The organism is Methylobacterium variabile (assembly GCF_001043975.1).
In the GTDB taxonomy this organism is placed as follows: Bacteria; Pseudomonadota; Alphaproteobacteria; order Rhizobiales; family Beijerinckiaceae; genus Methylobacterium; species Methylobacterium variabile.
Window position 1 is genome coordinate 1 of sequence record NZ_LABY01000069.1, and the last position, 57,671, is coordinate 57,671.

Here is a 57,671-nt window from a genome sequence, read left to right on the forward strand (position 1 = left end):
CGAGAAGAGGCACCGGCGCCGCCCGGCCGGTCGAGCCGCACCAGCTCGGCCCCCATATCGGCCAGGAGCATCGCCGCGAACGGCCCCGGACCGATGCCCGCGAACTCGACGATGCGCAAGCCCGCGAGCGGCCCGCCGCCCTCCCCCGCTGCGTCCGACGCGATCATGCCCTTATCCCCCCGACGCCCCGACCCGGCGGCTGTCGTCGCTCGCCGGGCGGTGCCTTGACGATGGCCGGCCCGCCCCATAGCGATGGGGCGCCCCCGGAAGCCGCGGGGTCCAGCGACCTGCGCGTAGCAGACCGGTCCGCCCTTCGCCACGGGCGGATGGCGGCTCGCCGGGTCCAACACCCACCGGTCGAGTGGGAACGAAGGTCAGGGAGGACGGCGCATGAACGTCAACGGCGTAGCGGCCATCGTCACGGGCGGCGGATCGGGCCTGGGCGCGGCGACCGGCCGGGCGCTGGCGGCGGCGGGTGCGCGGGTCGCGCTCCTCGACCTGAACGAGGGCGCCGCCGCCGCGGTCGCCGACGAGATCGGCGGGATCGCCCTCGCCTGCGACGTCGCCGACGCGGCGAGCGCCGAAGCCGCGGTCGCCCGGGCCGCCGAGGTCCACGGCCCCGCCCGCATCCTGGTCAACTGCGCCGGCGTCGCCACCGCGGGCCGCATCGTCGGCCGCAACGGCCCCCTCGACCTCACGGCCTACGCCAAGGTGATCCAGGTCAACCTGATCGGCAGCTTCAACCTCCTGCGCCTCGTGGCGGCGGGGGCGCTCGCCCTCGACCCGCTCGAGGGGGGCGAGCGCGGGGTCATCATCTCCACCGCCTCGGTCGCGGCCTACGAGGGCCAGGTGGGTCAGGCGGCCTACGCCTCCTCGAAGGCCGGCATCGTCGGCCTGACCCTGCCGGCCGCGCGGGAATTCGCCCCCGCCGGCATCCGGGTCTGCGCCATCGCGCCGGGCATCTTCGAGACGCCGATGCTGCGCGGCCTGCCGCAGGAGGTGCAGGATTCCCTCGGCGCCGCGGTGCCGTTCCCGTCACGCCTCGGCCGGCCCGAGGAATACGCGAAGCTCGCCCTCGCCATCATCGACAACCCGATGCTCAACGGCGAGGTCATCCGCCTCGACGGGGCGCTGCGGATGCAGCCCAAATAGGCGTCGGCCCGAGAGACCAACGACGGCCCGAGGGAGAGCGCGATGCTGAGCGACGACCAGATCCTGATCCGCGACACCGCCCGCAGCTTCGCGCAGGAGCGCCTGAAGCCGTTCTCGGCCGCCTGGGACCGGGAGGCGCGCTTTCCCCGCGAAGCCATCGCCGAGATGGGCGCGCTCGGCTTCATGGGCATGCTGGTGCCGGAGGAGCACGGCGGGGCCGCCGCCGACCACGTCGCCTACGCACTGGCCATCGAGGAGGTGGCGGCGGGGGACGGTGCCGTCTCGACGGTGATGAGCGTGCACAACTCCGTCGGCTGCATGCCGATCCTGCGCTTCGGCAGCGCCGAGCAGAAGCAGCGCTTCCTCGGCCCCCTCGCCCGCGGCGAGCAGCTCGCCGCCTTCTGCCTGACCGAGCCCGGGGCCGGCTCGGACGCCGCCGCCCTCAAGACCCGAGCCCGACGCGCCGGCAACCGCTGGGTTCTGTCGGGCACCAAGCAGTTCATCACCTCGGGGGCGAATGCCGACCTCGCCATCGTGTTCGCGGTGACCGACCCGGAGGCCGGCAAGCGCGGCATCTCGGCCTTCATCGTGCCGACGAGAACCCCGGGCTACCGGGTGGCGCGCATCGAGCACAAGCTCGGGCAGCGCTGCTCGGACACGGCGCAGATCGTGTTCGAGGAGATGGAGCTCACCCCCGACCTGATGCTCGGCCAGGAGGGCGAGGGGCTGAAGATCGCGCTCTCGAACCTCGAGGGCGGGCGCATCGGCATCGCCGCCCAGGCTGTCGGCATGGCACGGGCCGCGTTCGAGGCGGCTCTCGCCTATGCGGGCGAGCGCGAGACCTTCGGGCAGAAGCTCAACCAGCACCAGGCAGTCGCCTTCCGTCTCGCCGACATGGCGACCCGAATCGAGGCGGCGCGGCTCCTCGTGCTGAACGCGGCGCGGCTGCGCGATGCCGGCCAGCCCTGCCTGAAGGAGGCCGCGATGGCCAAGCTCTTCGCCTCCGAGATGGCGGAAGGCGTGTGCTCCGACGCGATCCAGATCCACGGCGGCTACGGCTACCTCGCCGACTACCCGGTCGAGCAGATCTACCGCGACGTGCGCGTCTGCCAGATCTACGAGGGCACGAGCGACGTCCAGCGCATCGTGATCAGCCGCGCTCTCACGGCGTGATGCGCCGACAGCTCTGCGAGCCGCAGGGCGTGAGAGCTCCGGTGAACGACATCTTCGGCGGAGCTTGAGCGCCGCACCAAGCGGGACGGCGCCTCCGCCGCCGGCGCCTGACGCAGACGCAAGCCGGCGCGCCGAAAACCGGGCAGCGGATCGCCCTGCTCATCTTTCGACGAGTCGTGTGATCCACGCTCGTCCTTGAGCATTAAGCCGCCTTGACCTGACGCAAGGTCGCCGCGTCGAGCGGGACACTGTGCGGCTTCGGACCGAAGGGCCACGGTTTAACTTCACGTTAAGATTTCTCCTCCCTTTTCGAAGCCCGGCCCGACCCGGCGCCGAGCACGCCGGCAAGGAGCGTACCGGTGCATCTTCGTCCCGACCGGGAGGCCGAACGCCTCTCCGCCCTGCACGCCCTCGCGATCCTGGACACGGCGCCGGAGGCCCATTTCGACGCGGTGTGCCGCCTCGCCCGCGCGCTGTTCCGGGTTCCCTACGCGTGGATCTCGCTGGTCGATGCCGACCGGCTCTGGTGCAAGGCGTCCTCCGGCATCCGGTTCGGCCATACCGCCCGGGACGCCGCCTTCTGCCACCACGCCATCCTGGGCGACGCACCCCTGGTCATCGAGGACGCGACGGCCGATCCGCGCTTTCGCACCGTCGCGCTGGTCGCGGGCGCGGCGGGCGTGCGGTTCTACGCCGGCGTCCCGCTGGTCCTGTGGCCGGGCCTCCCCGTCGGCACCCTCTGCCTCGCCGATACCGCACCGCGCCGGCTCTCGGCGGAGGAGGCTGCGCGGTTGCAGGATCTCACGGAGATCGTGGTGGCCCAGCTCCGGCACCACGAGGCCCGGGTCGCCAGCGAGACCGAGGCGGCGCGCCGGCGGTCGAGCGAGGACGCCCTCTCCGAGGCCAACCGCAACCTGACGCTGGCCGAGCAGATGGCTCACATCGGCCATTGGCGGGTCGACCTCGCCTCCGGCGCCCTCACCTGGTCCGACGAGGTCTGCCGCATGCACGGGCGGCTCCCGGGGGACTCGCCCCGCCGCGTCGAGGAGGCCCTCGCCTATTACCACCCGGAGGACCGCGCGCGGATCACGGCCCTGGTCGCCGCGGCGCTGGAGCGCAGGTCGGATTTCCGGTTCAAGGCCCGGATCGTGCGGGCGGACGGTCAGGAGCGGGTCATCGTCTCGCAGGGCATCTGCGAGCAGGACGAGGCCGGCGAGGCCGTGGCGCTGTTCGGCAGCGCGCAGGACGTGACCGAGATCAGCCGGGCCGAGGACGAGCTGCAGGAGAGCGCGGCGCGCCTGCGCGCCAGCACGGCCCTCCTCGACGCCACCCTGGAGCACATGGACCAGGGTCTGATGATGATCGACGAGGCCGGTGTGGTGCGGGTCTGCAACGAGCGCGCCATCGCGCTCCTCGACCTGCCGCCGGAGCTGATGCGCTCAGGCCCGGACTTCGACGAGGTGCGGCGCCACCAGATCGCCCGGGAGGATTTCGCCCGGTGCGACGCGGCCCTGCGCGAGCAGGTCGCCCGCGCGCCGCTCTCGACCCATCCCTACACCTACGAGCGCGAGCGGCCGAACGGCACGGTGCTGGAGATCCGGACGGTGCCGCTGCCGACCGGCGGGGCCGTGCGCACCTACACCGACATCACCGCCCGCAAGGCCGCGGAGGCGCAGGTGGCCCACATGGCCCGGCACGACGCCCTGACCGGGCTGCCGAACCGCGCCCTCTTCCGCGACAGCCTGGACCAGCGCCTGGCCGCCTTGCGCCGGCACGGCGGGACCTGCGGCCTGCTCTGCCTCGACCTCGACGCGTTCAAGGCGGTCAACGATACCCTCGGCCACCTCGCGGGCGACGCGCTGCTGCGCACCGTGGCGGCCCGGATCCGGGCCTGCCTGAGGCAGGAGGACTTGGCCGCTCGCCTCGGCGGCGACGAGTTCGCGGTCCTGCTCGGCGGCGAGGCGTGCCGGCGCAGCGCCGCCGCCACGGCCGAGCGCCTGGTCGCGGCCCTGCGCGAGCCGGTCGATCTCGGCGGGCGGGAGGCGACGATCGGCGTCAGCATCGGCATCGCCTTCGCGCCCGAGCACGGGGTCGACAGCGACGCGCTGCTCAGGCGGGCCGATCTCGCGCTCTACCGGGCGAAATCGGAGGGGCGCAACACGTTCCGGCACTTCGCGGCCGCCATGGACCAGGCGGCGGAGGAGCGGCGGCGCCTCGAGCTCGACCTGCGCCTCGCCCTGCAGCGCTGCGAGTTCGTCCTGCACTACCAGCCGGTCCACGATCTCGCGAGCGGGCGGGTCGCCGCCGTCGAGGCGCTGCTGCGCTGGGACCACCCGACCCGCGGCCCGCTGGCGCCGGCGGCGTTCCTGCCGCTCGCCGAGGAGACCGGCCTCATCGTGCCCCTCGGCGAGTGGGTGCTGCGCACGGCTCTGCGCGACGCGAGCGGACTGCCTCCGGAGGTCCGGGTGGCAGTGAACGTCGCGGGGGCGCAGCTGCGCCAGGCCGGCCTCGTCTCGGCCGTCCGGGCCGCCCTGGCAGCGGCCGGCGAGGCGCCGGAGCGCCTCGAGCTCGACATTGCCGAGAGGGCGGCCGAAGGGGCGGTCGCGGAGGAGAACGGCCGGCTCGCGGACCTCGCGGCCCTCGGGGTCGGGCTCGCCTTCGACGATTTCGGCGCGGGTGCCTCCTCCCTCGGCGCCCTGCGGCGCCTGCCCTTCGGGCGGATCAAGCTCGACCGCTCCCTCGCCGCGTCCGTGACGTCCCCGGAGAGCACCGGCCTGGTGCGGGCGGCCGTCGCCCTCGGGAGGGCGCTCGGCATGGAGGTGACGGCCAAGGGCGTCGAGACCGAGGCGCAGCTCGCCCGCCTGCGGGACGAGGGCTGCACCGGGGCGCAAGGGTTCCTGCTCGGCCGCCCCACCCCCTTCAGCGCGCTGCTGCCGGTGCTCGGCGGCACAGTCACACACCCCGGAAGACGGCGTAGCCGAAGCGCGTGAACTTCAGCGGCAGGTGGTGGTGCTCCGCCGGGCGAACGACCGTGAAGCGGAACGGCACCTGGTCGAGGAAGTGCGGTCCGGGCCGCCCCTGCGCCGTGAAGTAGGCGCCGAGGTGGAACACCGCCTCGTAGGTTCCCGCCCCGACCCCGACGCCCCGCACGACCGGATGGTCGAAGCTGCCGTCCGGTCCGATCACACCCTCGGCGACCGCGCGCCGGCCGGACGCGTCCAGCACCGCGATCTCGACCCGCAGGCCGACGGCCGGGCAGCCCTCCGCCACGTCGACGGCGTGGACCGAGATCCCGCCGGCGCTCATCGGGCCGCCTCCGCGGGCCGACCCGGCTCCGGCAAGGCCGGCCATCGATCGGCGAAGGGGCGCCGGCGCTCCATCGCCTCGGCGAGGTCGAGGAGCCCGTCGTCGCGGCCGAAGCCGGCCACGAGGTGGAGGCCGATCGGCATCCCGTCCGGCGCCGGATCGACCGGCAGGCTCAAGGCCGGCAGGGCCGCGGCGTTGACCCAGCCGGAATAGACCGCGTGGCCGCGCGGGCCGACCGGCCGGCCCTCGATCACCTCCGGATAGACCGCGTCGGCCGCCCAGGGCATCGCCGCGGCGGACGGGGTGACGATGAGGTCGAGGCCGTCGAAGGCGGCGCTCGCGGCGTTGCGCAGGGCCTGCACCCGATCGATGATGCCGAGGAGCAGCGTGGCCGGTGCCCGGGCGCCCTCCGCCGCCATCGCACGGTAGGGCTCGCTCGCCCGCGCCGCGAGCGCCGGATCGGCCTCGAACAGGCGGGCAAGGCCGATCCGGCCGATCTCCGGCCAGAGCGCGTTCAGGCCGGCGACGTCGAAGGGCAGCGGCCCCTCCTCGACCGCGACGCCGAGGGCCTCGAGATCGGCGAGCGCCCGCCGGCACGAGGCGGCGACGACCGGATCGAGGGGCGCGTCGCCGATGCGCTCGACGTAGCGCGCGCGAAGCGGCCGCTCGGGCCGCGGCGGCGGGGCGAAGCCGGACCACAGGACCCGCGGATCGGCGCCCTGCATCAGGCTGAACACCGCGCGGCTGTCGGCGACCGTGCGGGTGAGCGCGCCCGCCACCTCGAAGTCGAGGAGCGGCGAGGGCAGGCCGCCGAGCCGCGGCACCCGGCCGAGGCTGCTCTTGAGACCGACGAGGCCCGTATGGGCGGCGGGGCGGCGCAGCGACCCGCCGCCATCGGTGCCGAGGGCGATCGGCGCGTAGCCCGCCGCCGTCGCGGCGGCACCGCCGCCGGTCGAGCCGCCCGGGGTCAGGGACGGGTTCCAGGGGTTGCGGGTGACGCCGAAACGGGCACTTGCCGTGTAACCCTGCACGGCGAATTCCGGCATCGTGGTCTTGGCGAGCGTGACGAGGCCGGCCCGGCGCGCCCGCGCCACCGGCAGCTCGTCCCGCTCCGCCGCCGCAGCCTCCCCTGGCTCGGCGTAGGTCGAGGGCATCCCCTCCGTGACCAGAAACTCCTTCACGGTCATCGGCACGCCGTCGAGGGGCGAGAGCGGGGCGCCGGCGCGCCAGCGGGCGGCACTCGCCTCGGCCTCCGCCCGCGCGCGCGGATTCTCCCGCGCGACCGCGTTGAGGTGCGGCTCCCAGGCTGCGACCCGGGCCTGTGCCGCCTCGAGGGCATCGACCGGCGAGGCACGCCCGGTCGCGTAGAGCCGGCCGAGCTCGATCGCGGACAGCCGCCACAGCTCCCCGCTCATCGGACGGCTCCCGGGATCAAGTCATGCACTGACATGGGCTTTTCCGAAAATGGCATACGATTTGCGATCCCGGGGCCAGCAAGATCGATGCCGCAGGAACAGCCACCGTGACACCATCCGGACCACGCAAGCACGCCCAGGCGGAGGGCCGGTCCGTCGTGCTCGACGGCATCACCCATCGGTACGGCGGCGCGATCGCGGTCGAGAACGTGAACCTCGATATCCGCGGCGGCGAGCTGGTCTCCCTGCTCGGGCCGTCCGGCTGCGGCAAGACCACGTTGCTGCGCATCGTCGCCGGCTTCCTGCGGCAGACCGAGGGGCGGGTGATCGTCGGCGACGAGGTGATCGACGCCCTGCCGCCGAGCCGGCGGGCCGTCGGCATCGTGTTCCAGAACTACGCCCTGTTCCCGCATCTGACGGTGGCCGAGAACGTAGCCTACGGCCTCGCCGCCCGCGGCGCGCCCCGGGCCGAGCAGGCCGCGGAGGCGCGCCGCCTCCTCGACCTGGTGCAGCTCGGCCATGCCGGAGCGCGCTACCCGCGCCAGCTCTCCGGCGGGCAGCAGCAGCGGGTGGCGCTCGCCCGGGCGCTTGCCATCCGGCCGGCGGTGCTGCTCCTCGACGAGCCCTTCGCCGCCCTCGACAAGAACCTGCGCCTCGACATGCAGATCGAGGTGAAGCGGCTGCAGCGGGTCGCCGGCGTGACCACGCTGCTGGTCACCCACGACCAGGAGGAGGCCCTGTCGCTCTCCGACCGGGTGGCGGTGCTCTCGAACGGCCGCCTCGAGCAGTTCGCCGCACCGACCACGGTCTACGACGCGCCGGAGAGCCTGTTCGTCAACACCTTCGTGGGCTCCGCCAACGCCGTGCCGGGGGTTCTTCTCGGACAGGACGGCGGCCAGCCGCGCATCGCGCTCGATGCCGGCGGCGAGGTCGTCGCCCGCCCCCTCGCCCGGCCGATCGCGCCGGGCTCCCGGGTCGTCCTGTGCCTGCGCCCTGAGCACCTTCGCCTCACAGAGGAGCAGGAGGGCATCGCGGGCGTGGTCGAGATGGCGCTGCCGCTCGGGCCGACCGTCGTCCACGAGGTCCGGGTCGGCGCCGGCCGGCCGCTCAAGATCGCCGAGCCGCGCCTTGGCGGCGGGGCGTTGCGCCCGCCCGGCACGCCCGTCCGGATCGCGGTCGCGCCCGGCCTCGCCTCCGCCTTCCCGGCTGCCGCCTGAACCCGAAGAGGAGCCCCCGATGCTCGACCGCCGCCGCCTCATCACCACCGCCCTGTCGCTCGGCGCGATGGAGCTGTTTCCCGGCCTCTCCTTCGCGCAGGCGCGGCCCCTGGTCTTCGCCACCTTCACGGGCAGCTGGGAGGAGGCGCACAAGGCCGTGCTGGTGCCGGCCTTCCGCAAGGAGACCGGCAACGCGCCGATCGTCCTCGACCCGATGCTGTCGGTCGACCAGATCGCCAAGGTCTCGGCCGCCAAGGCGAACCCGCCGATCGACGTGATGCTGCACGATCCCGGCCCGGCCCTGACGGCGCTGGCGCAGGATCTCGTCGAGCCCTACCCGGTGGAGCGCAGCGCCGCCTTCAAGGAGCTGATCCCCGACGCGCAAGACCCGCACGGGCCCGCCGCCTTCTTCCAGGTCGTCGGCCTGACCTACAACCCCGACACCGTGAAGACCCCGCCGACCTCCTGGGCCGACCTGTGGCGGCCCGAGTACAAGGGCCGGGTCGGCATCACCAACATGAACTCGACGCTCGGCACCGGCTTCATGGTCGAGGTCGCCAAGATGCACGGCGGATCGGAATCGAACATCGATCCGGCCTTCACGGCGATGGAGAAGCTGAAGCCGAACCTCTCGGCGGTGGCGGCCAATCCCGGCGCGCTCGCCACCCTGTTCCAGCAGGGCCAGGTCGACATCTCGCCCGGCAACTTCAACGCGATCCAGATCCTGAAGGCCAAGGGCGTGCCGGTGGAGTTCGTGGCGCCCAAGGAGGGGGCGATCGCGTTCAAGACGCTGATCCAGGTCGTGAAGAACTCGCCCAACCGCGAGCTCGCGTTCAAGCTGATCGAGGCGGCGATCTCCGAGCCGGTCCAGACCCGGCTGATGCAGGCGCCCTACCTCGTCGTGCCGACCAACACCCGGGTGAAGATGACCGGCGAGATCGCCCGGGTGCTGGCGAAGGACACCGACGACCTGAAGAAAAAGTTCGTGTTCCAGGACTGGAAGGCGATCAACGCCCAGCGCCCGGCCTGGATCGAGCGGTTCAACCGCGAGATCAAGCTGTAGGAGCGCCCCGTGGCTGTGCCGGACGTCACCACCTACCCGTTGCGGCTGGCAAGCCCGCTCGCGCTGTTCTTCGCGGCGTTCTTCGCCGCGCCGCTCGTGGCGCTCCTCGGGCTGTCGCTCCAGGGGCCGGACGGGCAGCTCGGACTGGCGCAGTACGCGGCGTTCCTCGGTGATCGCTTCAGCCTCGGCGTGCTCCTCGGCACGCTCTGGCTCGGGCTCAAGGTCACGGCGGCGTGCCTGATCCTCGGGTTGCCGCTGGCGCTGGTCGCGACCCGGGCCGGGGGCTTCGTCCGCGGCCTCGTCATCCTGGCGGTGCTGACGCCGCTCCTCACCAGCGTCGTCATCCGCACCTTCGCGTGGATCGTGATCCTGGGCCGGCAGGGGGTGGTCAACTCCCTCCTCTCCTCCCTCGGGCTGATCGAGACCCCGCTGCGGATGCTCTACGCGGAGGGCGGCCTCGTGGCGGCGCTCGCCCAGGTGCAGATGCCGCTCATGGTGCTGCCGCTGATGACGGCGCTGTCGCGCATCGACCCGAGCCTGTGGGACGCCTCGGAGGCGCTGGGTGCCGGGCGCTGGCGCACCTTCCGGCGCGTGACCCTGCCCTTGTGCCTGCCGGGCCTGATCGCCGGCTCGGTCCTCACCTTCGCGGCGGCGATCTCGGGCTTCATCACCCAGTCGCTGATCGGCGGCGGGCAGATGCTGTTCATGCCGGGCTACATCTACCAGCAGGCGATCGCGCTGCAGAACTGGCCGTTCGCGGCGGCGATGTCGGTGATCTTCCTCGTCGCGGTGCTCGCCGTGGTGCTGGCCTTCAACGCGCTGGGCCGCCTCGCCCGCGGCTACACCCAGACCTGAGAACCGCGATGTCCCGCTCCCCCGGCCGCCTCGACCGCCTCAGCTTCGAGGTCGTCCTCCATCTCCTGGCGCTCCTCGCCCTGGTGCTGCTGCTGGCCCCGACCCTCATCGTGCTGGTGGTCTCGTTCACCGACGGGCTGTCGCTGCGCTTCCCGCCCCCGGGCTACTCCCTGCGCTGGTACGGCGAGCTGATGGAGGCCTGGCAGCTCCACTTCGCCCTCAGGAACAGCCTCACGGTCGCGGTGCTGGCCACGGTGCTGGCGGTCGGCCTCGGGGTGCTGGCGGCCCTCGCCGTGGCGCGCTCGCCGCGCCTCTCCGCGCGCCTCCTCGACAGCCTCTTCCTCTCGCCCCTGATCCTGCCGGCCCTGGCCTTCGGGCTGTCGAGCCTGATGTTCTTCTCGCTCCTCGGCTGGCCGGTCTCGGTCGCGACCCTGGTCCTCGGCCACACGGTGGTCTGCGTCCCCTACGTGGTGCGCAACACCGTGGCGGCGCTGACCCAGCTCCAGCCCGCCCTGCTCGAGGGCTCGGCGAGCCTCGGCGCCTCGCGGCTCTACACCTTCCGCCGCATCACCCTGCCGCTGATCCGGCCCGGCATCCTCTCGGGGGGCTTCCTCGCCTTCATGGCCTCCTTCGACAACATCCCGGTCTCGCTGTTCCTGCGCGACGCCGCCACCGACATGCTGCCGATCCGGATGTGGCAGGACCTGGAGGGCCGGCTCGACGTGACCATCGCGGCCCTGTCGGGGATCCTGATCGTCGCCACCATCGGGGGCATCGTCCTGATGGAGCGGCTGACCGGGCTGTCGCGGCGCCTGGTGTGAGGGGGTGGACCGGGCCCGTTCGGGGCCGGGCTGGCCGTGGCGCCGCTCCCCAATTCCGCGCGAGCGGATATCGCATGAGGGCTCCTTGGCAGACTCGACCCTGACATCGGCCGCAGAGCCCCCACCCCGCCCCTCGCGGCCGGAAACCTCGCTGACCGAGCAGGCCGCCACCGCCCTGCGGCGGCTGATCCTCCTCAATCTGCTCGCCCCCGGCGAGACCCTGAACGAGCCGGACCTGTCGGTGCGCCTCGGCGTCTCGCGCACCCCGGTGCGCGAGGCCCTGAAGCTCCTGGCGGGCGAGGGTCTCGTCACCCTGCGGCGCAACCGGGCCGCCATGGTGGCGCGCCTCGACCCGGCGGACCTGGTGCCGCTGTTCGAGCTCGAAGTGGCGCTCGAGAGCTTCTGCGCCGGCCTCGCCGCCAACCGGATGACCGGAGCCGAGCTGGCGCGGCTCGACCAGCTCCAGTCCGCCATGGAGGCGGCGCGGGACGACCGCGAATCCTATACCCGCCTCAACCGCCAGGCCCACCGCCTGATCGTGACGGCGGCGCGCAGCCCGGCGATCGCGGAGGCGCACGGCCGGGCATTCCCGCGGCTCGCGCGGGCCCGCAACTTCGCCCTGGCGGTGGACGGCCGGGTGGCCGAGTCGCTCGCCGAGCACCGGGCGATCCTGGAGGCCCTGCGGGGGCGGGATGCCGAGGGGGCCCGGGCGCTGATGCGGGTCCACGTCGCCCGCACCCAGGCCCTGATGGTGGCTCAGCTGGGCGAAGGAGCGCCACGATGACCGAAATCGCCCTCGGGGTGATCCTGCCCTCCTCGAACCGGGTGGTGGAACGGGCGACGGAGGCGCGGCTCGCGGGCCGCACCGACGCCGTGGCCTGCTACGCCCGGGTGCCCTACGGGGCGATGCTGACGGGGGAGGACGCCTACGACGAGACGGTCTTCCTCACCGCCGCCGCCCTCCTGGCGGATGCCGGCGTGGCGGCCCTGTGCTGGAACGCGACGCGGGGCGCCGCCCTCGGCTTCGCGCCCGACGAGCGCCTGTGCGAGGCGGTGGCCCGCCGCACCGGCCTGCCAACGGTGACGACGGCCCTCGCCGCCCGCGCGCGCCTGCGCCGCGCCGGCATCCGGCGCATCGGCCTCGTCGTGCAGGGCGGGGCGGAGGAGGCCGCACAGGTCGGCGCCCGCTTCGCCGCGGCGGGCATCGCGGTCGCCACCGCGCCCCACCTCGGCATCGCCGAGAACCGCCTCGCCGCCCTCGTGCCCCCGTCCCGCCTCGCGGCCGCGGCGCGGGAGGCGGCAGACGGCACGGACGCGGTGCTGATCTGGAGCACCAACCTTCCCGGCTGGCACCTGCCGGCGCTCCTCGATGCGACGACCCTCGGCACGGAGGCGCTGCTGGCCGCGGCCGGGCTCCCGGAGGCTGCCTGACCCGCCCATCCCGTCTCCGCATGGCACCCCTGCGGTGCGCCCCGCGCGACGGCCGTGCTAGGCTCCGGACCACGCCCGGGAAGAGGCGTGCGGGAGGAGGCAGGCTGGGGCGCCGCGGCGCCGGCCGGCGCCGTCGCGCGCAGTCGATCGGGCCAGATCGCACAGGTAGCGTTCCCATGAGCCTCATCACCTATCTCACCCGGATCCAGTTCGAGCGCGGCGCCGTCAGGCTGATGGCCGAGGAGCTGGCGCTCCTCGGCGCCCGCAAGCCCCTGGTCGTCACCGACCGCGGCGTGGTGGCGGCCGGGCTCATCGCCCGCGTGCTCGCCGCCGCCGGGCTGCCCGCCACCACGCCGGTCTTCGACGGCACGCCCGAGAACCCGACCGAGGAGGCGACGCTGGAGGCCCGCGACCGCTTCCGAGCGGAGGGCTGCGATTCCGTGATCGCCGTCGGCGGGGGCTCGCCCCTCGACCTCGCCAAGGGCGTGGCGCTGCTCGCCACCCACGACGAGCCCCTGGCGACCTATGCGGCCATCCTCGGCGGCATCCCGCGCATCCGGGCCGACCAGCCGCCGGTCGTCGCGGTGCCGACCACCGCGGGCACCGGCAGCGAGGTCGGCCGCGCCGCCCTCATCACCCTCGCGGACGGGCGCAAGCTCGGCTTCATCTCGCCCTACCTGATCCCGAACGTGGCGATCTGCGACCCCGAGCTGACCCTCGGCCTGCCGCCCGGCCTCACCGCCGCCACCGGCATGGACGCCCTCACCCACTGCATCGAGACCTACCTGAGCCCCCGCCACAACCCGCCCGCGGAGGCGATCGCCCTCGACGGGCTCTCCCGCGCCACGCGCTCGCTGGCCCGCGCGGTCCGCGACGGCAGCGACGTCGCGGCGCGCGAGGACATGATGATGGCGGCGCTCGAGGGCGGCATGACCTTCCAGAAGGGCCTCGGCGCCGTTCATTCGATGTCGCACGCCCTCGGCGGCCTGAAGGCGAAGCGGCTGCACCACGGCACCCTCAACGCGGTCATCCTGCCCCACGTGCTGCGCTTCAACGCGCCGGCCTGCGGCGAGAAGTACGTTGCCCTGCGCCGGGCGATGGGGCTGCCAGAGGGCGCCGACCTCGCCGCCGCGATCGAGGCGCTCAACCGCGACCTCGGCCTGCCCGCCGACCTCGCCGCCATGGGGGTGACGGAGCAGGATTGCGAGGCGCTGGTACCCCGGGCGGTCGAGGACCACTCGACGGCGACGAACGGCCGGCCGGTCGGGGCGGAGGAGTTCCGCGCGTTGTTCCGGGCCTCCCTGAGCGGCCGGGCGGCGTGAGCGCGTCGCGGCGCCCCGGGCAGCGGGGCGCTTCGACGGATCTTCGCCACGTCCCCCTTCCGATGGGTCGCGTCGGGCGATCACGGCGAGGTCGCCTCCGCCAGGCGGCAAACCGGCTTTAGCCGATCGTGCGGAGCGACGCGCCGTTGCGCACGCTCGTGACACGGCGTCCGGATATCATCGTCCGGACGCCGTCCCGGCTCTCCTCCGATAGAGCCGCAACCCGCCATCATCATGCGCGCTGCAGAAAGCCGGCACCTTCCGGAAGAGAAGCGGGCGTCGGGGCGGAGCCACCCGGTTCTCGGGTCCTGCAACCGACGCTCAAGCTTAATCCCGGGTGTCCTCGACCCGCGTGTTTCTCGCTGAATGGCACTGCTTTCGCTGACCAGCCGAGCAGAGCAGCCGGGATGGACTTGGCTCAGCTGCATTTTGGGCTGGATCGCCGGTAACGCGCATGTTACCCGACGAATGCGGAACGAATCGCTCCGCTCCCCTTCATGCGCGGAACTGCCATGCTCTTCCGGTTTAGCTTGGACCGGCTGGCCTGCCTCTCGGCGGCCATCGTCGCCGGACATCTCGTTGCGGCTCTTCCCGCGGCGGCGTGCCCGGCCCCGCTGCCGCCGGCCGCGGAGCGGATGAGCCTCAGCCTGACCGAGGCGCACGTGGCACGGCGCGAGCCGGTGCGGGTGCTGGCCATTGGATCGTCCTCGACGGAGGGCATCGGCGCCTCGGGACCGGACCGGACCTATCCCCATCTGCTCGAGCAGGCCCTGCGCGTGGCCTGGCGCGGCACGCCGGTCGGCGTGACCAACGCGGGCATCGGCGGCGAGACCGCCGACCAGACCCTGGCGCGCCTCGCCGAGGCCCTGAAGCAGCCGGTCAAGCCCGACCTCGTGATCTGGCAGGTCGGCACCAACGACGCCATCACCGGGGGCGACGAGGCGGCGTTCCGGCGCCGGCTGGAGCAGGGCGTCGCCCTCGTCCGGGCCGCTGGCAGCGACCTCATCATCCTCGACCAGCAATATTACCCCGCGATTCCCGATCACGCCCGCTACGAGCGCTTCGTCGGCCTCGTCGCGGCGGTGGCGGACGGCGCCGAGGTGCCGGTCTTCTCGCGCTACGCCCTGATGAAGGACTGGAACCGGCAGGATCCGAACCTGCTGGCCGGGATGCTGTCGTCCGACCAGTTCCATATGGGCGACCAGGGCTACGCCTGCCTGGCCCAGGCGCTGGGCCGCGAGATCCTCGACGCCGTGACCCCGCGGCCCGATCCGCTCCAGGCGGTCGCCCGCGCCAAGCGCCAGCCGCTGCCGGACGCACTGCGGCTGCGGCGGGGCTGATCCGGCCTCTTAACGATATCTCTCACGTTGCCGCGTCCTCGAACGAGCAAGTTCGAGGGCGCTGCCGTTTCTACAGGGCCGGGGCCCGCAGGTGCCACTCGGTCGCGACCTGGTAGGCCTGGCCGATGCGGAGCGCCGTCGCCTCGTCGTAGCCGCGGCACACGATCTGGAGCGAGAGCGGCAGGCCCTCGGGCGTGAAGCCGTTCGGCAGCGCCAGGGCGCAGAGCTCGAGCAGGTTGCCGAAGCGGGTGAACCGCGACGGCATCACCGCCTGATCGACGGTGTCGAGCGGAATCGCCGCGGACTCGGTGGTCGGCGTCAGCAGGGCGTCGATGCCGTCCATCGCCCGGGCGAAGGCCGCCTTCATCTCCTGCTGCATCCGCCGGGTGCGCAGGTAGTCCTGCGCCGTCACCCCGGAGCCCGCCAGAGTGCGCAGACGGACATCCTCGTCGAGGCGCGCCGCCGCGTCCTCCGACAGCGTGCCGTTGAAGAAGTAGCACTCCGCCTGCACGATCGCCGAGGTCGTCACGAGGTCGACGAAGCGGAACGGCAGGTCGACGTCGACGATCTCGGCGCCGAGCCTCGCCAGCGCCTCGAGGGAGGCGTCGTAGGCCGCCAGCATCTCGGACGAGACGCCGTCGCGCTCCGCCGCCGGCATCCGGGCGAGGCGCAGGCCGCGCACGCCGCGGTGCAGCACCGGCATCGGATCCTCCGGCACGATGCCCCGGGTGTTCGGGTCGCGGGGATCGGGGCCCGACAGCACGGTGTAGAGCAGCGCCACGTCCTCGACGGAGCGCGCCATCGGGCCCGGCGTGTCGAGGGTGGTGCTCAGGGGCACGATGCCGGCGGTGCTGACGCGGCCGATCGTGACCTTCAGGCCGGTCAGCCCGCAGAACGAGGCCGGCAGCCGCACCGAGCCGCCGGTATCGGTGCCGATCGCCCAGGGCGCCAGGCGCGCCGCCACCGCGACGCCCGAGCCGCTGCTGGAGCCGCCGGGCGTCCGCGGCGTCGCGAGGTCCCACGGGTTCCAGGGCGTGCCCATGTGCTGGTTGGTGCCCCAGCCACCGTAGGCGAACTCGACCGTGTGGGTCTTCCCCAGCACGATCATGCCCTGCGCCAGCATCCGCCGCGCGATCGTGGCGGTCTGCGTGGCGCGGCGCTCGCGGAAATGGGCCGAGCCGCCGGTGGTGATCCGGCCCTCGAGATCGATCAGATCCTTGAGCGCCACCGGCACGCCGTGCAGCGGGCCGACGGCGTGGCCGGCGCGGATCATCCGGTCGGCGCCCTCGGCGGCGAGCCGCGCGTCGTCGGCGTAGACCTCGACAAAGGCCTTGAGCTTCGGCTCCAGGCGCTTGACGCGGGCGAGGTGCGCCTCGACGGCATCGACCGGCGAGACCTCCCGGGCCGCGATGGCGCGGGCGAGGGCATGGGCCGGAAGCTCGGCGGGATCGGTCACGGTAACTCTCCTCACTGCACGCTGATCCGGGTCATGTCGACGAACCACGACTGGGGCGAGACGAGGCCCTTCACCCGCGGCGACATCGCCCTGGGGTTGAGGTCATGGACGATGTACAGCCAGGGCGGATCATCGACCAGTCGCTCATGCGCCGCCCGCGTGGCCGTGGCGATGGTCGCGGGGTCGGTCGCCCCGGCGAGTTCCTTGAGCGCCGCGTCGAAGCGGGCATCCGTCCATTGCGGGAAGTTGAAGCCCTTCGGCGAGACGTTGGCGGAGGAGAAGTAGCGCGCCATCACGGCGACGTCCGAGGAGGGCGACGAGACGTTGAGCGCGTGCGCGCCCTGGAGCGCCGGCGAGTCCGGCGCCGACCGCCCGGCGTTGAGCAGCACCTGCCACTCGACCACGTTGAAGCTGACATCGACGTTGCAGGTCTGCTTCAGGTTCTCCTGCAGGAACTCGTTCATCGGCAGCGGCTGCATCTGGCCCGAGCCCGAGGTCGAGATCATCACCTTGAGGGCGAGCGGGTTCTTCTCGGTGTAGCCGGCCTCGGCGAGGAGCGCCCGGCCCTTCTTCGGATCGAGTCCATAGCGGTTCTGCGGCGCGCCGAAATCCGGGTCGCCCGCCTTGAGCCAGCCGACCGCCGGCTCGGCGGTGCCGTTCAGGAAGGTCACCAGCCCGTCCCGGTCGATGCAGTAGTTCAGGGCCTGGCGCACCCGGACGTCCTTGAGCGGGCTCTTCTCCGCGCCGATGTTGTAGAACCACGGCCAGACATGCGGGTAGGAGCCGGTGGTGATGACGAAGCCCGCCTGGCGCAGGGACGGGATGCCGTCCGGCGCCGGCGCCTCGATCCAGTCGACCTGCCCGGCCCGCAACGCGGCGATGCGGGCATTGGCCTCCGGGATCGGCATCAGGCGCACCCGGTCGACCTTCGGGAGGCTCTCCCGGTCCCAGTAGGCGTCGTTGCGGGCGAGCTCGACTACCTCCCGCGGCCGGACCTGGGTGATGCGGAACGGCCCGGTCCCCGCCGCCGGCAGGGCCGCGACCTTGGCCCAGTCCCGCCCGACCTTCTCGAACGAGGCCGGCGAGGTGAACAGCAGGTAGACCACCATGTAGGGGAAGTACGACGCCGGCGCCGCGCTGGTGATGGCGACCGTGCGCTCGTCGATCTTGCGGTAGCCCGCCAGCAGCGGGGCCCGCGCCCGGCTGATGCCGGCGGCCGGCGGCTCGTAGTGCGGGCTGTCCGGCTTGAAGTAGCGGTCGAGGTTCCACACCACGGCGTCGGCGTCGAAGGCGGTGCCGTCGTGAAAGCGCACGCCCGGGCGCAGGTGGAAGATCCAGGTCGCCTTGTCGTCGGGCGCCTGCTCCCAGCGCTCGGCGAGGCCCGGACGCAGGCCCGCCAGCCGGTCGGTGCGGGAGAGGTCCCACAGCACCAGGCCCTCGAAGACCGGATAGCCGAGGAAGCGCATCCCCTCGAAGCCGTTGTTCGGCATGCCGGTGGTGGTCGGCACGTCGGCGGCGGTCATGCCGATGCGCAGGACGGAGTCGGCATGGGCCGGCGCGGCGGCGAGAACGAGGGCCGAGAGGGCGGCGGACGGGGCGAGCGTGCGAGTCATGGCGGGACGGCGGGCTCCGTGTTGGCCCGCCGACGCCGCAAGAGCCGGGCCATTCCGGCTCCGGCGACGCTCCTTTGTTAAGATTTTTGTTAGCTCTTGAGCCGGTACCCCGTCCGGAAGATCCAGGCGACCGCCGCCAGGCAGGCGACGAGGAACACCAGCGCCATGCCGAGGCTCACCGCCGGATTGACGTCCGAGTGGCCGTAGAAGCTCCAGCGGAAGCCGCTGATGAGGTAGACCACCGGGTTGACGAGGCTCACCGTCCGCCACAGCGGCGGCAGCATGTCGATGGAGTAGAAGCTGCCGCCTAAGAAGGTCAGCGGCGTGACGATGAGGAGCGGCACGAGCTGCAGCTTCTCGAACCCGTCCGCCCACAGGCCGATCACGAAGCCGAACAGGCTGAAGGTCACGGCGGTGAGCACCAGGAACAGCACCATGACGAAGGGGTGCTCGATGCGCAGGGGCACGAACAGCGCCGAGGTCGCCAGGATGATCAGCCCGAGCATGATCGACTTGGTGGCCGCCGCCCCGACATAGCCGGCGACGATCTCCACCGCCCCGATCGGCGCCGACAGGATCTCGTAGATCGTGCCGGAGAAGCGCGGGAAGTAGATGCCGAACGACGCGTTGGCGATGCTCTGGGTGAGCAGCGTCAGCATGATCAGCCCCGGCACGATGAAGGCGCCGTAGGGAACGCCGTCGACCGAGGTGATCCGCCCGCCGATCGCGGCGCCGAAGACCACGAAGTAGAGCGAGGTCGAGATCACCGGCGCGACGATGCTCTGCAGGAGCGTGCGGAAGGCGCGGTGCATCTCGAAGCCGTAGATGGCGCGGATGGCGGGCCAGTTCATGCGCGGTCCCTCACGAGGTCGACGAAGATGTCCTCGAGCGAGCTCTGCCGGGTCTGGAGGTCGCGGAAGCGGATGCCGGCGGCGGCGAGGTCGGTGAGGAGCGCGGTGATGCCGGTGCGCTCCGCCTTGGTGTCGTAGGTGTAGGTCAGCGCCGTGCCGTCCTCCGACAGGGCAAGCGGATGGCCGGCGAGGGCCGGCGGCAGGGCCGGCAGGGGATCGTGGAGATGGAGCGTCAGCTCCTTGCGGCCGAGCTTGCGCATCAGCTCCGCCTTCTCCTCGACCAGCACGATCTCGCCCTTGGCGATCACCCCCACCCGGTCGGCCATCTCCTCGGCCTCCTCGATGTAGTGGGTGGTCAGGATCACCGTGACGCCCTGCTCGCGAAGGCGGCGCACGAGGCGCCACATGTCCTGGCGCAGGGCGACGTCGACGCCGGCGGTGGGCTCGTCGAGGAAGAGGATGCGCGGCTCGTGCGCCAGCGCCTTGGCGATCAGCACCCGCCGCTTCATGCCCCCCGACAGGGTCATGATCTTGGCATCGCGCTTCTCCCAGAGCGAGAGGTCGCGCAGCACCTGCTCGATATGGGCCGGGTTGGGCTTGAGCCCGAACAGGCCGCGGCTGAAGCTCACCGTCGCCCACACGGTCTCGAAGGCGTCGGCGGTGAGTTCCTGCGGCACCAGGCCGATCAGGCTCCGGGCGGCGCGGGGTGCGGCCAGGATGTCGTGGCCGCCGACCGTGACCGTCCCGGTGCTCGGCGTGACGATGCCGCAGATGATGCTGATGAGCGTCGTCTTGCCGGCGCCGTTCGGCCCGAGCAGGGCGAAGATCTCGCCCTGGCGGACGCTGAGGTCGACGCGCTTGAGCGCGGCGTGGCCGGAGGCGTAGGTCTTCGAGAGGTTGGCGATCGCGATGATGGGCGTCATCCGGTCCCGGGCGTCGTGAGGCTAGCCTTGGGCTAACGGGATGGCGGATCACCTAGGCCGGCCGGGACCGGTCCGCCACCATCCCGAGCCGGTAACCCGACGCGCCCGGGCGCGACGCGCCGAGAAACCGCCGGGGTGTGGCGCGGATGCGCGCGCTTTGAACCATCGGGCCGGCGCGCGGGCGCGTCCGGCGGCCTTGGGATCGGGTCGTCCGTCAGGTGGTCCGGGACGGGCCGTCCCCGCCCGTCGTATCATCGGCCTCGTCGTCCGCCTCGTCGTCGACGAGGGAATCCTCGTCCTCCGACTCCGGCCGTTCGGCCTCGTCGTCCCGCGTCCGGGTCTTGGTGTAGAAGTTGCCGACCTGCAGCGCCTCGCCGGCCGTCACCATGGCGCTGAGATAGGCGTTGATGGTAGCTGGTGCCGCGTCGGGCAGGGCCCGCAGGATCTGCGGCTGTGACAGGCCCTGCGGCCCGGCGCCGTCGATCAGCGCCTTAAGGCGGCCCTTGGTCGAGTTCGCCCGCGGCCCCCTCGGGCCGCGACGCCCGCTCGCACGGGCCTCGCCCCGTTCCGCGCCCGATGCCGAACCGGCGGACGGCAGCGACAGGCCGAGCTCCTCGATCGGCGTATCCTCGATGATCGCCCGGAGGGCGTTCTCGGCGAGCCGCAGCTTGGCCAGCTCTGCCCCGATGCGCTCGTACTCGACCTCAAGCGCCGCCCGCCGTTCGCTCACATCAGCCAAGGCTTTCATGAGCGCATCATTCCCCGACATTGCCCCTCCAGACATCCTGGGCACGGGCTCCTTGCATAGGCGGCGTGCATCGTCAACGAAGGCGCTCAGCGGAAGAAGACCTGCAGGCATGCGCGCGCAGTCGGAGGCCGGCGCCCATGCCCGTCCCGGGCGAGTACCGGCGGATGGTACCGGACCGGAGCACCGGATCGAGCGAAGCGGGCGCGAAATCTTTCATCATCCACCGCCATGTCTTCGTGCAAGGCAGGGCGCGCGGCAAGACGCGATCGGAGCAGAGTCAAGAGAGGGGGATTTGGACACAGGTCGGACGATTTTGGACACAGCGGCATGACAGCCGCAGTCGCCCGACGGGCTAAATCCTGCCAGAATTGAATAAAGTGGTGAGCGCGCTGGGACTCGAACCCAGGACCTACAGATTAAAAGTCCGTTGCTCTACCAGCTGAGCTACGCGCCCGCTCCCGGGGATGACGGCGCGGCGCTGGCGGGCCGGCCCAGGTCCTGTTCGGAGCAGACGCGGACATAGGGGGTTGACGCGGCCCGGTCAACCGGGAGACCAGGGCCGCCCACAACCGCCGCATCCCGATGGTCCTCGATCCCGCAACACCCGCCGGATATGCCCCGGCGATGCCGGCCGCCTGGTGGCGCTTCGCCGGCCTTCTCGTCGGGGCGGCCTGCCTCATGGGGCTGACGGTGCTCGCCTTCGTGGCCCTCCTGGACCCCTACGGCCTGCGCGCCGCGCCGGGGCGGGCGCCCGGACCGATCATGGATCTCAACCAGCGCTTCATGTACCCGCAGGTGGTGCGCGGCGGTGCCTACGATTCCGCCGTGTTCGGCACCTCGACCGCCCGCCTCCTCGATCCTCAGGCCCTCGACCGGGCCTTCGGCGGCCGCTTCGCCAACCTCGCCATGAACGCGGCGACGCCCTGGGAGCAGGCCCAGCTCGCCCGGCTGTTCCTGACCCGGGCACCGGCGAGAGCGGTGGTGTTCGGACTCGACGCGCCGTGGTGCGAGGCGGATGCCGACGTGAAGCGCCTGACCTTCCGGGCCTTCCCGCCCTGGCTCTACGGCGAGCGGCCGGGCCTCGCCGCCCTGTTCCATCAGTGGAACCTCCAGAGCGTCCAGGTCGCGGGCCGGGTGCTGCTGCACCGTCTCGGGCGAATGCCGGCACGCATCCGCGGCGACGGCTACGAGGTCTTCACCCCGCCGGAATCGCACTACGACGCCGCCCGGGCGGCGGCGCACATCCACGGCGACGGGCTGGCCGCCGAACCCGCGCCCGAGGCGGATCCCGCCACGCCGGCCCTTCCCTGGCTCGACGAGCTCCTCGGCCTCGTGCCGGCGGACGGGCTCAAGCTCGTCGCCTTCATGCCGGTGAACGTGGAGGCACAGCCGCGGCCGGGCAGCGCCGGCGCCGTCCGGGAGGCGGCCTGCAAGGCGCAAGTGGCGGAGATCGCCCGCCGGCACGGCGCCACACTGGTCGATTTCCGCATCCCGTCGCCGGTGACGCGGGACGACACCAACTACTGGGACGCCCTGCACTACCGCCTGCCGATCGCCGCCCGCGTCGTCGCCGGCCTGCGCCGGGCCGCGGACGAGGGGCGCGACGATCCGGACGGGTTCTACCGCGTCCTCGCGGCGAAGCCGGCAGCGGAGCGCTGACGCGTCAGGCGGCCCGGTCGCGCTCGGCCTTCTCCCAGCCCTCGCGGGTCTCGCCGATGAAGTCCTGGAGCCGCCCGGCCGCGATGGCGCGGCGCAGGCCCGCCATCAGGTCCTGGTAGTAGGACAGGTTGTTCCAGGTCAGCAGCATCATGCCGAGGATCTCGCCGGCCCGGACGAGGTGGTGCAGGTAGGCCTTGCTGTACTGGTTGGCCGCCGGGCAGGTCGATTCCGGATCGAGGGGCGCGTTGTCCTCGGCGAAACGGGCGTTGCGCAGGTTGAGGCGGCCATGGCGGGTGTAGACCATGCCGTGCCGGCCGGCCCGGGTCGGCATCACGCAGTCGAACATGTCGATGCCGCGGCTCACCGCCTGCACGATGTCGTCCGGCGTGCCGACGCCCATCAGGTAGCGCGGCTTCGTGGTCGGCAGGTGCGGTTCCACCGTCTCGATCATCGCCAGCATGGTCGCCTGCGGCTCGCCGACCGCCAGGCCGCCGATGGCGTAGCCCTTGAGGTCGAGGCCGACGAGCGCCCGGGCGCTCTCGACCCGCAGGGCCGGAATGTCGCCGCCCTGCACGATGCCGAACATCGCTCGCCCGGGCTGGTCGCCGAAGGCGATGCGGCAGCGCTCGGCCCAGCGCAGGGACAGGCGCATCGCGCTCTCGATCGCCGCTTCCGGCGCGGGCAGGCGTACGCACTCGTCGAGCTGCATCTGGATGTCTGAGCCGAGCAGGCCCTGGATCTCGATCGAGCGCTCGGGGCTCAGGAGATGCGCCGTGCCGTCGATGTGCGACTGGAACCGCACCCCGGTCTCATCGAGCTTGCGCAGGCCCGCGAGCGACATGACCTGGAAGCCGCCGGAATCGGTCAGGATCGGGTAGGGCCACTGCATCATGGCGTGCAGGCCGCCCAGGCGCGCCACCCGCTCGGCGCCGGGGCGTAGCATCAGGTGATAGGTGTTGCCCAGCACCACGTCGGCGCCGAGGGCCTTCACCTGCTCGGGATACATCGCCTTGACGGTGCCGGCGGTGCCCACCGGCATGAAGGCCGGGGTGCGGATGACGCCGCGCGGCATGCGGATCTCGCCGGTGCGGGCGGCTCCGTCGGTCGCCGCCACCGTGAAGCTGAACTGGTCGGTCATCGCGTCTCCGCCCGGAAGAGCAGGCTGGCATCGCCGTAGGAGTAGAACCGGTAGCCGCGTTCGATGGCTGCGGCGTAGGCCGCGCGCATCGGCTCGAGGCCCGCGAAGGCCGAGACCAGCATGAACAGGGTCGAGCGCGGCAGGTGGAAGTTGGTCATCAGCGCGTCGACGGCGCGAAAGCGATAGCCCGGGGTGATGAAGATGTCGGTGGCGCCGGTCCACGGTTGGATCGTGCCGTCGGGCGCCGCTGCGCTCTCGAGGAGCCGCAGGGCCGTGGTGCCGACCGCGACGATGCGCCCGCCGGCCGCGCGGGCCCGGTTCAGGGCGTCGGCCGCCGCCCGGGTGATCTCCCCGACCTCCGCATGCATGCGGTGCTCGTCGGTGTCGTCGGCCTTCACCGGCAGGAAGGTGCCGGCGCCGACGTGGAGCGTGACCCTGACCTCGGACAGGCCCGCCGCCGCGCACGCCGCCAGCAGGTCGGGCGTGAAGTGCAGGCCGGCCGTGGGCGCCGCCACCGCACCGGGCTCGCGGGCGAAGACCGTCTGGTAGTCGGCGGCGTCCTGCGCGTCGGTCGGACGCTTGGCGGCGATGTAGGGGGGCAGCGGCAGCTCGCCCAAGGCCGCCACCGCCTCGTCGAGGGCCGGCCCCGAGAGGTCGAAGGCGAAGGTGGTCTCGCCCCCCTCCCCGCGCTCGGCGACGGTGGCGTCGAGGCGGGTGAGCGCGCACGTCCCGCCCTCGCCGGCCTGCCCGAAGCTGACCCGGTCGCCGACCCGCAGGCGCTTGGCCGGGCGCGCGAAGGCGCGCCAGCGGTCCGCGCTTTCCCGCAGGTGCAGCATCGCCTCGATCCGGACCGCTCCACCCTCGGGCCTGTGGCGCAGGCCGTGCAGCCGGGCCGGGATCACCCGCGTGTCGTTGAAGACCAGCACGTCGCCCGGAAGCAGGAGGCCCGGCAGGTCGCGTACCACGCGGTCCTCCGGAGGCTCGCCCGGGCGCAGCAGCATCAGGCGGCCCGCATCCCGCGGCACCGCGGGCCGGAGCGCGATGCGGTCCTCCGGCAGGTCGAAATCGAACAGGTCCACGCGCATGCGGCCCTTCAGCCAGGATTCCGCCGCCGGATCAATGGGGCACGGCGACCGAGATTTTGACAATAAGCTGTCAATATGAGATAGTGTTGTCGAATTCGAGGAGAGCCAACGCGAGTGTCGGGGACGCCCTGCTCGCCGCCGACGAACTCGCCTGCGACCCGCAGGTAGATCTTCGGCGCGGCGGCGCTCGCCGGCTCTCCCCTGACGGCAGACGGGTCACCCGCCCGCACGATCCGGCTCGCCGGCGAGCCGATGCGGCCACCCCGCGAACGCCGTCCCGCCTTGTCGAAGCGGATCGCCCACCGGGGCGAGCCCGCTTCCCTCCGGGAACCGACGACCCTGCTCCGGCGCCTGCGCGCCGCGCTGGAGCGGACCAGGAGAGCGGCGCGCCGGAGATGGGCTCATGAGCGACGTGGTACTGATCAACCCGTTCGAGGTCGCGCCCGGCGACGAGGCGGCGGCCGTCGCCTACTGGGAGCGGGCCGCCGACCACCTGCGCCGTCAGCCCGGGTTCGTTGCCACCACCCTGCACCAGGCCGTCGCGCCCGGGCCCCGCTTCCCGCTCGTCAACGTCGCCACCTGGCGCTCTGCCGAGGATTTTCTGGCAGCGACGGGCGATTCGGCTTTCCGGGCCCTGGTCGGGCCGGAGATGGGCCGCTTCCCGCATCACCCGGGTCTCTACAAGGTCATCCGCACCTGACGCGTCTTCGAGCGGACGCCTGACGATGGAGGGGAAGACCCTGAAGGGCGCCGATCCCGTGGCATCGATCCGTCGATGCCTCGAGGCCTGACGAAGAAGGCCGTGGCGCGCCGGCCGCCGGCGCCCCATCTGCATCGCATCGTGTTCAGCTCGTCGCGGAGTTCCCCGTCATGGCCACCCATTCGACCCTCGATGCCGAGCTCGTCGTCTGGTGGGAATGCGAGGCCGGGCGGCTTGAGAGCCTCGCGGCCTCCGCCCGCTTCGGCTTCATGCGCCGGCACTACGCCCGCAAGGCCGCCGCCGCCCGGGCGCGGGCCCAGGTGAGCCGCCTGCGCGAGCAGGCCCGCGAGGCGGCGGGCCGACCCGCCGCGGTGTGACGGGGTCCGGGCCGGGCTCTTAGCCCCGGCTATGACCTGTGCCGTGGCCTTCCGGTGCGGGCCGCCTTATGGGAGCGGCGCCCGGCCCCGCGCCACCGGCAATCGCCTCTCGGATCGTCGTCATGGAACGTGCGCAAGCCGCCGCCCTCGCCAGCGCCGGGCTCGGGCTCCTGGTGCTCGCCCTCAAGTTCGGGGCCTGGTGGATCACCGGCAGCCTGGCGCTCTACTCGGACGCACTCGAGAGCATCATCAACGTGGTGGCGGCGATGACCGCCTTCGTGGCCCTGCGGGTCGCTGCCCAGCCCGCCGACCAGGACCACCCCTATGGCCACCACAAGGCCGAGTACTTCTCGGCGGTGATCGAGGGCGCGCTGATCATCGTGGCCGCGGTGATGATCCTGCGCGAGGCCTACGACGCCCTGCAGGCGCCGAAGGCCCTCGACGCCCCCCTCATCGGCGTGGCGGTGAACGGCGTCGCCACGGTGATCAACCTGGTCTGGGGCGTGATGCTGATGCGGCGCGGCCGGGAGTTGCGCTCGCCGGCCCTGGTGGCGGACGGCAAGCACGTGCTCGCCGACGTCGTCACCTCGGCCGGGGTGCTGGCCGGCCTCGGCCTCGTCACGGCAACCGGCTGGGCGATCCTCGATCCGGTGATCGCTGTGGTGGTGGCCCTCAACATCCTGTGGTCGGGGGGCGCCATGGTGCGGGACTCGGTCAATGGCCTGATGGATCAGGCCGCCCCGGCCGAGATGGTGACGCAGATCCGCCGGCTGATCTCCGAGCACGGCGAGGGCGCCCTCGAGGCCCACGACGTGCGCACCCGCCACGCCGGGCAGGCCACCTTCATCGACTTCCACCTCGTCGTGCCGGGCGAGATGACCGTCGCGGAATCCCACGCCATCTGCGATCGGCTCGAATCCGCGATCGAGGGGGCAGTGGCGGGTGCCGTGGTGACGATCCACGTCGAGCCCGCCGAGGAGGCCAAGCAGCGCGGCGTGCCGGTGATCTGAACCTCATTGCCTTGTCCGACCTCCGGTCGTTCGCGACAAGGCTGCCGTGATGGAAAACCAGATGGAGACCGAAGCGTGACGAGTGGGACCGACGATTACGTCTACGACGAGGCAACCGGCGAGTGGCGCCCCGCCGGCGAGATGGCCGCCGTGGCGACCCGCGCGGTGCGCGATGCGGCCGGCAACCTGCTGAGCGACGGCGATGCCGTCACCCTGATCAAGGACCTGAAGGTCAAAGGCGCCAACCAGACCCTCAAGCAGGGCACCGTGATCCGCTCGATCCGGCTCACCGACCGGGACGACGAGATCGACTGCCGTCACGACACCATCAAGGGCCTGGTGCTGCGCACCGAATTTGTTCGCAAACGCTAGGGCACTGCCCGATCGCGTTGCGACACCGGTACACGACACGGTGGCTCAGGCGTGCCGCATGGGCTGTGGAGTTTTCTTAAGCCACTTCCCCCTTTCCCGGACGACTGAAACGAAGTGGAAGGAGATCCGGGATCCAGGGGAGACGTGCCGCGAAGCGGCTCTGTCTGCTGCACAGTTGCAGACAGAGCCGCTTCGCGACTTTTCGTGCTGGATCCCGGATCTCCTTCCGCTGACGCTGCAGTTGACCGGGAAGGGGGAAGAAGTGGACAACAGGTTGTCTCGCCGACGAACCTCAGCCGTATGGAAGCCTGGCTTTATGCCAGTGTCGTGTACCACGGCGCTGCAATCGGGCAGAGCGCTAGGTTTTTGATTTTAGGTTTTTGATTTTGCCACATTTTCTCCGGCGAACCGGCATCCACGTCGTCGAGAAAACACTCCAGCACCGCACGGTCACCGCGGCATCAGCACCGGCACCATCCGACGCATCGCCTCGGTGAGGTCGGCGGCTGAGCGGGCGAAGCACAGCCGCAGGAACCCCTCGCCGCCGGGGCCGAAGGCCATGCCGGGGGCGAGCCCGACATTCGCCTCGTCGACGAGGCGCTTGGCGAGGCGGCGGTCGTCCGGCTCGGCCGGCACGCGCGGGAAGGCGTAGAAGGCGCCGGGCGGTGCCGGCAGCTCGACGCCCGGCACGGCGCGCAGGGCGTCGCAGACGATGGCGCGACCGGCGCGGGCCTGCGCGACCTGCTCGGCCACCAGAGCCTCGCCGTCCCGGATCGCCGTGACGGCGGCGTGCTGCAGGAAGGTCGCGACGCCCGACGTCCCGTAGAGCACCAGACCGTCGACGATCCGGCCGATCGCCGCAGGTCCTTCGAGCCAGCCGACCCGCCATCCGGTCATCGCCCAGTTCTTGGAGAAGGTCTGGACGAACAGCACCCGGTCGCGGTCCTCCGGCTGCCAGACGTCGCGGATCGAGGGCGCGCGGCTCAAGCCCTCGTGGGCGGGATCGAAGCAGAACCGACCGTAGATCTCGTCGGCGACGATCCAGAGGTCGTGGCGGCGGGCGATCTCGAGCACGGCCGCGAGGTCGGCACGCGTCGCGACCCAGCCGGTCGGATTTGCCGGGGTGTTGAGAACGAGGGCGCGGGTGCGGGGAGTGATCGCCGCTGCGATCCGCGCGATGTCGAGGCTCCAGCCGTTCACGGCGTCGAACTGCATCGGCACCGGGACCGGACGAGCCCCCTGCATCGCGATCGCGCCGAAGAAGTTCGACCAGGTCGGCGTCGGCAGGACCACCTCGTCGCCGGGCTCGGCCGCGATCCGGATCGCGGTGTGGAAGGCGTGCATGCCGCCGACCGTCACGAAGAACCGCTCGGGCCCGACCGGGTCGCCGTAGAGCCGCGAGACGTACTCCGCCAGGGCCTCGCGCAACTCCGGGATGCCGAGCATGCGCGTGTAGAAGGTGGCGCCGTCGCGCAGGGCCCGCTGCGCCGCCTCGGCGATGAAGGCCGGAGTCGGCCGGTCGCCCTCCCCGACCCAGAGCGGGATCAGGCCGCGCCGATCGAAGCCGTAGGCCACGAGCTCGCCGATGCCGCTCGGCAGCACCCCGGCCGCCTCGCGGCTCACCGGCGGCATCGTGTCGGGCAGGGGCGTGACGGTCATGCGGGCGACTCACCGGACGGGACGGGGTCCCAGGGATGGCAAGCCGGGCGCTCCGGCGCAAGCCGGAGCGATGACAAGCGGCACCGGACCGGCGCGGGTCCCGAAGAGCCGCGCCGGTCGAGCGGTGATCAGCCCTGCCGCACCAGGATCAGGGTGGCGAGCGGGGGCAGCGACAGGGTCAGCGAGCAGGATTGCCCGTGCGAGGCTTCCGGCTGCGCATCGACACCGCCGTAATTGCCGACGTTGCTGCCGCCGTAACCCTCGGCGTCCGAGTTGAACGCCTCGCGGTAGTGGCCGGGCATCGGCACGCCGATGCGGTAGCCGTGGCGCGGCACCGGCGTGAAGTTCGAGACCACGATGGCGATCTCGCCCTCGTTCCGGCCCTTGCGGGCCCAGGCGATGACGTTGTTCTCGGCATCGTCCGACACCAGCCACTGGAAGCCGCCGGCTTCCGTGTCGCGGGCATGCAGGGCCGGGGTCGCGACGTAGAGGTGGTTGAGGTCGCGCACCAGAGCCTTCAGTCCGGCGTGGAGCGGATCGTCCAGGAGGTGCCAGTCGAGGCTCTGGTTGTGGTTCCACTCCCGCTCCTGGCCGAACTCGCCGCCCATGAACAGCAGCTTCTTGCCCGGATGTCCCCACATGAAGCCGAAATAGGCGCGCAGGTTGGCGAATTTCTGCCAGCGGTCACCCGGCATCTTGCCTAGCAGCGAGCCCTTCCCGTGCACCACCTCGTCGTGGGACAGCGGCAGGATGAAGTTCTCGGAGAAGGCGTAGAGCAGCCCGAAGGTCAGGTCGTGGTGGTGGTAGCGCCGGTGCACCGGCTCCTTTGAGATGAAGCGCAGGGTGTCGTGCATCCACCCCATGTTCCACTTGAAGCCGAAGCCGAGCCCGCCGGTATAGGTCGGATGCGAAACGCCGGGCCACGAGGTCGATTCCTCCGCCACCGTCATCGTGCCGGGGGCGTGGCTGTAGGTCGCCTCGTTGGTCTTGCGCAGGAAGTTGATCGCGTCGAGGTTCTCGTTGCCGCCGTACTGGTTCGGGATCCACTCGCCGGCCCGGCGCGAGTAGTCGAGGTAGAGCATCGACGCCACCGCATCGACCCGCAGGCCGTCGAGGTGGTAGTGCTCGAGCCAGAACCGGGCGTTCGAGGCGAGGAACGCCGAGACCTCGGTGCGCCCGAAATTGTAGATGTAGGTGCCCCAGTCCTGGTGGAAGCCCTGGCGCGGGTCGGCGTGCTCGTAGAGGTGGGTGCCGTCGAACTGGCCGAGCCCGTGGGCGTCGAGGGGGAAGTGGCCCGGCACCCAGTCGAGCAGGATGCCGATGCCGGCCTCGTGGGCGGCGTTCACGAACTCCGCGAAGTCGTCCGGCGAGCCGAAGCGGCTGGTCGGCGCGTAGAGCGAGACTGGCTGGTAGCCCCAGGAGCCGTCGAACGGGTGCTCGGTGATCGGCAGGAGTTCGATGTGGGTGAAGCCCATCTCCTTGGCGTAGGGGATCAGGCGCGCGGCGAGCTCGCGATAGGTGAGGTAGCGGTTCCCCTCCTCCGGCACCCGCGCCCACGAGCCGAGATGGACCTCGTAGATCGAGATCGGGCCGTGCCGATGGTCGAGGGCGTTGCGGCTCGTCATCCAGGCGCCGTCGCGCCATTCCAGCGAGGGCAGGCCCTCGAGTCGCGAGGCGGTCTCCGGCGGCTGCTGGGCCGCGAAGGCGACCGGGTCGGCCTTGAGCGGCAGGAGCGTGCCGTCGGGCCCGCGGATCTCGAACTTGTAGTGCCCGCCCTTCCTCAGCTCGGGGATGAACAGCTCCCAGACGCCGCCATCCTGCCACAGCCGCATCGGGTGGCGCCGGCCATCCCAGTCGTTGAAGTCGCCGACCACGGAGACCCGGCGGGCGTTGGGGGCCCAGACCGCGAAGCGGAAGCCCGGCACGCCGCCGATCTCGATCGCCTGCGCCCCAAGCACCCGGTGCACGGCGTCGTTGCCGACGTCGCGCAGGAGCGGGATCTCCTGCTGGGTCAGGGTGGCGCCATATTCGTAGGGGTCGCGCCGGGTGCGCTCGGTGTTGTCCCAGCCCTCAACGGCGATGCGGTAATCCGGTCGCCCCTCGTGCGGGAAGGTCCCGACGAAGAAGCCCGCCGGGTGGCGCCGCTCCATCGGCACGCGGGTGTCGCCGACCACCACCGTGGCGGCGCGGGCCTCCGGCAGCACGGCGCGGATCTCCCACTGGCCCTCGGCCGCCTGGTGCGGGCCGAGCACCGCGAAGGGGTCGCCGTGGTCGGCGCGCATGATCGCCTCGACGGCGTCGGGATGGACCGCGTAGGCCCGGCCCGGCACCGGCGGCCGCGCCGGGCGGACCGGCGCAGGGCCCGAGACACGGGGCGAGGACGCCGCCTGCATGGCGGCGACGCGCAGCGAGACCGGCTTTCCGGGCTGGCGGTGGGCCTTCTTGGACGGCTTCGCCTTCGCGTCCACCTTCTTCCTGTCGGGATCCTTCCTGTCGGAATCCTTGGCGGCCTTCGTGCCCGCCGTGATCGGCGCCACCAGGGCCGCCTTGACCTTGAGCGTCGCCTTGTCCGCCTTCGCGGCCTTGCCGGTCTTCCTGACGGTCTCTGTCACGCTCGTCTCGGCCATGCGGTCGGTCTGGCGCCGGCGAGCGGCCGGCTTGCGGGCGCTGGTCTCGTCGTCCATGGGTCACGCACCTCTCTGGTCGGCCAGGATGGCAAGCACGCCGCGGGCCGGAATCTCGATCCAGTCCGGGCGGTTGTTGGCCTCGTAGTCGATCTCGTAGAGCGCCTTCTGCAGCAGGCAGAGGCGCAGCAGCCGGGCGCGCGTCGCCTCGTCGGTGACGTCGGCGCGGCTGCCCTTCACGGTCGCGGCGTAGGCCTCCAGGAAGGCGCCGCTCACCATCTCGCGCCAAGCGGCGACCGCGGCCGTCGCCCGGTCCTCTGCCTCCGCGAAGCGCGAGGCGACCTCCCGGGTCACGGTCTCGCCGCCGTAGGCGAGCGAGCGCAGGATGCCGGCGACGTCGCGCAACGGGGTCGACTTCGCGCGGCGCTCGTCCACCGGCCGCGACGGCTCGCCCTCGAAGTCGACGATGATGAGGTCGTCCTGCGAGGCCAGCACCTGGCCGAGATGGTAGTCGCCGTGGATGCGGGTGCGGTGGGCGCCGGCGGGCGCCTCGCGGCTCAGGCCCTCGATCAGCCCCTCGATCTCGGCCTTGGCGGCGAGGATCGCGGCGGCGGCTTCCTGCGCGCTCTCTGGGGCGGTGAAGCCCAGCGCCCCGCAGGCCCGCAGGGCCTTCTCGGCCTGGCGCCGCGTGTCGGCGGCGAGCACCGCGAGGTCGTCGGCCGTGAACGGCTCGGCGGCGAAGGCCGCGTCGTCGGTCTCGATGGCCAGCGCCCGGTGCATCTCGGCGGTGCGCTGGCCGAGCAGCCCCGCCCAGCGCAGGTGAGTGGCGAAGGCGTCCTGGGGCGAGGGCGCCTCGCTCTCGGGCACCAGCACGATCGTGTCGAGGTCGCGCCGCAGGTACTCGAGCATCAGGGTCCAGGCGTCGCCCTGGTTGCGCACGAAGGCCTGGAGCAGGCCGAGCGCCGTGGCGACGCCGTCCGGTCCGACATGCTCGACCACGCCGAGAAGCGCCGGGGTGTTGCGGAAGCCCGCCTGCTCGGTGAGGAAGCGGCCGACCTCAACCTCCGGGTGCGCACCGGGCTGGAGCCGGCGCAGCAGCTTCAGCATCAGCCGCGAGCCGAAGGCGATCGAGGTGTTGCTCTGCTCCGCCGAGAGCCGGCGGATGTCGGCGGGATCGAGCTCCAGCTCGGGATCGAACAGCGAGGTCGCCCGGAAGCGGATGCTGCCCTTCTCGGAGGCGATCTCCCGGTTGTTGCGGATCGCGTCGACCATCGCCAGGGCGAAGTCGGGCGAGGAGGCGGCGCCGTAGAGGAGGCCCATCCGCGGTCCGCGGCGCACGCGGGCGACCGCGTGGTCCATCAACGACTCGTCCTCGCGGCCCTCGTCGACGGCGAGCGGCACGAAGTAGTCCTGGGTGTCGCCGGTGGCGAGCGAGACCGCGATGCGCGGCAAGAGGAAGCCGCCAGTGCCGCTCAAGGACGGCAGGATCGCGCTGTCGACCACCTCAACGCCGCGGATGCGCGAGCCCTTGGCACCGAACCAGCGCCGGGAGCCGATGAAGCGCGGCGCCACCGTCCGCTCGAAGGCCTGGCGCTCGCGGCCCCTCATCAGGGTCTCGACGCCGCCGGTCAGCACCAGCGTGAACAGCTCCGGCGCCTCGGGCAGCGGGCCCATCGCGCCGGCATTCGCGGTCGAGAGCGAGAACCAGTAGAAGCCGTAGGCCGGCATGGTGAGCAGGTAGGGCAGGTCGCCGATCGGCGGGAACGAGGTGCCGCCGGTGAGCTCGACCGGCACCGCCGTGCGCAGGTCCGACAGATCGAGCTGCACCGCCTGCGGCGCCCGCGACAGGTTGGCGACGCAGAGCACGCGCTCGTTGTCGTGCTCGCGGATCCAGGCCAGCACCTTGCGGTTGTCCGGATAGAGGAAGCGCAAGGCCCCGCGCCCGAGCGAGACGTGGTTGTTGCGGATCGCGATCATCCGCCGGGTCCAGTTCAGCAAGCTGGTCTGCGACCGGGCATGGGCCTCGACGTTGACGGCGTCGAAGCCGTAGATCGGGTCCTGGATCGTCGGCAGGAACAGGCGGGCCGGGTCGGAGCGGGAGAAGCCGCCGTTGCGGTCCGGCGACCACTGCATCGGCGTGCGCACGCCGTCGCGGTCGCCGAGATAGATGTTGTCGCCCATCCCGATCTCGTCGCCGTAGTACAGCACCGGGGTGCCGGGCATCGAGAGCACCAGGAACTTCATCAGCTCGATCTTGCGCCGGTCGTTCTCGAGCAGGGGCGCGAGGCGGCGGCGGATGCCGAGGTTGATGCGGGCACGCCGATCGGCGGCGTAGAAGCTCCAGAGGTAGTCGCGCTCCTTGTCGGTCACCATCTCGAGCGTCAGCTCGTCATGGTTGCGCAAGAAGATCGCCCACTGGCACCCCTCCGGGATCTCCGGCGTCTGCCGCATGATGTCGGTGATCGGGTGCCGGTCCTCCTGTGCGATCGCCATGTACATCCGCGGCATCAGCGGGAAGTGGAACGCCATGTGGCATTCGTCGCCGTCGCCGAAATACTGCGCGGTCTCCTCCGGCCACTGGTTGGCCTCGGCCAGCAGCATGCGGTCGGGGTAGCTCTCGTCGAGGGCGGCGCGGATCTTCTTGATGACCGTGTGGGTCTCGGGGAGATTCTCGCAGTTCGTGCCGTCGCGCTCGATCAGGTACGGGATCGCGTCGAGGCGCAGGCCATCGACGCCCATGTCGAGCCAGTAGCGCATCACCTCGATCACCGCTTCGAGAACCTGCGGGTTGTCGAAGTTGAGGTCGGGCTGGTGCGAGTAGAACCGGTGCCAGTAATAGGCCTTGGCGACCGGGTCCCAGGTCCAGTTCGAGGCCTCGGTGTCGAGGAAGATGATGCGCGTATCGGTGTACTTCTCGTCGGTGTCCGACCAGACGTAGAAGTCGCGCCACTCCGAGTCCTTCGGGGCGTTGCGGGCGCGCTGGAACCAGGGATGCTGGTCCGAGGTGTGGTTGATGACGAGCTCGGTGATGACCCGAAGGCCCCGCTCGTGCGCCTCGTGCACGAAGGTGCGGAACTGGTCCATCGTGCCGTAGGACGGGTTGATGTCGCGATAATCCGCGATGTCGTAGCCGTCGTCCCGCAGCGGCGAGGGATAGAACGGCATCACCCAGATCGCCGTCACGCCGAGGTCGCGGATGTAGTCCAGCTTCGCGGTCAGGCCGTCGAAGTCGCCGATGCCGTCATTGTTCGCGTCGAAGAAGGACTTGACGTGGACTTGGTAGATGATGGCGTCACGGTACCATTGCGGATCGCTGCGATCGATCATCGCGTCAAAGCCTCATTCGATCGGGTCTTGGCGCCGGGTTGCGGCTGTCGCGGTGCTTGGGCTCAACGCGGGGCGCCGGGGAGAGTTCGGGGACCTTGAAGCCTGCCGGTGCGGACGGTCACCCGCCCGCACCGGCAAGGCCCGGCTAGGCACCTCCGTGCTGCCACGCGCCGCCGGGCGCCGCAAGCCGGACGGGGCGGCGCAGACGCCAGATCACCACCGAGCGCTCGGCCGGGTCGAGGGCGATGCGGTGGGTCTTGCCACGCAGCTCGAACTTGTAGCCCAGCAGGAGGTCCTCGACCTCGACGGCGCCGTCGTCGGGCAGGCCGAGCTGCCAGAGCGGCACCTCGTAGGTGCATTCCTGCCGGTTGCGCGGGTCGAGGTTGACCATGCAGAACACCGCGTTGTCGCCGGACGGTGTCATGCGCAGGTAGGCCAGGATCTGCTCGTTCCAGGCCGGGGTGAAGACCACGGTGCGGAAGTCCCACAGCGCCGGGTTCTCGCGCCGGATGCGGTTCAGTGCGATGATGTGGTCGCGGATGTTGCCGGGCCGGTAGTAGTCCCAGGCCTTCAGCTCGTACTTCTCGGAATCGAGGTACTCTTCCTTGCCGGGCACCGGTGCGGCGTCGCACAGCTCGAAGCCGTTATAGATGCCGTAGACGCTCGACAGCGTCGCGGCGAGCGTGCTGCGGATGATGAAGCCCGGCCGGCCGCTGGTCTGGAGGAAGATCGGGTTGATGTCCGGCGTGTTGGCGAAGAAGTTCGGGCGGTAGTACTCGCCCATCTCGCCGGCGAGTTCCGTCGAGTAGGCGGTCAGCTCGGCCTTGGTGTTGCGCCACGTGAAGTAGGTGTAGCTCTGCTGGAAACCGGCCTTGGCGAGCTTCTTCATCATCTTCGGCCGGGTGAAGGCCTCGGCGAGGAAGAGCACGTCCGGGTAACGATCGTTGACGTCGCGGATCATCCACTCCCAAAACGGGATCGGCTTGGTGTGCGGGTTGTCGACCCGGAAGATCTTCACCCCCAGCTCGACCCATCCGACGATGATGTCGCGCAGCTCGACCCACAGCGACGGTACCGCGCCCTCGCGGTAGAAGTCGACGTTGACGATGTCCTCGTACTTCTTCGGCGGGTTTTCGGCGAACTTGATCGTGCCGTCGGGCCGCCAGTCGAACCATTCCGGGTGCTGCTTGATCCAGGGATGGTCCGGCGAGCACTGGATGGCGAAGTCGAGGGCGACCTCCATGCCGTGGGCGTGGCTCGCCGCCACCAGGCGGCGGAAGTCGTCGAGGGTGCCGAGCTCAGGGTGCACCGCCTCGTGGCCGCCCTCCTCCGCGCCGACGGCGTAGACCGAGCCGACATCGCCCTCGCGCGCCTTGAGCGAGTTGTTCTTGCCCTTGCGGTTGGTCCGGCCGATCGGGTGGATCGGCGTGAAGTACAGCACGTCGAAGCCGAGCTCGCGGATCTCGGGCAGCCGCGCGATCACGTCGTCGAAGGTGCCGTGGCGGTTCGGGTCGCCGGATTGCGAGCGCGGAAAGATCTCGTACCAGGCCGAGAACCGGGCGGCGAGCCGGTCGGCCACCACCTCCAGGACCACCGGATAGCGCGAGAGGTTAACCCGCTCCGAGTTGCGGTGGATCAGGGCGGTGTGCTCCAGCAGGCGGCGAAGCTGGGCGGCGGAGCCGGCCTCCTCGGCCTCGAGGGCCGAGACGAGGCCGTTCAGCGCCGCGGCGTCGCTGCCCTCGGCGAGAGCCGCCGCACGCTTGACGAGCCCCACGCCCTCCATGGTCTCGAGCCGCACGTCGACGCCGGCGTTGCGCTTCTTCTCCAGCCCGCGGAGCCACGACGAGAAGTCGTCGCGCCACGCCTCCACCGTGTACTCGTAGCGGGCGTTGCGGGTGAGCGGGAAATGGCCGTGCCAGCGGTCGTTGTCGACGAACAGCATCGGGTCGCGGCGCCACTCGGTCTCCCCGGCGAGGCGCGAGAGGACCGCGGCGTTGATGACGTCGTGCCCGTCGGTGAAGATGTCGGCCTCGACATGGAGCTGGTCGCCGACGACGCGCTTGATCGCCGAGCGGCCGCCGTCGATCTCCGGGCTCACCGCCTCGATGACGACGCGCCCCTCCCCGTTCGGGGTGCTGCGGCGCGGCCGGCGCACGGCCGCGATGCGGCGGGCTGCCAGGATGTGGACGGCGCGCGGCGCGAGATCGAGCGCCTTGTCGGCCCGGAAGACGAGGGGCGACACCTCGGGGGTCAGGTCCTCGAACGGGCCGAACTCGCCGCCCGTGCCGGCGATCAGCGGCGCGGGATCGACCGCCACCATCGCGTCGGTCGGGTTGTAGAGCACGATCACCGCGTTCTCGGCCGAGCCGGGATGCCCGGTATCGATCCGGATCAGGGCGACGTACGGCGCATCCGGGGCCGAGAGGCGCCACTGCGCGCCCTCGACGTTCGCGGCAGGCAGATCGGCCCGCAGGCGGTTGATCGCCGCGATGTAGCCGGACACGTCGATGCCGGTCTCGTTCTCCCGCGATTCCGGCGTGGTCTCGACGACGTGCAGCGGCTGGGCGTAGCCCCATTCGTAGCCGATCGGCATCAGCACGCCGGCGGAGAAGAACGCCGCGAGGGCGTAGCGCGCCTTGAGCTCCCGGGCCACCGCCTCGCGCCCGCCCGGAAGGGAGGCCGCCAGGCGCGGCATGTCGTGATTCTCCGGGAAGGCGATCGAGGGCGCCAGGATGCGCAGGCGCTCGTACTGCTCGAGCGCCCAGGGCGCCTTCAGGTCCCACCAGGCGAAGGAGTTGAACAGGTAGTCGAACCCGGCCTCGGCGGTCGCCCGCGCCTCCTCGAAGGTGCAGCCCAGGGTCTCGGCGGCGAAGAGGGCGGCGTGGTCGCGGTCCTTGGCGGCGCCGATCAGGCTGCGCCAGACGTCCGGCGGCACCTTGTAGGCGGCGTCGCACCGGAAGCCCGCGACCCCGAGCCGCTGGAGCCGCTCGACGTAGCCGTTCCAGAACTCGGTCAGCGCCGTGCGCGAGCCCGGCGCCACGTAGTCGAACTCGGCGAGGTCGCCCCAGACCGTGATCTTGCTCGGGTCGTCCGGGTCGACGGCGTGCGGGCTCACCGGCGCGCCGGAGGCGTCGCGCACGAAGAAGTCCGGGCGCTCGTGCGCCAGCCTGCCGTCGTTGGCGGCATGGTTCACCACCAGGTCGGTCATGATCTTCAGGCCGTGCTCGGCCGCCGCCGCGCAGAAGCGGCGGATCTGCTCGTCGTCCGGGGTGCCGTCGAGGTCGCGCAGGCGCTCGTCGAGGCGATCCGGATCGGCCACGGCGTAGAGGGAGCGCGAGCCCCCGGTCTGGTGGAACGGGTTGAGATAGACCCAGTCGAAGCCGAGTGCCGCGATGCGGGGCAGCTCGGCGGTCCAGGCCGAGACCCGGCCCACCAGCAGCGGGAACAGGTTGTAGATGCGCGGTCCGGCCGCCAGCGGCGCCAGGGTCGCCGGCAGCGGCGTCACCTCGCGGGTGCGCTTCGCCGGCTTGGTGCTGGTGCGGGGTACGTTCATCGGCCCGATCCTGCCTGCTCTCTCTCGATCATCTCGCACGAGGAACCCGGTGCCCGGAGCGTCAGGTTCCCCGCTCCGGGGTCTCAACTGGCGGACTGACGCAGAACCGCCAGGGGCAGCCGCGCGAAGAGTCGCTCGACGGCGAGGCGCCCGCCCTCGGAGCGGACCTCGTCGCCCGTCACCAGGTCGCGCCAGACGCTGCCTTCCGGCACCGGCAGCACCGTCCCGGCGAAGCGGGCGGCGAGCTGGGTGCAGTCGCCAGCCTCGCCGGCGACGTGCCGGGGCACCGCGACCAGGAGATCGCCGGCCTCCGAGCCGGCGGTGGCGTCCTGGCGCAGGAAGGCGACGAGGCGTTCCGCCGCCTCGCCCTCGGCCGCGACCGGGGCGTAGTCGGCCTCGGCGTAGAAGCCGGGATGGGCCGCCCGGTCGGCGAGGAGCTGGGCCAGGACGAGCTGCTTGATCCGCCCGTCCGGCCAGGACGCGAGCAGGTCGCCCAAGGGCAAGTCCTGCCCGAGGGCGGCCTCGCGCTCGGCGTAGTCGACCGGGCGCCGGTTGTCGGGATCGACGAAGGAGAAGTCCCAGAACTCGGTGCCCTGGTAGATGTCGGGAAGGCCCGGCAGGGTGCATTTCAGCGCCGAGCGGGCGAGGCCGGTCACCATGCCGACCCGCGCCAGCCGCTCGGCGAAGGGCCGGAACTCGCGCAGGAACTCCGAGCCCGGCGCCACCAGGGCGTCGAACAGCCGGGCAACCGCGCCCTCGTAGGCCTCGTCGACGTTGACCCAGCTCGAGCGCCGCTTGCCCTCGCGCATCGCCTTCTCGGCATAGGCGCCGAGCCGCTTGCGGAATTCCCCGACGTCCTTCGGGTCCGGCGTCTCGGTCAGCAGCTCCAGCGGCCAGGCACCGAGGATCGCCTGCAGGAACATCCACTGGTCGTTGGCGTCCGGGGCCGCCTCGCCTTCCACCTCCGAGAGGTGAGGCTGCACCAGCCGACCCCACAGGGCCCAGGCCTGCTCCCACTCCTCGGGGATCTCGGAGAGCGCGAGCAGCCGGGTTCGGGCATCCTCGCCGCGCTTGGTGTCGTGGGTGGCCGTGGTGATCATCGCGTTCGGCCAGTCGCGGGCGCGGGCGGCCTGGAGCGCGTGGAAGTGGTCCGCCGACAGCCCGTACTCGCCGGGATCGCCCCCGACCTCGTTGAGGGCGAGGAGCTCGACGAAGCGGTAGAACAGCGTGTCCTCCAGGCTCTTGGCCATCACCGGGCCGGTGAGCTGCTGGAAGCGGCGGCGGAAGCGGCGCACCACCTCGGGGTCCGGCCGGCCCGGACCGTCGGTGTCGATCCGCCCGAGCAGCACGGCTTGCGCGAAGTCGTGCACCGACCGGTCGGGCAGGATCGAGCGGCGCTTGGCCTTGCGCACCGTGTCGCCGATGAGCTTCAGGTCCTCGGCCTCGATCTCGTTCTCGTCGAGCTCCTGGGGAAGGTAGCTGCGGTAGACCGGGAAGCGGGCGATGATCTCGGACAGGGCTTGGCGGAGCGCATTGACCGAGAAGTCGCGGGTGCGCCGGTCGGCGTCGGCCACCTGCTTGAGGTCCGAGGTCAGCACCTCCAGCTCGCTGGCGAAGCTGGTCTCCAGGATCTCGCCCTTCACGCTGCGCAGGAGCCAGCCGTAGGGCTCGTCCATGCCGGTGGCCCCGGCGTAGAGCCGGGCCACCGCCGCGCGCTTCTCCTGGTCGACGAACAGCCCGTCGATCTGGTTGAGCACGTCGTAGCCGGTGGTGCCGGCGATCGGCCAGGGCCGCAGGCGCTCGCCGGGCTCCAGGATCTTCTCCACCACGATGTAGAAGCCGGGCCCGAGGGCCGCCTGGAGGGCGCGGGCGTAGCCCGCCGGGTCGGCGAGGCCGTCGATGTGATCGATGCGCAACCCGTCGATGCGCCCTTCGCGGATCTGCCGGAAGAGCATCGCATGGGCGCCTTCGAACACCCGCCGGTTCTCGACCTTGAGCCCGGCGAGCGAGTTCACGTCGAAGAAGCGACGGTAGTTGATGTCGCTCGCCGCGACCCGCCAATGGGCGAGGCGATAGGCCTGGGCCTCGAGGATGCGGTGCAGCGCCCCGAAGCTGTCGGGATGGCCCTTGAAGCCGTTGACGAGGGTCACCGCGCGGTCGATCGCCGCCCTCAGCTCCGGCGAGGCGGAGACCGCGTGGGCGAGGCGGCGCTTCAGACCCTCGGCCTCCTCCGGGAAGCCGGCGAGGCGGTCGGTGTGGGTTTCATCGCCCATCCGGCGCAGGCGCTCGGAGATCGACAGGACCTCGGCGGACGCCTCGTCGCCGACCACCGGCAGCGCCGCCAGCGCCCTGTCGAGGACTATTGGGTAGCTCAGCGGGTTGACCGGGAAGCGGTGCTCGAAGTGCCAGACGCTGAGCGAGCCCTCCTCGGGGTCGAAGGCGAGCTTCAGGTCGCCCTTCTCCAAAGCCTCGCCGTAGCGGTCGCCGAGGAACGGCACGACGAGCTTGTTGCGGGCGCCGAGGCGGCCCCAGTCGATGTCGAAGGCGTCCGCCGCCGGCGACAGCGCCCCCCATTCGAGCACCGAGAGCCACCACGGGTTGTCGGCTCCGCCCACGCCCATATGGTTGGGCACGATGTCGAGCAGGAACTTCAGCCCATGCGCCTTCAGGCAGTCGCTGAAGCGCGCGAACGCCTCTTCGCCGCCCAGCTCCGGGTTGATCTCCCGGTGATCAACGATGTCGTAGCCGTGCATCGAGCCGGGCCGCGCCTTGTGGATCGGCGAAGCGTAGACGTGGCTGATGCCGAGCTTGGCCAGGTACGGGACGATCCTGGCCGCGTGGTCGAAGGTGAAATCCTTGTGGAACTGCAGCCGGTAGGTCGCCCGCGGCGGCGGCGACGCCAGCCGGGCCGCGCCCGAGCGGGGCCCGCGCTCCTCCGCCGACAGGGATGCGGCGAGCTTGGCGAGCGGCCCGCCCGGCTCGGCGATCGCCGCGAGGTCGCGGTCGAGCTTGCGGCGCCAGTTCGGGTAGCCCTCGGTGACGCCCGGCATGTTGGCCTGGGTCACCTCGCCGAGGATATCCTCGTACTGCACCGCGGTCAGCACCGAGGGCGCCCGGGCGAGGAAGCGCACCGCGGCCTCGAAGGGCGGCTGGTCCGGCGGCTCGGCCGAGGGGATCAGCCCCTCCTGGTTCAGGGCCTCGGCGAGGCGCCGGCGCTCGTGCACCCGCTCCTCGCGCTCGGACCCGGCCCGCTCGGCGTCGTAGAGGCCGAGCGACTGGCGCAGCTCGGTGTCGACGCCGCGCCACCAGCCGACGAAGGTCGGCAGGTCGTGGGTGGTGATGGCGCAGAGCGCGTCGCGGGGGTACTCCGCCGGGCGCTTGAACGTGCCGCCCTCGCCCCGCTCGAACGAGAGGATGCGGTAGCTCAGGATGCCGGCCTGCATCAGCGCGTCGGAGAAGCCGGCCGGCGCGGTGCCGAGATCCTCGGCGATCACCAGGCACTTCGCCCGGTGGCTCTCGAGGCGCAAGACCGCCAGCATCGCCTCGAACGGCATCGCCACGTAGGCGCCGACCTTAGGCCCCTGCCCCGCCGGGATCAGGAACAGGCGGGCGAGCTGGAAGGCGTGGTCGATCCGGATCGCGCCGGCATGGCGCATGTTGGCCTGGACGAGGGCCCGGAACGCCGCGAGGCCGTCGCGCTCCAGTTCCAGCGGGTCGAAGGGCGGCAGGCCCCAATCCTGGCCGTTCGGCGCCAGGATGTCCGGCGGCGCGCCGATCGACAGCCCGGCGGCGAAGCGCTCAGGATGAGACCAGATCTCCGAGCCGCCGCGATCGGCCCCGACCGCGAGGTCGCGGTAGAGCCCGAGCCGCATCCCCGAGGCGAGGCCCTGCGCGGCCGCACGGGCGAGCTGCCGGTCGGCGAGGAATTGCAGCCAGGCGTGGTAGGACACCCGCTCCTGGTGCTCGGCGGCGAAGGCCGCGACTTCCGCGGTGCCGTTGCGGCGGTAGGCCTCCGGCCAGTCGCCGAGCCAGTGGGCGCCCTGCCCGGCGAAGTGCTCGGCCAGGGCCTCGAACGTCGCGTGGGCTTCCAGGTTCTCGCCGAAGGCGGCACGGAAGGCCAGGAACTCGGTGTCCCGGCCGGCGCGGGCCGGGGAGTCCTGCCACAGCGCCTCGAGGACCGGGCTCAGCACCTGCCACACGCCGGCATGATCGACGAGCGAGGCGTCGCGCAGGCGGGCGATCTCGGGCGCGGCCTCCTTCAGCAGGCGCTCGGCCCGGCTGCCGGAAAGACCCGGCAGGGCGGCGGAATCGAGGTAGAGGGTCTCGAGGAACAGGCGCGACGACGGCGAGTAGGGCGAGACCTTCTGCCGGTCGGTCGAGAACAGGGCGTGGACCGGGCTCAAGCCCAGGAAGGCGGCGCCCCGGGCGCCGGCATCCGCGGCGGCCCGGCCCGCATCGGCGTAGGTGCCGATGCCGAGATTGGTCTCCGAGCGTAGGCCGTAGAGCTGGGCAGCGAGGCCCCAGTCCCGGGCGCCCTCGTCGCCGAGCGCCCGGGGCCGCCAGCAGCGCTGGGGCGCGGCGATCACCATCGCCTCCGCCCGCTGGTCGCCGAGCGTCACGGTCAGGCGGTGATAGCCCGGGGTGAGCGGCGGCAGTTCGATGACGACGACGTCTCTTCCGAGGACGGCCCGCCCGCCCCGGGCGGTGCCGCGCTCGTCGACGACGCGCCAGCTCAGCGTGCCGGAGCGCTGGTCCAGCCGGACCGGCACCCGCGCGGCGCGGCGCGCCTCGATCGGCACCAGCGGCGGCACGAGGCCGTGCCGCAGGGACCGAATGCGGGCGAGGCTCGCCTGCGCCTCCTCCTCCGTGCCGGCCGGCAGGCCGAGCGCGGCGAGGAGCCCCTGCCGCACGGCGAGCGGGGTCTCGACGCGCTGGCCGAAGGCATCGGTGTAGTCCGCGGCGATTCCCGCTTCATCGGCGAGCCGCGCGACGACATCCTCAGTCACGGCCATCTCAACGCACCTCTTTCACGAACAGGCCCGACCAGGCGGGCAGGACCAGGGAACCGTTCTCGCCCTCCGTGACCGCGGGCGAGCGCCAGATGACGCGGCCGGGCGGCCGCGGCAGCGTGTACGCCTCGCCCCCGAACACTCCGACGAAGCGGAGCGTCCCGCCGGCGAACGACCAGGTCACGTCGATCACGTCGGGCCGCGGCAGGGCGTAGGTGCCGCCCTGCCAGGCGGTCATCGTCAGCGGCACCACCTCGCGCTGGCGCAGGTGCAGGAGCGCAGTCGTGTCGGCCAGGACCTCGCGGTGCGGCGAGCGCTCCCGCTCGGCCCAGTCCAGGGTCGAGCGGCGGAACGTCTCCTCGGCGGTCGGATCGGGGATCGTCTTCGCCTTCTCCTCGTCGGCGAATGCGGCGAAGCTCTTGAACTCGCGCCGGCGGCCGTCGCGCACCGCCTTGTTCAGCTCCTCGTCCGGGGCAAAGTCGACGAAGAACAGGAACGGCGTCGAGGCCGACCATTCCTCGCCCATCCACAGCATCGGGATCTGCGGGCTCAGCAGCAGCCCGGCCCGGGCCAGCGCCAGCCTGTCCGGGTCGGCGAGGTGGCTCAGGCGCTCGCCGAGCGCCCGGTTGCCGACCTGGTCGTGGTTCTGCAGGAAGGTGACGAAGGCGGACGGCGGCAGGTGGCCGGAGGCCTCGCCGCGGGGGTGGTTGTCGAGGGTCTTGAACGGCTCGCCCTGGTAGGCGAAGCCCTCGGCGAGGCTGCGGGCGAGGTGCGCCGCCGGCTTGTCGGAGAAGCTCTCGTAGTAGCCGGAATCCTCGCCGGTCAGCAGGATGTGCCAGCCGTGATGGGTGTCGTCGGCCCATTGCGCGCTGTGCAGGCGCGGCGTGCCGGCCTCGTCCCGCTCGAGCCAGCGGGCCTGGTTGGCCTCGTTCTCCAGCATCAGGTGGACCGGCCGGTGGGGATAGGCGCCGCGGATGCGCTCGGCCAACTCGGCGAGGAAGTGCTTGTCCGAGTCGTCCAGGATGGCGTGGACGGCATCGAAGCGCAGGCCATCGACGTGGAACTCCTCCAGCCAGTACAGGGCATTGTGGACGAAGTAGTCCCGCACCACCTGGCCGCTGGTCTTGCCGTCGAAGTTGATGCCCGCGCCCCACGGGGTCTGGTGGCGCTCGGTGAAGAACGTCTTGGCGTAGGCGTGGAGGTAGTTCCCCGCCGGGCCGAAGTGGTTGTAGACGACGTCGATGAACACCATCAGGCCGAGGCCGTGCGCCCGGTCGACGAGGCGCCGCAGGTCGTCCGGGGTGCCGTAGGCCGAGTCGGGTGCGTAGGGCAGCACGCCGTCGTAGCCCCAGTTGCGGGTACCCTTGAAGTCGGCCAGCGGCAGCAGCTCGATCGCGGTGACGCCGAGGTTGCGCAAGGCCTCGAGCCGCTGGCCGAGCGCCGCGTAGGTGCCCTCCGGCGTCGCGGTGCCGACGTGGCATTCGTAGATCACCGCCTCCTCGAACGGGCGCCCGGCCCAGCCCTCATCCGTCCACGGGAAGCCGGCGGGATCGATCACCTCGCTCAGGCCCGAGACGTCCTCGGGCTGGAAGCGCGAGGCGGGGTCGGGCACGACGAGTTCGCCGTCGATCCGGTAGCCGTAGCGCGCCCCGGCGCGGACGCCCGGCACGGTCAGCCGGCGCCAGCCCTCGCCCTGGTCGTCCAGGGGATGCTCGGTGCCGTCGAGCACCAGGGCGACGCGCTCGGCGGTCGGTGCCCAGAGGGCAAAGCGCACGCCCTCCGGTCCGATCTCCGCACCGAATGGCATGCTGTGGGCGCGCCGCATCGGGCCACCATCCTTCGAAACCGTGGTTGAACGAACGGCGTGGGGCGCCGCTCAGGAAATTCCGCCGCCTTGGCCTGGTTCCTTGGCCTGGTTCCGCAGCGCGAAGACGTGAGATCGACCCGGGAGCTAAGGCGGCCCGAGCCCGCGGCAATGGCCGTGCGGGCGACTCGTGAGAGGGATCGCCATCCTCAGCATTCGTCAGGCGCGAACACGCGACGACCGGGCCTTCAATGCGTGGCAGGTTCTCGCTGCAGACCCGGCATCCGCCCGTGGGGGACCTTACGTCAGAGCACCCATGCCAGGGTCGCCGCGACGGCGACCGCGAAGGCGCCGCCGGCGGCGGAGACGGCCACCCGGCCGAGGCCCGCAGTCGCCGCGCCGACGCCGTCCTCCGCTAAGCCGAAGGCCTGGCCGGCGGCCTGCTCGGCGCGGGCGAGGGAGAGGTGGCGGGCGTGGCGGGTGACGGCGGTCATCGTCGGAACGCTCCTGCGGCGGCGGCCTGGTGCGGCGGAGGGCCAGCCGTCTCGACAACGGATGGCCACTGCCGAGGTTCCGGGGCACCCGGTCCATCACCGGGCTTTAAGGGAATTTGTTTACGTCTCGGTGACTCTGGTACGGGTTCTTCCGTGCGACGGTCCGGGCCGCCGCGCCACGGCCCGCTGCCCTGCCCATGTGCCACGCCCCGAAGCCGCCGGAAGCCCCTTTTTGTTCCGCGTTTGTTCCGGTATAGGGAGAGGATGACCTCGAATGCTGCCAGAGCCCTTCCCCCACCGCGAGGCCGTCGCGTGAGCGAGGCCGCACGAGACCTGTTCGGACCGGGCGGCAAGCCGCCGGCCGAGCCGGCCCGGCGCGCCAAGCCGGTCGCCGTGCCCCCGCCCGCGGAGGCGGCGGAGGCCGGGTACGATGCCTCGGCAATCGAGGTGCTGGAGGGCCTGGAGCCGGTGCGGCGCCGGCCGGGCATGTATATCGGCGGCACCGACGAGAAGGCGCTGCATCACCTCTTCGCCGAGGTGATCGACAACGCCATGGACGAGGCCGTCGCAGGCCATGCCAGCTTCATCGAGGTCGAGCTCGAGGAGAGCGGCTGCCTCGCGGTGACCGACAACGGCCGCGGCATCCCGGTCGATCCGCACCCGAAATTCCCGGGCAAGTCGGCGCTCGAGGTCATCATGACTACGCTGCACGCGGGCGGCAAGTTCGACTCGAAGGTCTACGAGACCTCCGGCGGCCTGCACGGCGTCGGCATCTCGGTGGTGAACGCCCTCTCGGACGTCCTCGAGGTCGAGGTCGCCCGCAACCAGACCCTTTATCGGCAGACCTTCTCGCGCGGCCACGCGCAAGGGGCGCTCGAGACGGTCGGCCGGGTGCAGAACCGGCGCGGTACCAAGGTGCGCTTCCACCCGGACGCCGAGATCTTCGGCGAGCACCGGTTCGATCCGCGCCGCCTGTTCAAGATGGCACGCTCGAAGGCCTACCTGTTCGGCGGCGTCGAGATCCGCTGGCGCTGCGCCCCCGCCCTGCTCGAGGGCGTCGAGAACGTGCCGGCGGAGGCGGTGCACCGCTTCCCGGCCGGCCTCAAGGACTATCTCGCCCGGGAGATCGACGGCAAGGAGCTCGTCGCCGACAACGTCTTCGCCGGCAAGGTCACCAGGCCCGGCAGCCACGGCTCCCTCGAATGGGCGGTGGCGTGGCTCGCCAACGACGACGGCTTCTCCTCGTCCTACTGCAACACCATCCCGACGCCGGAGGGCGGCACCCACGAGAGCGGGATGCGGGTGGCCCTGCTGCGGGGCCTGCGCGACCACGCCGAGCGGGTCGGTCAGGTGAAGCGCGTGCAGTCGGTCACCGCCGACGACGTGATGGCGACCTGCGCGGCGATGCTCTCGGTGTTCATCCGCGAGCCGGAGTTCCAGGGCCAGACCAAGGACAAGCTCGCGACGCTGGAAGCCTCCCGCATCGTCGAGGCGGCGATCCGCGACGCCTTCGATCACTGGCTCGCCGCCTCCCCGGCCCAGGCCAACAAGCTCCTCGACTGGGTGATCGACCGGGCCGAGGAGCGCCTGCGCCGGCGCCAGGAGAAGGAGGTCGCCCGCAAGACCGCGACCCGCAAGCTGCGCCTGCCGGGCAAGCTGGCGGATTGCTCGAAAGCCGGCGCCGCGGGCTCCGAGATCTTCATCGTCGAGGGCGACTCGGCCGGCGGCTCGGCCAAGCAGGCCCGCGACCGCGCCACCCAGGCGATCCTCCCCTTGCGCGGCAAGATCCTCAACGTCGCCTCGGCGAGCCGGGACAAGCTCGGGGCGAACCAGCTCCTCTCCGACCTGATCCAGGCGCTCGGCTGCGGCATCGGCAACCAGTACCGGCACGACGACCTTCGCTACGAGAAGGTCATCATCATGACCGACGCCGACGTCGACGGCGCCCACATCGCCTCGCTGCTCATCACCTTCTTCTACCGGCAGATGCCACGGCTGATCGAGGGCGGCCACCTCTACCTGGCGGTGCCCCCGCTCTACCGCCTGACGCAAGGAGCGAAGAGCGCCTACGCCCGGGACGACCGCCACAAGGAGCAGCTGCTCAAGACCACGTTCAAGTCGGGCAAGGTCGAGATCGGGCGCTTCAAGGGCCTGGGCGAGATGATGCCCGGGCAGCTCAAGGAGACCACGATGGACCCGAAGAAGCGCACGCTGCTGCGGGTCGAGGTGGTGGAGGAGGCGAAGGCCGAGACCGGCGACACCGTCGAGCGGCTGATGGGCAACAAGCCCGAGGCCCGTTTCGCCTTCATCTCCGAGCGGGCGGTGTTCGCCGACGAGATCGAGCTCGATATCTGACGGATCGAGGATGGACTGGGAGGGGACGGCGCGAGCCGTCCCCGGCCGAAGACGACGAAGGCCCGGCCGCGCGAGCGGCCGGGCCTTCGTCGTCTCTGCCAGATCAGGATCGCCTCTGCGGTGTCCCGATCCGCCAAAGCGAAGAGCCCGGCCGTGAGGCCGGGCTCCGCTCCGTCCGGAGGACGGATCGTCGAGACTAGAAGCCGTTGAACTTGTAGTTCAGGCCGGCGCGGACGACCGCGAACTCGGTGTCGCGACGGGACTGGCCCGGGTTCACGACGACCACGCCCGGCGAGGTGACGGTGTTGATCACGGTGCCGGCGTTGTTGATCGCGAAGGCGCCGTTGTTGCGGTTGCCCTGATCCAGGTTCACGTACAGGCCTTCGACCTTGAGGGTCACGGCCGACGAACGGAAGAAGTTCAGGAACGAGTCGGTGGGCAGAGCGTACTCGACACCGCCGCCGACCACCCAGCCGGTCTGGAACTCGTCGCGGCTGGTGTTCGGCAGGCCGAAGTCGCGACCACCGCCCGAGCCGTAGGCGAAACCGCCGGTGGCGTAGACCAGGGTGCGGTCCCAGGCGTAGCCGAGGCGGCCGCGCACGGTGCCGAAGAAGTCCAGACCCGACAGGCCGTTCGGGTTGAACACCTGCTGCGCCGCCAGCGGGCTGGTGGACACGAAGCGGTTGCGGTCACGGCCGAAGTCGACGTACTGGGCGTCGGCCTCGATGCCGACGACCACGCCCGAGCCCGGGGTGAACTGGTAGTTGTAGCCGATCTGGCCGCCGCCGACGAAGCCGTCGTTGCTGTTGCGGTTGCCGAAGGCGAGCACGCCGGTGGTGCCGGGAGCGACGAGGCCGGTGGCCGGGCCGACGCCGATGACGGGGCCGGTGCGGCGGTCATCCGTGCCGAAGCCGTAGCCGGCGTTGAAACCGGCGTAGAAGCCCGTCCAGGTGAAGACCGGCACCGGCGTGAACACCGGCGGGGGAGCCGCGCGCCGCGGCAGGTCGGCAGCCGAAGCAGCCGCAGACAGGCCGACGAGGGCCACGGAGGCGAGGAGGATCTTCTTCATTCTCTGACTGGTCCTGGTTGGCGAGAGCCGGCGCGCTTCTATCCCCGGTCGGTCACCCGGTCTGTCGCATTCCTGCAACGAGGGCAGGGTTTACCCGGTCACCCGTCAACGAAACGTGAATCGACGGCGATCGCGAGCGCGAAAAAGCGAGCAGAAGCGATCACTTGGCATTAACCATGACGCCGCGGCCCCTCCGCAGGACCATCCTCGGGTAAACCGCCACGCCAGTGCGCAGGTGCGAAATGGCGCCGCTCCCCTCCTCTGCCGCACGTGGCGGATCGCCCTCTTCACGGTCGCAGCCGCGCTCGCGAAGATGATCGCCTCACGCGAACCATCCGGCGCTGGCCCAGATCCGGTCGCGGACCTGCAGAGCGGCGCCGGGCCGCGAGAGCACCGGATCGACCACCCGCGAGCGCCGCGCGGACGCGGCTCGATCCCGGCCCCGCTCTCCCGCATCCCCGAGGATCTTCGGGGAAGTCCTTCGCGGGCGCGCGGGCCGGAGGTCGCGGCGCGGCCTTTCCCACCGAACAAATCCCGGGCAGCACTTGACAAATGATCCGGCATCGGGCGTGTCCTGCGGGCGGTCGCGTGCCCGACGCGACGGAGCAATGGCGTGAACGTCCCACCTCGGCGCATCCGGCGCGGGACAGGCTGCGAAACGAGTTTGCATCCCAGCCGTTGCCGCGACGGATTCTCCGCGCCGGCCCGATCTGCCCGCGCGCAACGGTTCTCTTCAGGATGTCATTCGCCGAACTGGGTTTAAGCGAGAAGGTCCAGCAGGCCGTCCAGGCCGCGGGTTACACGACGCCGACCCCGATCCAAGCCCAAGCCATACCGCACGTCCTCGCGCGGCGCGACGTCCTGGGCGTCGCCCAGACCGGCACCGGCAAGACGGCGGCGTTCACGCTGCCGATGCTCACCCTGCTCGAGCAGGGCCGGGCCAGGGCCCGGATGCCGCGCACGCTGATCCTCGAACCGACGCGCGAACTCGCCGCGCAGGTCGTGGAGAACTTCGAGCGCTACGGCAGCAACCACAAGCTCAACGTGGCGTTGCTGATCGGCGGCGTCTCGTTCGCTGACCAGGATCTCAAGATCACCCGCGGCGTCGATGTTCTGATCGCGACCCCGGGGCGGCTCCTCGACCATTTCGAGCGCGGCAAGCTGCTGCTCACCGGCGTCGAACTCCTCGTCATCGACGAGGCCGACCGGATGCTCGACATGGGGTTCATCCCCGACATCGAGCGCATCGTGAAGCTCGTGCCGTTCACCCGGCAGACGCTGTTCTTCTCGGCGACGATGCCGCCGGAGATCCAGCGGCTCGCCGACGACTTCCTCCACAATCCCGTCCGCATCGAGGTGGCGCGCCCCGCCTCCACCGCCTCGACCATCACGCAGCGGCTGGTCGCTACGGGGTCCGAGGGCCACCAGAAGCGCAAGACCCTGCGCAAGCTCATCCGCGCCGCCGAGGAGCTGAACAACGGCATCATTTTCTGCAACCGCAAGCGGGACGTCGCGCAGCTGCAGAAGTCGCTGTCGAACCACGGCTTCAACGTCGCGGCCCTGCACGGCGACATGGACCAGCGCGCCCGCATGGCGGCGCTCGACGCCTTCCGGTCCGGCGAGGTGCCGCTGCTCGTTGCCAGCGACGTGGCCGCCCGAGGCCTCGACATTCCGGCGGTGAGCCACGTCTTCAACTTCGACGTCCCCCATCACGCCGAGGATTACGTCCACCGCATCGGCCGCACCGGCCGCGCGGGCCGCAGCGGGGCCGCCTTCACTCTGGTCGGCCGGGGTGACGAGAAGTCGCTCGCCGCCATCGAGACGCTGATCGGGCAGCCGATCGCCTGGGCGGATGGCGACCTCGCGAGCCTGCCCGAGGGCGAGGCCGACGAGCCGGGCGAGCGGCGGAGCCGGGGCGGTCGCGGCCGGCGCGAGGAAGGCCGCCGGGAGGAGAATCGCCGCGAGGAAGGCCGGCGCGACGAGGGACGCCGCGACGACACGCGCCGGCGCCGCGCCCGCAGCCCGCGGCCAGAGGAGGCGCCACCGCGCCGCAACGGCGAGGCACCGCGCGCCGTGGACGCGCCTCGCCTTCAGGATGAGCGCCCCGTCGGACGTCGGAACACCCGGAGCCGGGACGACGACGCGATGCCGGACGCCGAGATCGGCATGGGTGCCCATGTCCCGGCCTTCCTGCTACGGCCGGTTGTGCTGAAGAAGCGCAAAGAGAGCGAGTAGACAGGGGATTCCGCCTGTGTCAGCGCCAGGCGCGTTCGCACTTTAACTGCTTCTCCACGCACGGACCCTACAGATGGTCCGGAGCTGCCTGCGCGAAGCCGGCAGCCAGCGCGGAGACGTTCGATGCCTGACCTGAGCAGCGCCGAGCTTGATCGGAGCTTCTTGTTCGGTCAGCGGGCGATGGAGCTGATGAAGGCGTACCGCTCATCGGCGACGCCCCGGGGCTACGCCGTCTGGTACACCTACGTCGCTGGCCTGAACCCGCAGCTCAACGAATCCGTGAAGCGGATCACTGCCGAGCACGGTGCGCTGACCGACAACAACGTCGACATCCTCTTCGAAACCTATCTCGACAATCGCCAGCTCTCGACCGAGACCGAGCGGGCGAGCACCGGCGTGCTCGCCGAGATCGAGCAGATCATGGAGATGCTGGACGCGGCCCTGGGCTCGACCGCTCGCTACGGCGCCTCGCTCCAGGCCTTCAGTCAGGATCTCGCCGCGCCTGCGGTGAACCGCGCGCGGGTGCGGGAGATCGTCTCGTCGCTCGTCGTCACCACGCGCGACGTGGCGGCCAACAACCGCACCCTGGAAGCGCGGATGCGGGAGAGCCGCAACGAGATCGAGACGTTGCGCGAGACCCTGGAGGCGGTGCGGGTGGAATCCCTGACCGATCCGCTGACTGGCATCGGCAACCGCAAGCACTTCGAGGAGATGCTGCGCAAGGCCGTCGACCACGCCGCGGTGCAGAGCCAGGTTGTCTGCCTCGTCGTGCTCGACATCGACCACTTCAAGCGCTTCAACGACCTCTACGGCCACCTGACCGGCGACCAGGTGCTGCGGCTGGTGGCGATGACCATGCGCGAATGCGTCGAGCCGCGCACCACCATTGCGCGGTTCGGCGGGGAGGAGTTCGGCATCATCCTGCCGGATTGCGGCCGGCTGGAAGCGCGGGAACTGGCCGAGAAGGTGCGTACCAGCGTGATGGGACGCGAGCTCGTCAAGCGCTCCACTGGCGAGTGCCTGGGCCGCATCACCGTGTCAGTCGGCCTCGCGGTCTACCGCCGCGGCGACACCGCGGTGTCGCTGCTCGAGCGGGCGGACCACTGCATGTTCACGGCCAAGCGCTCCGGACGCAACCGGGTCGTCGACGACTCCGTGGCGGTCGATACGATGAACGACGTCGCCTGAGCTGCCTCCCGCGGGCGTCGATCGACGAAGAGGAGTGCCGGGCCGGTCGTCGGCCAACGGCCTGGAGAACGCGGGGCCGAGAGGCCCGGGCGGAACCCCGATGTGAGGCTCCGCCGGGCGACGCCGTGATCAGGCGTGGGCGGCCGTGAGGGCGTTCGGATCGGCGGGCGTGATCGCGACCGATTCGCCGCAGCCGCAGGCCGAGGTCTGGTTGGGATTGTTGAACACGAACTGCGAGGCCAGCTTCGTGGTCTGGAAATCCATCTCGGTGCCGAGCAGGAACAGCACCGCCTTCGGGTCGATGAAGACGCGCACCCCCTTGTCCTCGACCACGTCCTCGCCGGGCTTGCGCTCCTCGGCGTACTCCATCGTGTAGCTCATCCCGGCGCAGCCGCCGTTCTTGACGCCGACGCGCAGCCCCGCGATGGGGCGCTCGGCGTCGGCCATGATGCCCTTGATCCGCTCGGCGGCGGCCTCGGTCAGCGACATCACCTTGAAGCTCGGTGCCATTGTAAGAACTCTCTCCGGCGGCCGGGTTCAAGGCCCGGGCGGTTGAGGCGTGACGTTACGATCCGAAGATAAGCATCCCGGTCCCCGCGGTCCACCACGGGATGTGCCAGGATGGGATGCGACGGAGGCAGCAATGGCGGACGCGGTGCGCCGGCGGATGACGCCGGAGGAGTTCTTCCGCTGGCAGGAGACGCAGGACGAGCCTTTCGAGCTCGTCGACGGCGTTCCGATACTCGAAGCACCGGATGATGACCGGTGCCAGCGTCCAGCACGACCGGGTGACGGTGAACGTGATCATCAGCCTGGGCAACCAGCTTCGCGGCTCGGCCTGCCGGCCGACCACGGACGACGTCTCGCTCCGGACCAGCATCACCACGATCCGGCGGCCCGACGTCACGGTCGAGTGCGGCGAGATGGTCTACGACACCCACGAGGCTCGCAAGCCGTGCCTCGTTGTCGAGGTCGCCTCACCGTCCACGGTGGCGGTCGACCAGGCCGTGAAGCTGGAGGAGTACAAGCGCCACCCGACGCTCCCCTAAATCCTGCTCCTCGAGACCGTGGCGCCGGTCGCCCTGCTCTACCGCCGCGAGGCGGAGGGCTGGCAACCGGAGCTGTTCGAGGGCCTGGAGGCGGTGATCGCCCTGCCGGAGATCGGGGCCAGGCTGGCGCTCGCCGAGATCTACGACGGGCTCACTTTCGCGCCGCGCGTCACCGACGCGATACGCTGACGCCGGCTCACCACATGTCGAGGGCGATGCGGGCCTCGTCCGACATCCGGCTCTGGTCCCACGGCGGGTCGAACACCATCGTGACGCTGCAGCCGGCGACGCCCGGCACCGCAGAGACGGCGTTCTCAACCCAGCCCGGCATCTCGCCGGCTACAGGGCAGCCCGGCGCCGTCAGGGTCATGTCGATGGCGACGTGGCGGTCGTCGGCGATGTCGACCCGATAGATCAGGCCGAGCTCGTAGATGTCGGCCGGGATCTCCGGATCGTAGACGGATTTCAGTGCCGCCACGATGCCGTCGGTCAGGCGGTCCATCTCCTCCGGCGGGATGGCCGGGGCGCTCACCTGCGGGGAATGCGCGCCGCTCGCGGCTTGGGTGTCGGTCATGCGGGGTTCCTCACGCGAACATCCGCTCGGCCCGGGTCAGGGCCGAGACGAGGGCATCGATCTCCGCCGTCGTATTATACAGGCCGAACGAGGCGCGACAGGTCGACGTGGTGCCGAAGCGCTTGAGCAGCGGCATGGCGCAGTGGGTGCCGGCCCGCACCGCCACGCCCTGGCGGTCGATGACGGTCGCGACGTCGTGGGCGTGCGCGCCCTTCATCTCGAACGAGATCACCGCGCCCTTGTCCCGGGCCGTGCCGATGATCCTGAGGCTGTTCATGGCGCGCAGGCGCTCCTGCGCGTAGGCGAGCAGATGTGCCTCGTGGGCGGCGATGTGCTCGCGGCCGAGATTCATCATGAACTCGAGGGCGGCGCCGAGCCCGACCGCCTCGATGATCGCCGGGGTGCCGGCCTCGAACCGGTGCGGGGGCGCGTTGTAGGTGATGCGCTCCTCCTCGACGATCTCGATCATCTCGCCGCCGCCCTGATAGGGCGGCAGGCGGTTCAGCCACTCCTTCTTGCCGTAGAGCACGCCGATTCCGGTCGGGCCGTAGACCTTGTGGCCGGTGAAGACGAAGAAGTCGCAGTCGAGGGCCTGGACGTCGATCGCCTGGTGCACCGCGCTCTGCGCCCCGTCGAGCAGAACCGGCACGCCGTGGGCGTGGGCGATGCGGACGATCTCTTCCGCCGGCGTGATCGTGCCGAGCACGTTCGACATGTGGCTGATCGCCACCATCTTGGTGCGCGGCGTGAAGAGCTTCTCGTACTCCTCGACCAGGAAATTACCCTCGTCGTCGACGGGAGCGAACTTCAGCACGGCGCCGCGGCGCTCGCGCAGGAAGTGCCAGGGCACGATGTTGGAGTGGTGCTCCATGATCGACAGGATGATCTCGTCACCCTCGCCGATCAGCCCTGCCCAGCCCATGCAGGTCGCGACCAGGTTGTACGCCTCGGTGGCGTTGCGGGTGAAGATGATCTCGTCGGTGGAAGGGGCGTTGAGGAACTGGCGCGTGGTCTCGCGGGCGCCCTCGAAACCCTCCGTGGCGGCGTTCGCCATGAAGTGCAGGCCGCGATGCACGTTGGCGTAGGCCGTCTCCATCGCCCCCGACATCGCGTCGATCACCGCGCGGGGCTTCTGCGCCGAGGCGGCATTGTCGAGGTAGACCAGCGGCTTGCCGTAGACCTGCTGCGACAGGATCGGGAACTGCGCCCGGATCGCCTCGACGTCGTAGGGGGTCTGGAGGACGGGTGCGTTCATGTCGGGCTCTCGTGCAGGGCGTGAGAGGGGCCGGCCCATGGGCCGGCCCGGTCCTTGGTCAGCCGCGGCGAGCGAGCCAGGCCTCGATCTCGGCGATCATCGCCTCGCGGGCGCCCTCGTGGGTGACCGCCTCGATCGCCTCGCCGAGGAACGCCTGGACCAGCAGGCTCTCCGCCTGGGCCCGCGGCAGGCCGCGAGCCATCAGGTAGAACAGCAGGTCGTCGTCGGGCGCGCCGCAGGTGGCGCCGTGCCCGCAGGCCACGTCGTCGGCGAAGATCTCCAGCTCCGGCTTGTTCATCATCTGCCCCTCGTCGGTGAGGAGGAGGCAGTCGGACTTCATCTTGCCGTCGGTCTTCTGCGCGACCTGCCGGACGATGATCTTGCCCTGGAAAACGCCGGTGGCGTCGCCGTCGATCACCGTCTTGAACTGCTCGCGGCTGATCCCGCCGAGAGCGGCGTGGTCGGCGAGCAGGGTCGAGTCGGCGAGCTGGCCGTCGCGGATCATCGCGGCGCCGTTGACGGTGGCGGTCGCGTCGTCGCCCGCGAAGTGCAGGTAGAGCTGGTGGCGCGACAGCACCGCACCGGTCACCACGTTGACGGTCTCGATGTGCGAGCCGGCGCCGAGGCGGGCCGAGACGGTCGAGAGCGCGATCGCCGCGTTGCCCTCGATGTTGAGCCGGCTGTGGAGCACGCGGGCACGGTCGCCGACCACGATGTCGAGGACGTCGTTGGGCTGGTAGGCGACCCCGTCCGGGCCCTCGTGGCTCTCGAGCAGCGTGATCTCGGCGTCGTCGCCGGCCACGACCAGCACCCGGGTCGCGGTCGAGAACGGAGACGTGCCGGTGCCGATGAAGCGCAGGTGCAGAGCGCGCTCGATCTTCGCCCCCGCCCCGGCCCGGATCACCGCCCCATCCGCCATGAAGGCGGCGTTGAGTTGGTAGATCGGGTTCTCGCGGGTCTGCGCCACCGGGGCGAGGTGGTCGAGGAGCGGGTGGCCCTCGGCCATCGCCGTGGCGAAGGGCACCACCTCGAGGCCTTCGGGCAGCCCGGCGAGGTCGGACAGCGCCGGAACCAGGTGGCCGTTCACGAAGGTGAGGCGCGCGGCCTCGACCCCGGAAAAGCCCCGGGCAGCCTTGACGGCGCTGCGGGCGGTCTCGGCATCCGGCGCATCGGCCGGCGGCGCGGCCTCGCGCACCGCGGCGCGCAGGTCGGTGTACTTGAACGCCTCGACGCGGCGATGCGGCAGGCCCGCCGCCTCGAAGTAGCGGAACGCCTCCTCGCGGGCGATGGCCGCCCCCGGGAGCTTAAGCCGCTGGACCTCGAACAGCTTCGACAGCCCGGTCTCGGCGGCGGTGCGGAGGGTCGTGACGTCGGCCATGATTACGCGGCCTCGTTCGACCGGTACTCGGCGTAGCCCGAGGCCTCGAGCTCGAGGGCGAGTTCCTTGCCGCCGGACTTCACCACCCGGCCCTGCGCCATCACGTGCACGGTGTCGGGCACGATGTGGTTGAGCAGGCGCTGGTAGTGGGTGATGACCAGGAAGCTGCGGTCTTTAGACCGCAGGGCGTTCACGCCCTCCGAGACGATGCGCAGGGCGTCAATGTCGAGGCCCGAATCGGTCTCGTCGAGGACGCAGAAGCGCGGCGAGAGCAGCGCCATCTGCAGGATCTCCATGCGCTTCTTCTCGCCGCCGGAGAACCCGACGTTGAGGGCGCGCTTGAGCATCTCGCGGTTGATCTCGAGCTTGTCGGCCGCCGCGAAGACCTGGCGCATGAAGTCGGGGGTGGTCAGCTCCTCCTCGCCGCGGGTCTTGCGCTGGGCGTTCATCGCCGCCTTGAGGAACGTCATCGTGCCGACGCCCGGGATCTCCAGCGGGTACTGGAAGGCCAGGAAGATGCCGGCCGCGGCGCGGGCATCCGCCTCCATCTCCAGGATGTTCTCGCCGTCGAGCAGGATCTCGCCGTCGAGGACCTCGTAGTCCTCCTTGCCGGCGATGACGTAGGACAGGGTCGACTTGCCGGAGCCGTTCGGGCCCATGATGGCGGCGACCTCGCCGTCGTTGACGGTCAGGCTCAGGCCGTTGAGGATGCGCTTGTCCTCGATGTTGACGACCAGGTTCTTGATCTCAAGCATGATAAAGCAGTCCTGACGGGAGCGGCCGACCGGGCGGCACCGCATCCGTTGCAATGAGTTCAGGGCATGGGAGGCTTCCGGCTCATCGCCGGAAGCCTGAAGGCGATCAGCCCACCGAGCCTTCCAGGCTGATCGAGATCAGCTTCTGGGCCTCGACGGCGAACTCCATCGGCAGCTGCTGCAGCACGTCGCGGACGAAGCCGTTGACGATGAGCGCGGTCGCCTCCTCCTCGGAGAGACCGCGCTGCTGGCAGTAGAACTTCTGGTCCTCGGAGATCTTCGAGGTGGTGGCCTCGTGCTCGAACACCGCCGACGC

The 57,671-nt window shown here is 71.3% G+C and carries 45 protein-coding genes and 1 tRNA gene (1 of these 46 running past the window's edge); 21 read left to right on the forward strand and 25 right to left on the reverse strand.

The features are described from left to right. The coding region (locus VQ02_RS36935) for a CoA transferase (RefSeq protein WP_209437002.1) at positions 1 to 167 on the reverse strand (167 nt) is incomplete at its 3' end. A 223-nt stretch (positions 168 to 390) separates the two neighbouring features. Here VQ02_RS36935 and VQ02_RS11210 point away from each other — a divergent pair. The 3 genes from VQ02_RS11210 to VQ02_RS11220 all read left to right on the forward strand — a co-directional run bounded on the left by VQ02_RS11210 (position 391) and on the right by VQ02_RS11220 (position 5,315). Further along, positions 391 to 1,152 (forward strand): SDR family NAD(P)-dependent oxidoreductase, encoded by a 762-nt coding sequence (locus tag VQ02_RS11210; RefSeq protein WP_048444277.1) that lies wholly within the window; start codon positions 391 to 393, stop codon positions 1,150 to 1,152. A 42-nt stretch (positions 1,153 to 1,194) separates the two neighbouring features. Then, the gene (locus tag VQ02_RS11215) at positions 1,195 to 2,325 is read left to right on the forward strand and encodes an acyl-CoA dehydrogenase family protein (protein ID WP_048444278.1); all 1,131 of its coding nucleotides are present in this window, start codon (positions 1,195 to 1,197) and stop codon (positions 2,323 to 2,325) included. Between the two features lie 359 nt (positions 2,326 to 2,684). Continuing rightward, entirely contained in the window at positions 2,685 to 5,315 is a 2,631-nt protein-coding gene (locus VQ02_RS11220; protein WP_053080334.1) for a sensor domain-containing phosphodiesterase, read from the forward strand. Here the strand turns inward: VQ02_RS11220 and VQ02_RS11225 are convergent. Together VQ02_RS11225 and VQ02_RS11230 are read right to left on the reverse strand one after the other, a co-directional pair. After that, a complete protein-coding gene (locus VQ02_RS11225) occupies positions 5,278 to 5,631 on the reverse strand; it encodes a hydroxyisourate hydrolase (RefSeq protein ID WP_048444316.1) in 354 nt (117 codons plus the stop codon). The two genes, VQ02_RS11220 and VQ02_RS11225, sit on opposite strands and share 38 nt — an antisense overlap. Then, a complete protein-coding gene (locus VQ02_RS11230) occupies positions 5,628 to 7,046 on the reverse strand; it encodes an amidase (protein ID WP_048444279.1) in 1,419 nt (472 codons plus the stop codon). Before VQ02_RS11230 ends, VQ02_RS11225 begins: the two co-directional genes overlap by 4 nt. 107 nt (positions 7,047 to 7,153) lie before the next feature. On the opposite strand from VQ02_RS11230, the gene VQ02_RS11235 reads away from it, so the two are divergent. From VQ02_RS11235 to VQ02_RS11270, 8 genes are all read left to right on the forward strand, one after another. Then, positions 7,154 to 8,263: an ABC transporter ATP-binding protein gene (locus VQ02_RS11235; RefSeq protein ID WP_048444280.1), complete on the forward strand. Its 1,110-nt coding sequence runs from the start codon at positions 7,154 to 7,156 to the stop codon at positions 8,261 to 8,263. A 19-nt stretch (positions 8,264 to 8,282) separates the two neighbouring features. Continuing rightward, on the forward strand, positions 8,283 to 9,326 hold the full coding sequence (locus VQ02_RS11240; RefSeq protein ID WP_048444281.1) for an ABC transporter substrate-binding protein: 1,044 nt from the start codon (positions 8,283 to 8,285) through the stop codon (positions 9,324 to 9,326). Positions 9,327 to 9,335: 9 nt separating this feature from the next. Further along, complete coding sequence (locus VQ02_RS11245; protein WP_048444282.1) at positions 9,336 to 10,181, forward strand: ABC transporter permease; 846 nt, start codon at positions 9,336 to 9,338, stop codon at positions 10,179 to 10,181. Between the two features lie 8 nt (positions 10,182 to 10,189). Further along, positions 10,190 to 11,002, forward strand: a complete 813-nt coding sequence (locus VQ02_RS11250; RefSeq protein ID WP_048444283.1) for an ABC transporter permease — start codon at positions 10,190 to 10,192, stop codon at positions 11,000 to 11,002. A gap of 85 nt (positions 11,003 to 11,087) precedes the next feature. Beyond that, positions 11,088 to 11,786, forward strand: a complete 699-nt coding sequence (locus tag VQ02_RS11255) for a GntR family transcriptional regulator (protein ID WP_245239694.1) — start codon at positions 11,088 to 11,090, stop codon at positions 11,784 to 11,786. Further along, complete coding sequence (locus VQ02_RS11260; RefSeq protein WP_053080335.1) at positions 11,783 to 12,433, forward strand: aspartate racemase/maleate isomerase family protein; 651 nt, start codon at positions 11,783 to 11,785, stop codon at positions 12,431 to 12,433. Before VQ02_RS11255 ends, VQ02_RS11260 begins: the two co-directional genes overlap by 4 nt. A gap of 176 nt (positions 12,434 to 12,609) precedes the next feature. Next, the gene (locus tag VQ02_RS11265) at positions 12,610 to 13,755 is read left to right on the forward strand and encodes an iron-containing alcohol dehydrogenase (protein WP_048444284.1); all 1,146 of its coding nucleotides are present in this window, start codon (positions 12,610 to 12,612) and stop codon (positions 13,753 to 13,755) included. A gap of 512 nt (positions 13,756 to 14,267) precedes the next feature. Next, positions 14,268 to 15,095: an SGNH/GDSL hydrolase family protein gene (locus VQ02_RS11270; protein ID WP_048444285.1), complete on the forward strand. Its 828-nt coding sequence runs from the start codon at positions 14,268 to 14,270 to the stop codon at positions 15,093 to 15,095. A gap of 70 nt (positions 15,096 to 15,165) precedes the next feature. Here VQ02_RS11270 and VQ02_RS11275 read toward each other — a convergent pair whose 3' ends face one another. The 6 genes from VQ02_RS11275 to VQ02_RS11300 form a co-directional block, all read right to left on the reverse strand. Continuing rightward, positions 15,166 to 16,551 carry an amidase gene (locus VQ02_RS11275; RefSeq protein ID WP_083469159.1) on the reverse strand — a complete coding sequence of 462 codons (1,386 nt, stop codon included), beginning with the start codon at positions 16,549 to 16,551 and terminating at the stop codon, positions 15,166 to 15,168. Between the two features lie 11 nt (positions 16,552 to 16,562). Continuing rightward, a complete protein-coding gene (locus VQ02_RS11280; protein ID WP_048444287.1) occupies positions 16,563 to 18,164 on the reverse strand; it encodes an ABC transporter substrate-binding protein in 1,602 nt (533 codons plus the stop codon). Positions 18,165 to 18,253: 89 nt separating this feature from the next. Next, entirely contained in the window at positions 18,254 to 19,015 is a 762-nt protein-coding gene (locus VQ02_RS11285) for an ABC transporter permease (RefSeq protein WP_048444288.1), read from the reverse strand. Then, a complete protein-coding gene (locus VQ02_RS11290) occupies positions 19,012 to 19,938 on the reverse strand; it encodes an ABC transporter ATP-binding protein (protein ID WP_048444289.1) in 927 nt (308 codons plus the stop codon). The genes VQ02_RS11285 and VQ02_RS11290 overlap by 4 nt, the downstream gene beginning before the upstream one ends. A gap of 214 nt (positions 19,939 to 20,152) precedes the next feature. Further along, complete coding sequence (locus VQ02_RS11295; protein WP_245239695.1) at positions 20,153 to 20,686, reverse strand: hypothetical protein; 534 nt, start codon at positions 20,684 to 20,686, stop codon at positions 20,153 to 20,155. A 378-nt stretch (positions 20,687 to 21,064) separates the two neighbouring features. Further along, positions 21,065 to 21,140 (reverse strand) — tRNA-Lys (locus VQ02_RS11300). Between the two features lie 170 nt (positions 21,141 to 21,310). Here VQ02_RS11300 and VQ02_RS11305 point away from each other — a divergent pair. Then, positions 21,311 to 22,345, forward strand: a complete 1,035-nt coding sequence (locus VQ02_RS11305; RefSeq protein ID WP_209437001.1) for a hypothetical protein — start codon at positions 21,311 to 21,313, stop codon at positions 22,343 to 22,345. 4 nt (positions 22,346 to 22,349) lie between these two features. Here the strand turns inward: VQ02_RS11305 and tgt are convergent, their stop codons facing one another. Continuing rightward, positions 22,350 to 23,483 (reverse strand): tRNA guanosine(34) transglycosylase Tgt, encoded by a 1,134-nt coding sequence (gene tgt, locus VQ02_RS11310; RefSeq protein ID WP_048444292.1) that lies wholly within the window; start codon positions 23,481 to 23,483, stop codon positions 22,350 to 22,352. Next, entirely contained in the window at positions 23,480 to 24,568 is a 1,089-nt protein-coding gene (gene queA / locus VQ02_RS11315) for a tRNA preQ1(34) S-adenosylmethionine ribosyltransferase-isomerase QueA (protein ID WP_048444293.1), read from the reverse strand. Before queA ends, tgt begins: the two co-directional genes overlap by 4 nt. Before the next feature lie 403 nt (positions 24,569 to 24,971). Between queA and VQ02_RS11320 the strand changes: the two genes are divergently transcribed. The 4 genes from VQ02_RS11320 to VQ02_RS11335 all read left to right on the forward strand — a co-directional run bounded on the left by VQ02_RS11320 (position 24,972) and on the right by VQ02_RS11335 (position 27,027). Further along, positions 24,972 to 25,268, forward strand: coding sequence for an antibiotic biosynthesis monooxygenase family protein (locus VQ02_RS11320; RefSeq protein ID WP_048444294.1), 297 nt, complete (start codon positions 24,972 to 24,974; stop codon positions 25,266 to 25,268). Positions 25,269 to 25,438: 170 nt separating this feature from the next. Continuing rightward, positions 25,439 to 25,645: a hypothetical protein gene (locus tag VQ02_RS11325; RefSeq protein ID WP_048444295.1), complete on the forward strand. Its 207-nt coding sequence runs from the start codon at positions 25,439 to 25,441 to the stop codon at positions 25,643 to 25,645. 122 nt (positions 25,646 to 25,767) lie between these two features. After that, positions 25,768 to 26,655, forward strand: coding sequence for a cation diffusion facilitator family transporter (locus VQ02_RS11330; RefSeq protein ID WP_048444296.1), 888 nt, complete (start codon positions 25,768 to 25,770; stop codon positions 26,653 to 26,655). Between the two features lie 75 nt (positions 26,656 to 26,730). Further along, positions 26,731 to 27,027 carry an alkylphosphonate utilization protein gene (locus VQ02_RS11335; RefSeq protein WP_048444297.1) on the forward strand — a complete coding sequence of 99 codons (297 nt, stop codon included), beginning with the start codon at positions 26,731 to 26,733 and terminating at the stop codon, positions 27,025 to 27,027. Positions 27,028 to 27,477: 450 nt separating this feature from the next. Here VQ02_RS11335 and VQ02_RS11340 read toward each other — a convergent pair whose 3' ends face one another. The 7 genes from VQ02_RS11340 to VQ02_RS11370 all read right to left on the reverse strand — a co-directional run bounded on the left by VQ02_RS11340 (position 27,478) and on the right by VQ02_RS11370 (position 45,497). Then, positions 27,478 to 28,686, reverse strand: coding sequence for a pyridoxal phosphate-dependent aminotransferase (locus VQ02_RS11340; protein ID WP_048444298.1), 1,209 nt, complete (start codon positions 28,684 to 28,686; stop codon positions 27,478 to 27,480). Positions 28,687 to 28,814: 128 nt separating this feature from the next. Next, on the reverse strand, positions 28,815 to 31,079 hold the full coding sequence (gene glgB, locus VQ02_RS11345; RefSeq protein ID WP_048444319.1) for a 1,4-alpha-glucan branching protein GlgB: 2,265 nt from the start codon (positions 31,077 to 31,079) through the stop codon (positions 28,815 to 28,817). A gap of 294 nt (positions 31,080 to 31,373) precedes the next feature. Continuing rightward, entirely contained in the window at positions 31,374 to 34,637 is a 3,264-nt protein-coding gene (treS, locus tag VQ02_RS11350) for a maltose alpha-D-glucosyltransferase (protein ID WP_048444299.1), read from the reverse strand. A 145-nt stretch (positions 34,638 to 34,782) separates the two neighbouring features. Next, complete coding sequence (locus VQ02_RS11355; RefSeq protein ID WP_048444300.1) at positions 34,783 to 38,190, reverse strand: maltotransferase domain-containing protein; 3,408 nt, start codon at positions 38,188 to 38,190, stop codon at positions 34,783 to 34,785. Between the two features lie 83 nt (positions 38,191 to 38,273). Further along, the gene (locus tag VQ02_RS11360) at positions 38,274 to 43,202 is read right to left on the reverse strand and encodes a malto-oligosyltrehalose synthase (RefSeq protein WP_048444301.1); all 4,929 of its coding nucleotides are present in this window, start codon (positions 43,200 to 43,202) and stop codon (positions 38,274 to 38,276) included. A 1-nt stretch (position 43,203) separates the two neighbouring features. Beyond that, positions 43,204 to 45,024 (reverse strand): malto-oligosyltrehalose trehalohydrolase, encoded by a 1,821-nt coding sequence (gene treZ, locus VQ02_RS11365; RefSeq protein ID WP_048444302.1) that lies wholly within the window; start codon positions 45,022 to 45,024, stop codon positions 43,204 to 43,206. A gap of 284 nt (positions 45,025 to 45,308) precedes the next feature. After that, complete coding sequence (locus VQ02_RS11370) at positions 45,309 to 45,497, reverse strand: hypothetical protein (protein ID WP_048444303.1); 189 nt, start codon at positions 45,495 to 45,497, stop codon at positions 45,309 to 45,311. 312 nt (positions 45,498 to 45,809) lie between these two features. On the opposite strand from VQ02_RS11370, the gene parE reads away from it, so the two are divergent. Then, the gene (gene parE, locus VQ02_RS11375) at positions 45,810 to 47,852 is read left to right on the forward strand and encodes a DNA topoisomerase IV subunit B (protein WP_048444304.1); all 2,043 of its coding nucleotides are present in this window, start codon (positions 45,810 to 45,812) and stop codon (positions 47,850 to 47,852) included. Positions 47,853 to 48,048: 196 nt separating this feature from the next. Here the strand turns inward: parE and VQ02_RS11380 are convergent, their stop codons facing one another. Beyond that, a complete protein-coding gene (locus tag VQ02_RS11380) occupies positions 48,049 to 48,921 on the reverse strand; it encodes an outer membrane protein (protein ID WP_048444305.1) in 873 nt (290 codons plus the stop codon). Positions 48,922 to 49,659: 738 nt separating this feature from the next. Between VQ02_RS11380 and VQ02_RS11385 the strand changes: the two genes are divergently transcribed. Further along, positions 49,660 to 51,156 carry a DEAD/DEAH box helicase gene (locus VQ02_RS11385; protein ID WP_048444306.1) on the forward strand — a complete coding sequence of 499 codons (1,497 nt, stop codon included), beginning with the start codon at positions 49,660 to 49,662 and terminating at the stop codon, positions 51,154 to 51,156. 123 nt (positions 51,157 to 51,279) lie between these two features. Continuing rightward, complete coding sequence (locus VQ02_RS11390) at positions 51,280 to 52,344, forward strand: GGDEF domain-containing protein (RefSeq protein WP_048444307.1); 1,065 nt, start codon at positions 51,280 to 51,282, stop codon at positions 52,342 to 52,344. Between the two features lie 129 nt (positions 52,345 to 52,473). Here VQ02_RS11390 and sufA read toward each other — a convergent pair whose 3' ends face one another. Further along, positions 52,474 to 52,854, reverse strand: a complete 381-nt coding sequence (gene sufA / locus VQ02_RS11395; protein WP_048444308.1) for a Fe-S cluster assembly scaffold SufA — start codon at positions 52,852 to 52,854, stop codon at positions 52,474 to 52,476. 245 nt (positions 52,855 to 53,099) lie between these two features. On the opposite strand from sufA, the gene VQ02_RS39060 reads away from it, so the two are divergent. Beyond that, complete coding sequence (locus tag VQ02_RS39060; RefSeq protein WP_245239696.1) at positions 53,100 to 53,393, forward strand: Uma2 family endonuclease; 294 nt, start codon at positions 53,100 to 53,102, stop codon at positions 53,391 to 53,393. Positions 53,394 to 53,411: 18 nt separating this feature from the next. Then, positions 53,412 to 53,582, forward strand: a complete 171-nt coding sequence (locus VQ02_RS39065; RefSeq protein ID WP_245239697.1) for a hypothetical protein — start codon at positions 53,412 to 53,414, stop codon at positions 53,580 to 53,582. Positions 53,583 to 53,589: 7 nt separating this feature from the next. Here the strand turns inward: VQ02_RS39065 and VQ02_RS11405 are convergent, their stop codons facing one another. The 5 genes from VQ02_RS11405 to sufB all read right to left on the reverse strand — a co-directional run. Continuing rightward, a complete protein-coding gene (locus VQ02_RS11405) occupies positions 53,590 to 53,967 on the reverse strand; it encodes an SUF system Fe-S cluster assembly protein (RefSeq protein ID WP_048444309.1) in 378 nt (125 codons plus the stop codon). Positions 53,968 to 53,977: 10 nt separating this feature from the next. Next, positions 53,978 to 55,222, reverse strand: a complete 1,245-nt coding sequence (locus VQ02_RS11410; RefSeq protein WP_048444310.1) for a cysteine desulfurase — start codon at positions 55,220 to 55,222, stop codon at positions 53,978 to 53,980. Between the two features lie 58 nt (positions 55,223 to 55,280). After that, the gene (locus VQ02_RS11415) at positions 55,281 to 56,600 is read right to left on the reverse strand and encodes a SufB/SufD family protein (protein WP_048444311.1); all 1,320 of its coding nucleotides are present in this window, start codon (positions 56,598 to 56,600) and stop codon (positions 55,281 to 55,283) included. Positions 56,601 to 56,602: 2 nt separating this feature from the next. After that, entirely contained in the window at positions 56,603 to 57,355 is a 753-nt protein-coding gene (gene sufC / locus VQ02_RS11420; RefSeq protein WP_048444312.1) for a Fe-S cluster assembly ATPase SufC, read from the reverse strand. 106 nt (positions 57,356 to 57,461) lie between these two features. Next, on the reverse strand, positions 57,462 to 57,671 hold the 3' portion of the coding sequence (sufB, locus tag VQ02_RS11425) for a Fe-S cluster assembly protein SufB (protein WP_048444313.1). It continues 1,260 nt past the right edge of the window; 210 of the gene's 1,470 nt are visible here — the last part of the coding sequence; its start codon lies beyond the right edge, outside the window — the gene reads right to left on this strand; it ends in the stop codon at positions 57,462 to 57,464.

Excerpts from the sequence above, each read along its gene's own strand:
- queA (WP_048444293.1), bottom strand. The coding sequence starts at position 24,568 with ATGCGCGTGGACCTGTTCGATTTCGACCTGCCGGAGGACCGCATCGCG.
- VQ02_RS11330 (WP_048444296.1), top strand. The coding sequence starts at position 25,768 with ATGGAACGTGCGCAAGCCGCCGCCCTCGCCAGCGCCGGGCTCGGGCTC.
- VQ02_RS11385 (WP_048444306.1), top strand. The coding sequence starts at position 49,660 with ATGTCATTCGCCGAACTGGGTTTAAGCGAGAAGGTCCAGCAGGCCGTC.
- VQ02_RS11215 (WP_048444278.1), top strand. The coding sequence starts at position 1,195 with ATGCTGAGCGACGACCAGATCCTGATCCGCGACACCGCCCGCAGCTTC.
- glgB (WP_048444319.1), bottom strand. The coding sequence starts at position 31,079 with ATGCAGGCGGCGTCCTCGCCCCGTGTCTCGGGCCCTGCGCCGGTCCGC.
- VQ02_RS11415 (WP_048444311.1), bottom strand. The coding sequence starts at position 56,600 with ATGGCCGACGTCACGACCCTCCGCACCGCCGCCGAGACCGGGCTGTCG.
- VQ02_RS11410 (WP_048444310.1), bottom strand. The coding sequence starts at position 55,222 with ATGAACGCACCCGTCCTCCAGACCCCCTACGACGTCGAGGCGATCCGG.
- VQ02_RS11230 (WP_048444279.1), bottom strand. The coding sequence starts at position 7,046 with ATGAGCGGGGAGCTGTGGCGGCTGTCCGCGATCGAGCTCGGCCGGCTC.
- VQ02_RS11285 (WP_048444288.1), bottom strand. The coding sequence starts at position 19,015 with ATGAACTGGCCCGCCATCCGCGCCATCTACGGCTTCGAGATGCACCGC.
- sufC (WP_048444312.1), bottom strand. The coding sequence starts at position 57,355 with ATGCTTGAGATCAAGAACCTGGTCGTCAACATCGAGGACAAGCGCATC.
- VQ02_RS39060 (WP_245239696.1), top strand. The coding sequence starts at position 53,100 with ATGATGACCGGTGCCAGCGTCCAGCACGACCGGGTGACGGTGAACGTG.
- sufA (WP_048444308.1), bottom strand. The coding sequence starts at position 52,854 with ATGGCACCGAGCTTCAAGGTGATGTCGCTGACCGAGGCCGCCGCCGAG.
- VQ02_RS11340 (WP_048444298.1), bottom strand. The coding sequence starts at position 28,686 with ATGACCGTCACGCCCCTGCCCGACACGATGCCGCCGGTGAGCCGCGAG.
- VQ02_RS11295 (WP_245239695.1), bottom strand. The coding sequence starts at position 20,686 with ATGAAAGCCTTGGCTGATGTGAGCGAACGGCGGGCGGCGCTTGAGGTC.
- treZ (WP_048444302.1), bottom strand. The coding sequence starts at position 45,024 with ATGCGGCGCGCCCACAGCATGCCATTCGGTGCGGAGATCGGACCGGAG.
- VQ02_RS11260 (WP_053080335.1), top strand. The coding sequence starts at position 11,783 with ATGACCGAAATCGCCCTCGGGGTGATCCTGCCCTCCTCGAACCGGGTG.
- VQ02_RS11265 (WP_048444284.1), top strand. The coding sequence starts at position 12,610 with ATGAGCCTCATCACCTATCTCACCCGGATCCAGTTCGAGCGCGGCGCC.
- VQ02_RS11380 (WP_048444305.1), bottom strand. The coding sequence starts at position 48,921 with ATGAAGAAGATCCTCCTCGCCTCCGTGGCCCTCGTCGGCCTGTCTGCG.
- VQ02_RS11370 (WP_048444303.1), bottom strand. The coding sequence starts at position 45,497 with ATGACCGCCGTCACCCGCCACGCCCGCCACCTCTCCCTCGCCCGCGCC.
- VQ02_RS11405 (WP_048444309.1), bottom strand. The coding sequence starts at position 53,967 with ATGACCGACACCCAAGCCGCGAGCGGCGCGCATTCCCCGCAGGTGAGC.
- VQ02_RS11390 (WP_048444307.1), top strand. The coding sequence starts at position 51,280 with ATGCCTGACCTGAGCAGCGCCGAGCTTGATCGGAGCTTCTTGTTCGGT.
- VQ02_RS11360 (WP_048444301.1), bottom strand. The coding sequence starts at position 43,202 with ATGGCCGTGACTGAGGATGTCGTCGCGCGGCTCGCCGATGAAGCGGGA.
- VQ02_RS11270 (WP_048444285.1), top strand. The coding sequence starts at position 14,268 with ATGCTCTTCCGGTTTAGCTTGGACCGGCTGGCCTGCCTCTCGGCGGCC.
- treS (WP_048444299.1), bottom strand. The coding sequence starts at position 34,637 with ATGATCGATCGCAGCGATCCGCAATGGTACCGTGACGCCATCATCTAC.
- VQ02_RS11355 (WP_048444300.1), bottom strand. The coding sequence starts at position 38,190 with ATGAACGTACCCCGCACCAGCACCAAGCCGGCGAAGCGCACCCGCGAG.
- VQ02_RS11305 (WP_209437001.1), top strand. The coding sequence starts at position 21,311 with ATGCCGGCCGCCTGGTGGCGCTTCGCCGGCCTTCTCGTCGGGGCGGCC.
- VQ02_RS11280 (WP_048444287.1), bottom strand. The coding sequence starts at position 18,164 with ATGACTCGCACGCTCGCCCCGTCCGCCGCCCTCTCGGCCCTCGTTCTC.
- VQ02_RS11240 (WP_048444281.1), top strand. The coding sequence starts at position 8,283 with ATGCTCGACCGCCGCCGCCTCATCACCACCGCCCTGTCGCTCGGCGCG.
- VQ02_RS11250 (WP_048444283.1), top strand. The coding sequence starts at position 10,190 with ATGTCCCGCTCCCCCGGCCGCCTCGACCGCCTCAGCTTCGAGGTCGTC.
- VQ02_RS11225 (WP_048444316.1), bottom strand. The coding sequence starts at position 5,631 with ATGAGCGCCGGCGGGATCTCGGTCCACGCCGTCGACGTGGCGGAGGGC.
- VQ02_RS11320 (WP_048444294.1), top strand. The coding sequence starts at position 24,972 with ATGAGCGACGTGGTACTGATCAACCCGTTCGAGGTCGCGCCCGGCGAC.
- VQ02_RS11290 (WP_048444289.1), bottom strand. The coding sequence starts at position 19,938 with ATGACGCCCATCATCGCGATCGCCAACCTCTCGAAGACCTACGCCTCC.
- VQ02_RS11325 (WP_048444295.1), top strand. The coding sequence starts at position 25,439 with ATGGCCACCCATTCGACCCTCGATGCCGAGCTCGTCGTCTGGTGGGAA.
- tgt (WP_048444292.1), bottom strand. The coding sequence starts at position 23,483 with ATGACCGACCAGTTCAGCTTCACGGTGGCGGCGACCGACGGAGCCGCC.
- VQ02_RS11210 (WP_048444277.1), top strand. The coding sequence starts at position 391 with ATGAACGTCAACGGCGTAGCGGCCATCGTCACGGGCGGCGGATCGGGC.